The 56,636-nt window shown below is 64.8% G+C and carries 52 protein-coding genes, 4 tRNA genes and 1 pseudogene (2 of these 57 only partly in view); 29 read left to right on the top strand and 28 right to left on the bottom strand.

The window, feature by feature from the left end:
- Both AC25Z0_RS09740 and AC25Z0_RS09735 read left to right on the top strand, forming a co-directional pair.
- Positions 1–216, top strand: partial view of a rhamnosyltransferase WsaF family glycosyltransferase gene (locus tag AC25Z0_RS09740; RefSeq protein WP_488120398.1) — the 3' portion only. It extends 1,011 nt beyond the left edge of the window; only the last 216 of its 1,227 coding nucleotides appear in the window; its start codon lies beyond the left edge, outside the window; its stop codon occupies positions 214–216.
- A 71-nt stretch (positions 217–287) separates the two neighbouring features.
- A complete protein-coding gene (locus tag AC25Z0_RS09735; RefSeq protein WP_488133032.1) occupies positions 288–2,267 on the top strand; it encodes a DUF4082 domain-containing protein in 1,980 nt (659 codons plus the stop codon).
- On the opposite strand, the gene AC25Z0_RS09730 is transcribed toward AC25Z0_RS09735, so the two are convergent.
- The 15 genes from AC25Z0_RS09730 to AC25Z0_RS09660 form a co-directional block, all read right to left on the bottom strand.
- Positions 2,246–3,598 (bottom strand): O-antigen ligase family protein, encoded by a 1,353-nt coding sequence (locus AC25Z0_RS09730; RefSeq protein ID WP_488133031.1) that lies wholly within the window; start codon positions 3,596–3,598, stop codon positions 2,246–2,248. The genes AC25Z0_RS09735 and AC25Z0_RS09730 overlap by 22 nt on opposite strands.
- Positions 3,599–3,616: 18 nt before the next feature.
- On the bottom strand, positions 3,617–4,378 hold the full coding sequence (locus AC25Z0_RS09725) for a hypothetical protein (RefSeq protein WP_488133030.1): 762 nt from the start codon (positions 4,376–4,378) through the stop codon (positions 3,617–3,619).
- Complete coding sequence (locus AC25Z0_RS09720) at positions 4,375–5,109, bottom strand: hypothetical protein (protein ID WP_488120402.1); 735 nt, start codon at positions 5,107–5,109, stop codon at positions 4,375–4,377. Before AC25Z0_RS09720 ends, AC25Z0_RS09725 begins: the two co-directional genes overlap by 4 nt.
- Positions 5,106–5,972 carry a glycosyltransferase gene (locus AC25Z0_RS09715; RefSeq protein WP_488133029.1) on the bottom strand — a complete coding sequence of 289 codons (867 nt, stop codon included), beginning with the start codon at positions 5,970–5,972 and terminating at the stop codon, positions 5,106–5,108. The genes AC25Z0_RS09720 and AC25Z0_RS09715 overlap by 4 nt, the downstream gene beginning before the upstream one ends.
- Complete coding sequence (locus AC25Z0_RS09710) at positions 5,969–6,724, bottom strand: PHP domain-containing protein (RefSeq protein ID WP_488120404.1); 756 nt, start codon at positions 6,722–6,724, stop codon at positions 5,969–5,971. Before AC25Z0_RS09710 ends, AC25Z0_RS09715 begins: the two co-directional genes overlap by 4 nt.
- On the bottom strand, positions 6,721–7,923 hold the full coding sequence (locus tag AC25Z0_RS09705) for a hypothetical protein (protein WP_488133028.1): 1,203 nt from the start codon (positions 7,921–7,923) through the stop codon (positions 6,721–6,723). The genes AC25Z0_RS09710 and AC25Z0_RS09705 overlap by 4 nt, the downstream gene beginning before the upstream one ends.
- Entirely contained in the window at positions 7,914–8,612 is a 699-nt protein-coding gene (locus AC25Z0_RS09700) for a polysaccharide deacetylase family protein (protein WP_488133027.1), read from the bottom strand. Before AC25Z0_RS09700 ends, AC25Z0_RS09705 begins: the two co-directional genes overlap by 10 nt.
- The gene (locus tag AC25Z0_RS09695; RefSeq protein WP_488133026.1) at positions 8,609–9,625 is read right to left on the bottom strand and encodes a glycosyltransferase family 2 protein; all 1,017 of its coding nucleotides are present in this window, start codon (positions 9,623–9,625) and stop codon (positions 8,609–8,611) included. Before AC25Z0_RS09695 ends, AC25Z0_RS09700 begins: the two co-directional genes overlap by 4 nt.
- A 143-nt stretch (positions 9,626–9,768) precedes the next feature.
- Positions 9,769–11,568 carry a WecB/TagA/CpsF family glycosyltransferase gene (locus tag AC25Z0_RS09690; RefSeq protein ID WP_488133025.1) on the bottom strand — a complete coding sequence of 600 codons (1,800 nt, stop codon included), beginning with the start codon at positions 11,566–11,568 and terminating at the stop codon, positions 9,769–9,771.
- A complete protein-coding gene (locus AC25Z0_RS09685) occupies positions 11,565–12,590 on the bottom strand; it encodes a hypothetical protein (protein WP_488133024.1) in 1,026 nt (341 codons plus the stop codon). Before AC25Z0_RS09685 ends, AC25Z0_RS09690 begins: the two co-directional genes overlap by 4 nt.
- Positions 12,587–13,954: an MFS transporter gene (locus AC25Z0_RS09680; RefSeq protein WP_488133023.1), complete on the bottom strand. Its 1,368-nt coding sequence runs from the start codon at positions 13,952–13,954 to the stop codon at positions 12,587–12,589. The genes AC25Z0_RS09685 and AC25Z0_RS09680 overlap by 4 nt, the downstream gene beginning before the upstream one ends.
- A 9-nt stretch (positions 13,955–13,963) precedes the next feature.
- Positions 13,964–14,662 carry a hypothetical protein gene (locus AC25Z0_RS09675; RefSeq protein WP_488133022.1) on the bottom strand — a complete coding sequence of 233 codons (699 nt, stop codon included), beginning with the start codon at positions 14,660–14,662 and terminating at the stop codon, positions 13,964–13,966.
- Positions 14,659–15,270, bottom strand: coding sequence for an acyltransferase (locus tag AC25Z0_RS09670; RefSeq protein ID WP_488120412.1), 612 nt, complete (start codon positions 15,268–15,270; stop codon positions 14,659–14,661). Before AC25Z0_RS09670 ends, AC25Z0_RS09675 begins: the two co-directional genes overlap by 4 nt.
- Before the next feature lie 44 nt (positions 15,271–15,314).
- A complete protein-coding gene (locus AC25Z0_RS09665) occupies positions 15,315–16,868 on the bottom strand; it encodes a sugar transferase (RefSeq protein WP_488120413.1) in 1,554 nt (517 codons plus the stop codon).
- Between the two features lie 373 nt (positions 16,869–17,241).
- Positions 17,242–18,543 (bottom strand): AI-2E family transporter, encoded by a 1,302-nt coding sequence (locus AC25Z0_RS09660; RefSeq protein WP_488133021.1) that lies wholly within the window; start codon positions 18,541–18,543, stop codon positions 17,242–17,244.
- 240 nt (positions 18,544–18,783) lie between these two features.
- On the opposite strand from AC25Z0_RS09660, the gene AC25Z0_RS09655 reads away from it, so the two are divergent.
- On the top strand, positions 18,784–19,449 hold the full coding sequence (locus AC25Z0_RS09655; RefSeq protein ID WP_488120415.1) for a GAP family protein: 666 nt from the start codon (positions 18,784–18,786) through the stop codon (positions 19,447–19,449).
- Between the two features lie 32 nt (positions 19,450–19,481).
- On the opposite strand, the gene AC25Z0_RS09650 is transcribed toward AC25Z0_RS09655, so the two are convergent.
- Positions 19,482–21,383 carry an FAD-binding monooxygenase gene (locus AC25Z0_RS09650; protein WP_488133020.1) on the bottom strand — a complete coding sequence of 634 codons (1,902 nt, stop codon included), beginning with the start codon at positions 21,381–21,383 and terminating at the stop codon, positions 19,482–19,484.
- Between the two features lie 154 nt (positions 21,384–21,537).
- On the opposite strand from AC25Z0_RS09650, the gene AC25Z0_RS09645 reads away from it, so the two are divergent.
- Positions 21,538–22,275 carry an IclR family transcriptional regulator gene (locus tag AC25Z0_RS09645; protein WP_488133019.1) on the top strand — a complete coding sequence of 246 codons (738 nt, stop codon included), beginning with the start codon at positions 21,538–21,540 and terminating at the stop codon, positions 22,273–22,275.
- 15 nt (positions 22,276–22,290) lie between these two features.
- Here the strand turns inward: AC25Z0_RS09645 and AC25Z0_RS09640 are convergent, their stop codons facing one another.
- The 4 genes from AC25Z0_RS09640 to AC25Z0_RS09625 form a co-directional block, all read right to left on the bottom strand.
- Positions 22,291–22,467, bottom strand: coding sequence for a RidA family protein (locus AC25Z0_RS09640; protein ID WP_488133018.1), 177 nt, complete (start codon positions 22,465–22,467; stop codon positions 22,291–22,293).
- 435 nt (positions 22,468–22,902) lie between these two features.
- Positions 22,903–22,975 (bottom strand) — tRNA-Phe (locus AC25Z0_RS09635).
- Between the two features lie 74 nt (positions 22,976–23,049).
- Positions 23,050–23,123, bottom strand: a tRNA-Asp gene (locus AC25Z0_RS09630).
- Between the two features lie 34 nt (positions 23,124–23,157).
- Positions 23,158–23,230, bottom strand: a tRNA-Glu gene (locus AC25Z0_RS09625).
- Positions 23,231–23,543: 313 nt separating this feature from the next.
- Here AC25Z0_RS09625 and AC25Z0_RS09620 point away from each other — a divergent pair.
- Together AC25Z0_RS09620 and AC25Z0_RS09615 are read left to right on the top strand one after the other, a co-directional pair.
- The gene (locus tag AC25Z0_RS09620) at positions 23,544–24,920 is read left to right on the top strand and encodes a peptidoglycan DD-metalloendopeptidase family protein (RefSeq protein ID WP_488133017.1); all 1,377 of its coding nucleotides are present in this window, start codon (positions 23,544–23,546) and stop codon (positions 24,918–24,920) included.
- Positions 24,913–26,286: a C40 family peptidase gene (locus AC25Z0_RS09615; protein ID WP_488133016.1), complete on the top strand. Its 1,374-nt coding sequence runs from the start codon at positions 24,913–24,915 to the stop codon at positions 26,284–26,286. Before AC25Z0_RS09620 ends, AC25Z0_RS09615 begins: the two co-directional genes overlap by 8 nt.
- A gap of 85 nt (positions 26,287–26,371) precedes the next feature.
- On the opposite strand, the gene ppa is transcribed toward AC25Z0_RS09615, so the two are convergent.
- The gene (ppa, locus tag AC25Z0_RS09610; protein WP_488120421.1) at positions 26,372–26,863 is read right to left on the bottom strand and encodes an inorganic diphosphatase; all 492 of its coding nucleotides are present in this window, start codon (positions 26,861–26,863) and stop codon (positions 26,372–26,374) included.
- Positions 26,864–26,954: 91 nt separating this feature from the next.
- On the opposite strand from ppa, the gene tilS reads away from it, so the two are divergent.
- The 17 genes from tilS to cls all read left to right on the top strand — a co-directional run bounded on the left by tilS (position 26,955) and on the right by cls (position 42,720).
- Complete coding sequence (gene tilS, locus AC25Z0_RS09605; RefSeq protein ID WP_488133015.1) at positions 26,955–27,950, top strand: tRNA lysidine(34) synthetase TilS; 996 nt, start codon at positions 26,955–26,957, stop codon at positions 27,948–27,950.
- 61 nt (positions 27,951–28,011) lie between these two features.
- Positions 28,012–28,563: a hypoxanthine phosphoribosyltransferase gene (gene hpt / locus AC25Z0_RS09600; protein ID WP_488120423.1), complete on the top strand. Its 552-nt coding sequence runs from the start codon at positions 28,012–28,014 to the stop codon at positions 28,561–28,563.
- Between the two features lie 162 nt (positions 28,564–28,725).
- Positions 28,726–30,741, top strand: coding sequence for an ATP-dependent zinc metalloprotease FtsH (gene ftsH / locus AC25Z0_RS09595; protein ID WP_488120424.1), 2,016 nt, complete (start codon positions 28,726–28,728; stop codon positions 30,739–30,741).
- A 7-nt stretch (positions 30,742–30,748) separates the two neighbouring features.
- Positions 30,749–31,318 carry a GTP cyclohydrolase I FolE gene (gene folE, locus AC25Z0_RS09590; protein WP_488120425.1) on the top strand — a complete coding sequence of 190 codons (570 nt, stop codon included), beginning with the start codon at positions 30,749–30,751 and terminating at the stop codon, positions 31,316–31,318.
- Positions 31,315–32,127 (top strand): dihydropteroate synthase, encoded by an 813-nt coding sequence (folP, locus tag AC25Z0_RS09585; RefSeq protein WP_488133014.1) that lies wholly within the window; start codon positions 31,315–31,317, stop codon positions 32,125–32,127. Before folE ends, folP begins: the two co-directional genes overlap by 4 nt.
- On the top strand, positions 32,124–32,537 hold the full coding sequence (gene folB / locus AC25Z0_RS09580; protein WP_488120427.1) for a dihydroneopterin aldolase: 414 nt from the start codon (positions 32,124–32,126) through the stop codon (positions 32,535–32,537). Before folP ends, folB begins: the two co-directional genes overlap by 4 nt.
- Positions 32,534–33,094: a 2-amino-4-hydroxy-6-hydroxymethyldihydropteridine diphosphokinase gene (gene folK / locus AC25Z0_RS09575; protein ID WP_488120428.1), complete on the top strand. Its 561-nt coding sequence runs from the start codon at positions 32,534–32,536 to the stop codon at positions 33,092–33,094. The genes folB and folK overlap by 4 nt, the downstream gene beginning before the upstream one ends.
- Positions 33,091–33,567: a DUF3180 domain-containing protein gene (locus tag AC25Z0_RS09570; RefSeq protein WP_488120429.1), complete on the top strand. Its 477-nt coding sequence runs from the start codon at positions 33,091–33,093 to the stop codon at positions 33,565–33,567. Before folK ends, AC25Z0_RS09570 begins: the two co-directional genes overlap by 4 nt.
- 127 nt (positions 33,568–33,694) lie before the next feature.
- Positions 33,695–34,189, top strand: coding sequence for a PH domain-containing protein (locus AC25Z0_RS09565; protein WP_488133133.1), 495 nt, complete (start codon positions 33,695–33,697; stop codon positions 34,187–34,189).
- On the top strand, positions 34,186–35,904 hold the full coding sequence (locus AC25Z0_RS09560) for a PH domain-containing protein (protein WP_488133013.1): 1,719 nt from the start codon (positions 34,186–34,188) through the stop codon (positions 35,902–35,904). The genes AC25Z0_RS09565 and AC25Z0_RS09560 overlap by 4 nt, the downstream gene beginning before the upstream one ends.
- A 3-nt stretch (positions 35,905–35,907) precedes the next feature.
- Positions 35,908–36,756: a Rossmann-like and DUF2520 domain-containing protein gene (locus tag AC25Z0_RS09555; RefSeq protein ID WP_488133012.1), complete on the top strand. Its 849-nt coding sequence runs from the start codon at positions 35,908–35,910 to the stop codon at positions 36,754–36,756.
- On the top strand, positions 36,753–37,631 hold the full coding sequence (gene panC / locus AC25Z0_RS09550) for a pantoate--beta-alanine ligase (RefSeq protein WP_488120432.1): 879 nt from the start codon (positions 36,753–36,755) through the stop codon (positions 37,629–37,631). The genes AC25Z0_RS09555 and panC overlap by 4 nt, the downstream gene beginning before the upstream one ends.
- Before the next feature lie 59 nt (positions 37,632–37,690).
- Positions 37,691–39,244 (top strand): lysine--tRNA ligase, encoded by a 1,554-nt coding sequence (lysS, locus tag AC25Z0_RS09545; protein WP_488133011.1) that lies wholly within the window; start codon positions 37,691–37,693, stop codon positions 39,242–39,244.
- Positions 39,245–39,247: 3 nt separating this feature from the next.
- Positions 39,248–39,421, top strand: coding sequence for a hypothetical protein (locus AC25Z0_RS09540; protein WP_488120434.1), 174 nt, complete (start codon positions 39,248–39,250; stop codon positions 39,419–39,421).
- Between the two features lie 936 nt (positions 39,422–40,357).
- A complete protein-coding gene (locus tag AC25Z0_RS09535; protein WP_488133010.1) occupies positions 40,358–40,855 on the top strand; it encodes an endonuclease domain-containing protein in 498 nt (165 codons plus the stop codon).
- 218 nt (positions 40,856–41,073) lie between these two features.
- Positions 41,074–41,250 (top strand): hypothetical protein, encoded by a 177-nt coding sequence (locus AC25Z0_RS09530; RefSeq protein WP_488133009.1) that lies wholly within the window; start codon positions 41,074–41,076, stop codon positions 41,248–41,250.
- A gap of 6 nt (positions 41,251–41,256) precedes the next feature.
- A complete protein-coding gene (cls, locus tag AC25Z0_RS09525; protein WP_488133008.1) occupies positions 41,257–42,720 on the top strand; it encodes a cardiolipin synthase in 1,464 nt (487 codons plus the stop codon).
- A gap of 30 nt (positions 42,721–42,750) precedes the next feature.
- On the opposite strand, the gene AC25Z0_RS09520 is transcribed toward cls, so the two are convergent.
- Positions 42,751–43,797: a pirin family protein gene (locus AC25Z0_RS09520; protein ID WP_488133007.1), complete on the bottom strand. Its 1,047-nt coding sequence runs from the start codon at positions 43,795–43,797 to the stop codon at positions 42,751–42,753.
- A gap of 129 nt (positions 43,798–43,926) precedes the next feature.
- Positions 43,927–45,603 (bottom strand): hypothetical protein, encoded by a 1,677-nt coding sequence (locus AC25Z0_RS09515; RefSeq protein ID WP_488133006.1) that lies wholly within the window; start codon positions 45,601–45,603, stop codon positions 43,927–43,929.
- Between the two features lie 222 nt (positions 45,604–45,825).
- Here AC25Z0_RS09515 and AC25Z0_RS09510 point away from each other — a divergent pair, with 222 nt between their 5' ends.
- The 5 genes from AC25Z0_RS09510 (at position 45,826) to AC25Z0_RS09490 (ending at position 50,963) form a co-directional block, all read left to right on the top strand.
- Positions 45,826–48,351: an ATP-dependent Clp protease ATP-binding subunit gene (locus AC25Z0_RS09510; RefSeq protein WP_488120479.1), complete on the top strand. Its 2,526-nt coding sequence runs from the start codon at positions 45,826–45,828 to the stop codon at positions 48,349–48,351.
- A 155-nt stretch (positions 48,352–48,506) separates the two neighbouring features.
- Positions 48,507–49,022 carry an amino-acid N-acetyltransferase gene (locus tag AC25Z0_RS09505; RefSeq protein WP_488133005.1) on the top strand — a complete coding sequence of 172 codons (516 nt, stop codon included), beginning with the start codon at positions 48,507–48,509 and terminating at the stop codon, positions 49,020–49,022.
- Positions 49,023–49,133: 111 nt separating this feature from the next.
- On the top strand, positions 49,134–49,769 hold the full coding sequence (locus tag AC25Z0_RS09500) for a hypothetical protein (RefSeq protein WP_488120481.1): 636 nt from the start codon (positions 49,134–49,136) through the stop codon (positions 49,767–49,769).
- Between the two features lie 133 nt (positions 49,770–49,902).
- A complete protein-coding gene (locus AC25Z0_RS09495) occupies positions 49,903–50,496 on the top strand; it encodes a hypothetical protein (RefSeq protein ID WP_488133004.1) in 594 nt (197 codons plus the stop codon).
- A 242-nt stretch (positions 50,497–50,738) separates the two neighbouring features.
- Entirely contained in the window at positions 50,739–50,963 is a 225-nt protein-coding gene (locus AC25Z0_RS09490; RefSeq protein ID WP_488120483.1) for a PLD nuclease N-terminal domain-containing protein, read from the top strand.
- Here AC25Z0_RS09490 and radA read toward each other — a convergent pair whose 3' ends face one another.
- Both radA and AC25Z0_RS09480 read right to left on the bottom strand, forming a co-directional pair.
- Positions 50,964–52,325 (bottom strand): DNA repair protein RadA, encoded by a 1,362-nt coding sequence (gene radA, locus AC25Z0_RS09485; protein ID WP_488120484.1) that lies wholly within the window; start codon positions 52,323–52,325, stop codon positions 50,964–50,966.
- A gap of 10 nt (positions 52,326–52,335) precedes the next feature.
- Entirely contained in the window at positions 52,336–53,166 is an 831-nt protein-coding gene (locus tag AC25Z0_RS09480; protein ID WP_488133003.1) for an SGNH/GDSL hydrolase family protein, read from the bottom strand.
- A gap of 135 nt (positions 53,167–53,301) precedes the next feature.
- Between AC25Z0_RS09480 and AC25Z0_RS09475 the strand changes: the two genes are divergently transcribed.
- Positions 53,302–53,391 (top strand) — tRNA-Ser (locus AC25Z0_RS09475).
- Between the two features lie 109 nt (positions 53,392–53,500).
- Here the strand turns inward: AC25Z0_RS09475 and AC25Z0_RS09470 are convergent.
- From AC25Z0_RS09470 to AC25Z0_RS09460, 3 genes and pseudogenes are all read right to left on the bottom strand, one after another.
- The gene (locus tag AC25Z0_RS09470; protein WP_488133132.1) at positions 53,501–54,004 is read right to left on the bottom strand and encodes a zinc-binding dehydrogenase; all 504 of its coding nucleotides are present in this window, start codon (positions 54,002–54,004) and stop codon (positions 53,501–53,503) included.
- 131 nt (positions 54,005–54,135) lie between these two features.
- Positions 54,136–54,417: pseudogene (locus tag AC25Z0_RS09465) on the bottom strand (alcohol dehydrogenase catalytic domain-containing protein); the annotation flags it as partial.
- Positions 54,339–56,636, bottom strand: partial view of an alpha-L-rhamnosidase gene (locus AC25Z0_RS09460; protein WP_488133131.1) — the 3' portion only. Its footprint extends 357 nt past the window's final position; the window shows 2,298 of its 2,655 coding nt (coding positions 358–2,655); its start codon lies beyond the right edge, outside the window; its stop codon occupies positions 54,339–54,341. The pseudogene AC25Z0_RS09465 and the gene AC25Z0_RS09460, both read right to left, overlap by 79 nt.

Raw genomic sequence — 56,636 nt, 5'->3', positions numbered from 1 at the left:
GACCTCGACAGTGCAGGCGTCGAATGGGCGGCGCCGACACCCGGTGGTATTGCGGATGCCCTCAGCCGGATCGTCGAGGCGAGAGACCAGCCAGGGCGCTCGCAGCAGGCAGCGCTCTCAGTGCGGAGAGGATGGGGACCGGCGCAGGCAATTGTCATCGATGCTGTCGCCGCAACGGTGGCCAGTGAGTCAGACCCGGTGGGTGCCGCGATCTGACGCCTGCTCAACTCGCGCGCAAACCGTGCTTGACGGTGCGACCAACCCATCTGCTAACGTGAGCAATTGTCATGTCAATCACTGATGAGGAGACAATTATGGTCGTAGGGCGAACGACGCAGGCTGATCCAACTACCGGATCGCGGCGATCCCTCACCGTACGACTCATTGCACTCGCCGGGTTGGTCGCCGGCCTGGTGCTGGTGCCATCGTTCTCCGGGCAGGCAGCTACTGTCACGAGTATCCTCGGGTCCGCGACGCCGGGCACCATCACCGACCCAGACCGGCAATCGGTTGAACTCGGTGTTCAATTCAGCAGCAGCACCGATGGCACCGTCACCGGCATCCGCTTCTACAAGGGGGCCAAGAACACGGGCACACACACCGGGTCGTTGTGGAGCAGCACTGGCAAGCGGCTTTCGAAGGTGTCCTTCACCCGCGAGTCGGCATCAGGCTGGCAGACCGCGACGTTTGCGCGGCCGGTGACGATTGAGAAGGGGAAGACGTATGTGGCGTCGTACCTGGCGCCAAAAGGCCGGTACTCGGCCGACGTCGGCTATTTCTCCGCACCCGTCACGCGCGGGTCGCTGACCGTTCCGAAGGGCGGCGGCGTCTATCGATACGGCAATGGCGATTTCCCGAACCAGACCTATCGCAATAGCAACTACTACGTCGATGTGATCTTCCAGTCGATGGCCCCGATCACACCGTTGCCGTCGACAGCACCGAAGCCGACAACGACGCCCGTTCCATCGGCGACGCCGACGCCGCCAGCGGTACCCACCTCGAGCCCCTCGCCGACAGCGACGCCCGCCCCCTCTGCAACTCCGAAGCCGACTCCGTCGCCGACACCGGCCCCCGATTCGTCGACGAGCGTGCTGAACCTCCCCAGGGTTCCGTGGGAGGGCGGCCCGGCCTATTGGAAGAAGTTCGCCAAGACCGACGCTGCCGGGTGGGACGACCCCAGCTTCTTCCCGATCGTGTCCTGGTACGGAAACTTCAGTAGCGATGAAGAAGTGGCGTACGACAAGTCACTCGGAATCAACACATACAGCGGCATGTGGGAGGGCACCCCTTACCGCCTGTTCGCAGACAACGGAGTCTTCTGGGTTGGCGAGGGACTGAACAGTTCATTCACCGACAGCAGCGCGAACTGGGTGGGGAACTTCCTGGACGATGAGGTTGACGGCCGATACTCCGTCGCGGAAGGGCATGCCTACCTCCAGGGAATTGTCGACAAGCTCGGCGACGACGGGCGGTTCAAGTACGCGAACTACACACAGATGGTCGTCAGTGACGACATGAACCAGGCCGCAGCGCAGAAGTACGTCAACGCATTCACCGACGTCGTGTCGCTCGATATGTATTGGTACACGGTTCCATACTGCGACTGGACGCCGTACCGCGACACCTACCTGACGTCGGTCTCCCAGTCCAACTGCCGTACGGCATCCAGCTACGGGAAGATGATGAACTCTCTTCGCCAGCAGGATGCCGCGGACGGCTCGCTGCAGCCGCTCTGGCAATGGGTGGAGAACTTCAGCGGCAGTCCGGGAAGTGACGCCCCCGCCGTCTCGATCACGCCTGGCCAGCTGAAGGGCGCCGTAATGAGTTCGATCATCAACGAGGCGCGCGGCATCGCCTACTTCAATCAGAGCCTGACCGGCTCCTGCCAGAGCGGAAACGTTTTCCGGCAGAGCCAGGTCACCGCGAACTTCTGTGGCGGCAAGCAAGTCGCCGCCGTGAAAGAGGTGAACGCCGTGATCCACAACCTCGCCAGCGTCATTAACACCCAGTCGTACGAGTACTCATTCGGCGCAGGTCTCGACACGATGCTCAAGGCCAAGGATGGATCGGCGTACATCTTCGCCATGGTTGACGGCTCAACGAAGCCCGGCAGCCGCACTCTCCAGCTGCCAGCCGGAGTCTCCGGCAGGTCCGTTGAGGTTGTGGGCGAGAACAGGACACTCGCAGTCGACGGGTCTGGACGCTTCACCGACTCATTTGGCGAGGAGTACAGCTACCACATCTATCGGGTGGCGCTCGGCTGACGCAGCACGGTCTCTCGGGGCTGCCGCACGGTAAACAGCCGCCGGGCAGCCCCGCACAGGCCGAGCGTCAGGAAGACCATGCCTGCCGCCATCGGAAACGCGAAGCCGTCAAAGAACGCCAGGAGCACGCCTCCAGCGACAGTGGATGCGATGAGCGCCTGGCACAACTGGCGGTCAAGGGTGTCGATCGCAGCGGTGCGGGCACGACCTGCGCTGAAAAGCGCGGCAGCCAGCAGCACCAGAAATGCGAGTAACCCCAGCACGCCAAGCTCAATCGCGAGCAGCAGGTACTGATTGTCGAAGATGTGATACCGGGGCAACAGGGTACCGAACCCCTTGCCGATAAGGGGAAAACGACTGAGCAGTTCGGCCGCCGAGTCGTAACTGCTTGTGCGCGAGAGGGCGCTCGGATCTCCGGAGATTCCCGTGAACAAGCCTTTGAGCGTTCCGAGCAGCCCGGGCACAAGCGCCCCGACCATCACGATGATCGCCGTGCCAATGCCTCCGACGAGCAAGCGGATTCTGGGGGACCAGGACGGAACAAGGACGATTGCCCCTGCGACGAGCCCGATCATGGCAGAGCGGGACACAGACAGGATCGAGGCAACGGCAATCGCCCCGACGGGAAACCATCGCACAATTCGCGACCGGGTAACGTCTTCCATCGCCAGGGTGAGCGCGATGGGGAATGCGATGCACAGCACCATCCCGTACTCAAGCGGATGGGTTGCGGTCGCCGACGCCCTGGGGAAGCCGCCCCGCGTGTCGAGGCCGGCTAATCCGGAGAAATCAGAACCCATGCCAGGGATCGAGATCCAGTTGATCAATGATTCGCCCGTCGCGAACTGCAGCACTCCGAGGGTGCCAAGCAGTCCGCCGGCGAGTGCGATCCGGCGCAGCAGCTTTCGAAAGCCGGTGACATCCTCAATGCCGTCGTTGGCGACGAGCAGAATCCCTGCCCAGGCCACCAACCGCAGCAATCCGTTGTCTGCCGGACTGAGCTCATCGGAGGGGAGCCCGCGCAGCATCGCCCACGCATAGCTGATCGCCGCAAGGCCGAGGAAGCAGAACAGCGCCGTGCGCACGATCTGCGGGGCGCCACTCGACGGGGCATGGCGTTGGATCTGGTGCCAGCACCACCAGAGGGTGGCGGCGAGTGCCCACAGCCCTGCTGGTCGGCCCGCCGAGCCGAGAGCGGTGATCGTGAGACTCGATGGCACTGCGCATAACAGCACCAGGTAGACGCTGAGCACGGTGACGCCGTCGATCCCCGTGCTGCCCGTCGGCGCGGACGAGCGACCGAATCGGAGGTCTATCGGGGAGATCGTCATTGTCATGAGCGGTCAGCGTCAGCCGCGCGTGGGTGTCGGCGTGTGTGATTCGGTGGCGTTCCGGCGCGCGATGTTGGCGAGGGCGAGTTCTTCGTCGTCGTAGCTCGGGAAGGGAGCGGATGCCGCACGAGCGGCACTCGCGTCGACGGGTACTGCAGTCGATGCCGGCTTGCTGCGGCGACGTCGACGGGCGAGGATCATGCCGTCGATGAACCCGGTGAGCAACAGGGTCATGGCGAAACCACCGATTCCGATGAGGCCGATGGCCTGGATGCGGTCTTTCTGGCTCACGGTGCTCTCGGTGTCGGCGGTGAGCGGGAGTGACGTGACCTTGGCTTCTGACGCGACGCCGGTGCTTGTTTGGAGCGTGTCGAGGGTCGTCGGGAGCACATCCAGCACCTCGGTGAACACCTCAGCGACCTGGGCTTCGTCTGGGCCGCTGGCGAATACGACGATGATCGGGCCGCTGGTCGATGTGTCGCGATTGATGGCAACGCGCACTGTCGGGTCATCGCCAACGATGGGCGTGAGTACCTCGCTGGCGGTCATCGCGCGCACGAGCACGTCGCTCGCCGGCCCGAGACCGCCGAGATAGAGGTACGGGTTACCACCCTCTGGGATGCTCGTCGCCCCGGGGATGAGGAGAATGCTGCCTGTGCGTTGGTACGTCGGTGACGTGTGCGAATAGGCGTATCCGCTGAGTGCCGCCGTGGCGAGCAGGCCGACGATGACGATGTACCAGCGGCGTCGCAGGCTGTGCAGGAGCGTCTTCAGGTTCATGGCGCACGAACTTTCTCTGGAAGGGGCTGAGCGGACGTGAAAGCGGGTGCGGATGCGGCTGAGGAGGAGGCCGATGCCGTGTGGCCGGCGGATTCCCGTCGGCGGGCGCGGCCCTCGAGCGCAACGGAGGCAGCGGCTGCTGCGCCGACCGCGACTGCGAACAGCGCAAGCAGCGCCCGCGCCTGGGTACTTCTCGAATTGCCGACGTAGCTGACGACGGTGACGACAGGGACCCGGTCTGTGACGATCATCTGCTCGGCGCTGACACCGGAGTCGACCTGCCTGCTGCGGGTGAGCGCGTCAACGCGGTCCTGTAACGACGTCATGGTTGCACTCACCCATTCGGCGCTCGGCCCGGCGACTTTGACGGAGAGGGCAGGCGTCGCGAAGCTGTCAGCCCACTGCCCACCGCTGTTCGGCAGCACGACCTGGTACCCCTGTGCGATACCGGCGCCGAACAACGACGCATGTTCAGCCAGTCGGTCCGATTGCTCGCCATCGTGGAACTCGCGCTCGATGGCCGCAGCGAAGTTCACCAGAGTGTCGCGATAGCCTTCGTTGAATTTACCCACGGCATCCGTCCCCGGAGCGATGAACACCACCTGTGCCTCCGCGACGTAGGCGCCGCCCGACTTGGCCATGAACACGAACGCGAATCCGGCGATGAGCAGCGCGCCCGCGAGCACGTACCAGCGCCTGGCAAGAATTCGTAGCAGTGCGCCCGTTGTCATTTCGGCGCTCCGACGAGCCTGAGCTTGATGCGATCGAGCCCCTGTTTGCCGACGACGGTGAGGGCGAGCCATTTGGCGGCTGCCCGCACCGTTTCTTTGGTGGTCCTGGCCGGCCCAGACACCACCCGATCACGCAGGAGATCGCGGGTACGCGGCTCCGGCAGGTCGGTCGGCAGGGTGGGGAAGCGGCCGGTGTATGCGGCGGGGGCGACCAGCTTGCCGCGGGTGCGGTTGCTCACGTTGCTGCCGTGGACCACCTGGAGCCAGCCGGGTTCCCCGGCAACCTCGATGACGGGCATCGACTTCCCAAGCAGGTTGTGCCAGTCAGACCAGCAGGTCTTGGGCTCGGTCCACGGCTCACGTACAGAGCAGAACGCATTGTGCGGGTCGCGACGCAGATACAGCCCTGATGGACTGGCGATCACGCCGTTCTCCAGGTAGACGGCCGCGCGCTTGTGCACGGTACTGACAGCCTGGACGCGTTCGACGAAGTCCCTGGCCAGCCCGTCGTCGTTGTCGAGATTGGTCGTGATGAGGGTGGTGCGGCGCACGCCGATGGTGGCCTCGATGTCGACGAGGAGTTCGTCGTGGCTGACGCTGCTCCTATATACCGGGGTGAAGACGCCCTGGGAGGCGTAGCGTTCCATCCGGTCAACCAGCCAGCGGGGGCTTGCCGGATCAAAATAGATGATCCAGGAGAAATTGTGCTCCGTCTGGGCGAGAACCGACGGCACACAGTAGCGATCGAAGAGTTCAACCCGCGCGGTCAGCCAGCCATCCTTGGCCCTGATGACGCTCTCAGCTCCGGGCGACGGCAGGTTGAACCGGGTGAGCAGCACGTGGTCGATGTCGGTGGAATTCATTCGTGCCGACCTCCGACTGTGTGCTCAAGGCGTCGCAGTTGCGGGGCTCCCCAACGTCTCGTTGCTTCCATGCCGGCGCTGACCGTACCGAGCGCACCTGAGTTGAACCTGTCGGGGTGCATGCCGAAGGCACTCGGTCGCACCGATCCGGTGCGGAGGGCCCTGAGTACGTCTTCCGGCTCGGCCTGCTGCGACACCCGCACCTTCATGGCGAGCGGAAAGAGCTGGCGCGGTCCGTGATAGTCCAGCGAGACATAGGGAGTCATTCCGAGGAGCGCCGACGTCTCCAGCGCCCACTCGTTGGGCCTGATCCCGTCATATTTGCGGCTCCAGACCTCGATCCCGCCGAGGAACGGGATCCAGGCCTTGTCGAAGCGTCGCCAGGCATCGCGTCTGGCCGGGTGGGCGAAGACGGCGACGCCGCCGGCTGCGTGGGCGGCGGGCAGCAGTTCGTCGAGCTTCGGGCTGCGGCCGAAGAACGGGACGCCGCCGTACACCGGCATGTGCACAACGTGATCCGGATCCTGATACTCGATTCCAGGCACCAGGAGGAAGTTCGTCGCCTGTGTGACCCTGGCGCACTCGGCTTGCAGCAGGTACCAGCTCTGCTCTGTCATGGTGCGGTCGTGGTCGGAGATCAGCGCTCCGTGGTAGCCAACGCGGCGCAGGGTCTTCACGAGGGCGGGGAGTGCCGCCGACGAGTCGTCTGACCAGGCAGAGTGGATGTGCGAGGCGATCCGTATCGTCTTCATGCCGCACCTCGCCTGCTGCGCGCGGCGGCCAGGTCTGCCAGCGTCCGCCACGTATCGGCGGCGAGCACGCGCGGCTGCCGGGGATCCCAGTTGTAGAGCCGGTCGCCGCGCCGAATTGTCAGCAGGCTGCGCACGGTGGTGCCAGTCCGAGGCCAGGACGAGGGCGCCGTCGTCTGCGGCCCGCGGAGAACAAAGCCCAGATGGCCGATCTCCCGGCCAAGGTGCCTCGCGACGATGTGCGGCGGCGTGGTCGGGGGCAGCGGATGCTGGGGGAGTCCGAGCGCGGCCTGAACGGCCCATGCCGGGTACTCGAAGCCACGCCGTCGCGCAAGGGCGAGGCTTCCCCACGCTCGGCCGTTGAGCTCCATGAACCAGGCGGTGCCGTCCGCATCCCTCAGGAATTCCGCCATGAAAAGTCCCCGCCACGACACAGTGGTGAGGAGCGCGGTAACCCGTTCGCGAAGGTCGTCGTCGACCTCAATGGACTCGCACGCCGATGACGCAGAGCCGTGCGGGTTCAGCATCCGCACTCGCCGGTGGGCGCTCCAGTCCTGGGGCCCGTTCTCTCCGGCGAATCCGAAGATGCCTTCGCCTGCGCCAGACACCAACTGTTGCACCAGCACGGTGCCGCGTCGCATCGCGGCCTGCGCGACGGTGAGTTCGTATGGGGTTGCACAGATTTTGCCCTGGGGCCGAACCAATGCGTTGCCAGCTGGGCGCACGGCATCCGCTGGTTTCACGATGACTGGCCAACGGTCAACGCGCACATCGGCCACGTCGGCGAATATCTCGGTGGCGGGCACGCTGATACCAACGCGAAGCGCCGCTTCGACCTGGGCTGCCTTGTCGAGGGCGAAGGCCGACCCGCTGACATCGGGTCCTGCGAGGGCGACAGCGCCCCGTTCGACCCGGTTGCACAGCCACAAGGACGCGTCATCCAGCGGGAGAAGCGCATCGGGTGCCAGTCTTGTGATGGCCTGCGCGAGGTCGGCGAGTGCGCCCTGCAGGTCATGTTCGGGGGAGCGGATGTCGACGACCGTCGCTCCCCGCACAGCCCGCGCACCCGACTTGGTGCCGGCCCTGCTGAACACCACGACGCGCATTCCGGCGCGCTGCAGCGACCAGATCGCCTCGATCGCCGCGAAGGCCTCCGCGAATCCCACGAGCACCGTCGGCCCCGAAACGGATGTCAGCGCCATCGTTTCACCGCCTGCCTGACGCTACGCAATGCGCGGCCCCCGAACAGTGAGTCCGGGTTGTCGAGTAGCTCCGTGATCGACGCGGCGGTATCAGAGTAGATGGGCGTGTACCGGGTTTGCAGCCAGGCAGATTGCCTCGAGCTGCCCTCGTCCACCGTGTACACCCGGGTGAATGCGCGGGCTTTCAGTTCGGCCAGCACGCGTCGGTCGTAGTGACCACGCGGGCAGGCCGCCAACCGGACCGGCGCCCCCGTGATGGCTTCGAGCAGCCGTGATGACTCGCCGAGTTCATGCTCGAATTCGTGGGCGAGGCTGAGCTCGCGCCAGGAACGATGGGTCATTCCGTGCGTTCCGATGCTCATTCCGCTGGCGTAGAGGTCTGCGATCTGCGCTGTGCTCAGCGAGCCGGCGTCATCAACCCGGTTGGCGATGACGAAGAACTCTGCCTGCAGGCCTCGCAGGAGAAGGGCAGGGAGGGCAAGGGTGTGGTCTGACTCATTCGCATCGTCGAACGTCAGGCCGACCTGCCGCGGATGCGCGGCCACGACGTCCAGGATGTCGTCGAATTGTCCCGCAGAGATCCAGAAGCGTTCCTCCCCTGGCTCAAGCCGACGATCGGGGGAGCCGATGCCGTGAAAGCAGAGGGTGAGCGGTCGGTTGGAACTCGCCGTCGACATGGTGGCGCTCATGCGGGCACCTCCACCGATCCGGTACCGACGTCGGCGGGGGCGGGGGCGGGGGTGGCGGCGCTGACGCCATACCCGGCGGCAGTTGGGGAAGTGGCCGCGGAGGGCAGCTGCGCCCATGACGACCTGGAGCACACAATCCGCGCTGCGAAACGATGGCGGGGGTCTCGTGCCCTGAGCGTGTGGTGCAGGGCGACCACTCCCCTGAACGTAGTGGTGGCGAGTGGTCCGTGGTGTGCGTCGAAATAGCGGACCTTGTTGACGGCCATCAGTGCGAGCAGTTCTTTCGGCTGGCCTGATCCGCCACCGATGTGGGTGGCCGATGCGGTGGGCACGAAGCGCACCAGGTATCCGGCGTCGCGTGCCCGGCGTGCGTAGTCGGTCTCTTCCGAATAGAGGAAGTAGGTCTGCGCGTCCCACTCGCCGATGCGAGCGTTGCACTCAGCCGAGATGAGGAGGGCGGCGCCCCCGGCCCAGGCGATGTCATGCGGAGTGCGGTAATCCTCCTCGCGCCGCAGGGTGTCGCTCAACCAGCGCGGCCTGGTCGGCCACCGGGCGCCGATCAGTGCGTCACCGAGGGAACCGAGGATCGAGGTCTCCCGACGAAGGTGCGGGTACACCGAACCGTCCGGTTCGCGCAGCAGCGGCGCCGCGATACCGACACGGGGATCGTCGAGCGCTCGCAGCAGTTCGGTGAGGGCACCGGGGGCAAGCGAGAGGTCGGGGTTCAGGATGGCCAGGGTGTCTGTGGCACCGAGGCGCGTCCTGGCGATGTTGATCGCGCCTGAGTAGCCCAGGTTGGCGCCGGATTCGATGACGGTGACCTTGGTCAGTGCGCGCGCCACCGCAACGGTGTCATCCGTCGACGCGTTGTCGATGACCAGGATGCGGGGATCGATACCGGGGTCGGCGGCTCGGATGGAGTCGACAAGGCGCGAGATGTGCTCGGCGTTGTTGAACGTCACGATCGCGACGACGATGCGACGCACTGGTGGGTGGAGCGGCGAGGCCGTCATCTGAGCGCCTGACGCTCGTCACGGGTCGACGAAAGAAGATACACATATTTGTACACGGAGACATTCCCTGAGGTTTCGGGTTCAACAGGTCATAATTCGTAAGTGGCGCGAAGAGCTGGATCGCTCGGGTAAGTGAACGAATCTCAGCTCTCCGCGTGACCGACCCTATCGCCGCTGGCGGTGATCCGATTCCCCCCAAGCGGGGGTGCCACCCTTCCCGGCGAGGGGATCGCTGGCTCTGCCGTCGTGTTCTGGCGGCTCGACAGGTCGCGTTCCCAGGTCGGCTGGCTTCCGCGCCGCACCGCCATGCGGTCGGCCCTCCGCGATCGAAGCCGTCCAAGCAGCGTCAGCGATGCGTACACGCCGGTGTCACAGGCGTCGGTGATGCTCCGCGTCGAGGACACCAGGCCTTTCAGGCTGGACCCCGTGGTGGATGCCGTGCCCACCTGCGCATTCGAGCGCGCCTGCCTGGTCAGAACGGCGACGAGGCTGCGGGTTCGAAGCGGAGTGCGGACGAGGATCGGAGGGGTGTCAAGAATGCGCTTCTCGCCAGCCGTGAACAGGCTGTCGACATAGAGATCGTCGGCGAACAGCGCAGGGAAGGACTCGAATCGCTCGTGTCCCTCTGCCGTGATGGCGTAGGCGCCGGCGCCCCACAATGAGCCATGGGTGGTTGGCATGCGCGTTCGCGCGCGGTAGTAGCTGCGCACCAGCCAGGATGCCCCATCGGTGGCGTACCGGAATCTGGGTCGGCCGGCCAATGCGCCGCCATCGCGCAGCGACGTGAAGAGCGAGATGATCGCCTCTGGCGGTGCTTCAATATCGGCATCCAGATAGAGGCGTGGCCAGAAACCTGCCTCCGCATCACCGGCGTTCATTGCAGCGCTCTTCGACGCCGCCGCAATCTCGATCACGCGCACATGGGGAAACCGTGCGGCGACTGCCGCTGTGCTGTCCGTGCAGCCATTGCAGACCACGAGGATCTCGGCGATGTTCCCCACGGCGAGTGGTGCAACGGATGCGAGGGTGCGCGCGATCACCGCTTCCTCGTTGTGCGCCGGAATGATGATGCTGCCGAGCGGCTCGCCCCGCCGATCAGACTCCACCGGCACAGGGGGCGCCGCTGGCTGGTCAGGCGGTGCTGGCCGGCCAGCCGTCACCGGCACCAGCCGGGAGCGCCGGACGGCGAGATACGCCGGCGGACCGTTGACGAGATACCGGCTCGCCAGCCTCCGGGGTTCAAGAGTGAGCCGCCAGGCCCATTCGAGGCCGTGCTCGGCGATCCAGTGCGGGGCGCGGCTCACTCGACCAGCGAGGAAATCGACGACCGCACCGAACGCCAGCAGGACCCTGGCCCCCGTGACCTCGCCGTACTCGGCGATCCACAATTCCTGACGGGGCTTGCCGAGCCCGACGATGAGCATGTCTGTGCCGGCAGCCCTGATCTCCTCTGCAATGGTGAGCGACCGCTCTGTATCGGACAACTCCGCCCGCTCAGGCGCCCAGCAGCCAGAGAGGGTGAGCGCAGGGTGCGTAATCGCGAGTTGTTCGCGCAACACGGCGTGCGTGCTGGCCGCACCGCCGAGGAAGCCGATGCGGGTGCCGTCCCGCTCGGCTTGCGCCAGAATCGGGCCGATCAGATCGCTGCCGGCCAGCCGGGGCCAGCTCTTGCCGGTGAGGCGTCCGGCCTGGGACGCCAGCGGTGCGCCGTCGATGAGGTTCAGCCACTCCAGGGTCGGCGGCGATTCGGCGGCGGCGAGGGTGCCGAACAGCCGAGACCCCGTGCCGAAATGGTGCACATGGTCGAGGTTGATCGACGCAACGACGAGGGGGACGCCATCCGTCGAGCGCGCTCGATCAGCCACGGAATCGATCGTCTCGTCGAACTCGCGCAGATCAACGGCCGAGCCGCCGAGCATGAGCCGGGTATCTGTGAACGTCATTGCCTCACCACCGATGGGGACCAGGCGTGCTCAATGAACACGCGGGGAGCGGATGTTCCGTTAGCCGGGATCGACCACACTGTGCTGTCGCCCACCGTGGCCTTGTTCTGCATCCCGTACAGCAGGGTGTCGTTGTCGAGCCATTCCACCTGGTCGTCAACGTTCGACTCCTCAGGCAGGATCGTCTCAAGGCCCGTCACAAAGTCGAGCACGGCGATTCCCCAGTACGGCTGGCTGATCGTGCCGGAGTTCTTCTTGTACGCGATGCGAGTGCCGTCGGGGGAGAGCGAGGGGCATTCGACGTTGTCCCTGATGGCTGTGAGCGTTCGTGCGTCGAGATCGCCGCGCACCAGCCAGGTCTGCCCGGCCGATGCCGCCGTCGCATAGAACACGGTGTCGTCGGCGAAGGTCACGCCCCAGACGTTCCTATCTATAGCGGTGACCTGTTCGCCGTTCACCATCAGCGCGAAGTCTTCGAGGTTGCCGTACTCCGTGCCGTCGACGGCGGAGATAACGGTCTGCGTGGAGAAGCCGACGGTGGCGTACGACTCACCGGTGACGAACGCGGTCGACGACACCAGGCGCGAGTCAGCCGAGATGCGCGTGCGGCTGGGCATGCCGGGCAGCGGCCATGACCGGATCTCGTTCCAGTTGGCATCCGTCAGGGTTGCCCTGAACGTGGTGACGACACCGCGGTCGATGTGCAGGCACATTCCCACGCTCGTCGTGGCGTAGACCCGGTCACAGGCGACGGATGTCACCGTTCGCGTTCCAGCTGGGTCGCCCAGTGGGACGCTGGCCACCAGACCGTACCCCGCCCCGGATGCCGTATTGCGGAAGACGATCCGCGGGCCTGCGGCCGGGGCATCCGTCGCGGTGTCGGCCATCACCGTGTCGACGGCGCTCGGCGCGGCGGCGCGTTGCTGGGCACCCGCGAACGCGACGGCACCGTAGACGGTCGCGCCGCCGAGCAGCAGCGTCGCGCCGAGCGCGAGCAGCCAGGCGCGTTGGCGCGGGGTCATCGTGCCTCCGTGATCGGCGGACCACTGCGGCCGGTCAGTACACCGCGCAGCACGATCGCAACGACGGGAATGACGACAACGAGTGCCGCGGCGGCGGCAAGCATGGCGTTCTCGCGTCCGATCGCGAACCAGAGCAGCCCGAATCCGGTTGACGCGACAAGCCGGGCGATGGCGACGACGGTCTGGGCGGCTGCAATGCCGCTTGCCCTGCTGGCCAGGGGCGTGCTCTCTGCGGCGAGGGCGGCCAGGATGCCATCGGTCGCGGCGTAGAAGGCGCCAAGCAACACGAGGCAGGCCACGGTGAGCGCGGCACCGGTCGCCGGGATCGCCGCGCACACGTACGCCGCGAGCAGGGCGAGGTGGCCGAGCACGAAGATACGGGCGCGACCGAATCGATCGGCCAACCGGCCGAGTGGAATCGCCAGGGCAAGGAACGCCACGTTCGTGCCGACGTACAGCAGCGGAAACCAGGCCGCGGCGAAGGAGTCGCGGCTCTGCAGCACCAGGTAGATGAAACCGTCGCCGATGGTCAGTACCCCAAGCAGGCCGGCGGCCAACAGGAGTCTGCGCAGTCGGGGGTCGGTGAGGTTCCGCCAGCGGAAGGGCGCAGCGGCAGCAGGAGTGGAATCGGGTTCGCCATCGTCTTCGCCGCCTTCTTCGCCAAGCGTGCTGCCGTTGGCGGCCACGGCCCGCTCGGCGCGCGGTCGCTTGTTCGGCACGACGAGTCCGAGGATGAAGACGCCCAGCAGCGCGAACGCGAGCGACACCACGAAGATCGTGCTGTAGCCATCCGGTATGAAGAAGAGGATGACGAAGGCCAGCAGGGGCCCGACGGCGGCCCCGACGGTGTCGAGCATGCGGTGCACGCCGAAGGAGTGGCCAAGATTGTCCGGCTGCGATGACGCCGTGATGAGTGCGTCGCGCGGGGCGGTGCGAACGCCCTTGCCGAGTCGGTCGATGGCCACAATCGCGACGATCGCGCTGAAGCCGGTGGCGAACAGCAAGCCGATCCTGGCGATGGCTGAGATGCCGTAGCCGAAGAATGCGATCCACTTTGGCTGGTCACCGCGGTCTGCCGCCCAGCCGCCGGCGATCCGCACGACAGCGCTGATGCCCTGGTAGATGCCGTCGATGAAACCGTAGGCGACGGTCGACAGCCCGAGGACGCCGGTGATGTACAGCGGCAGGATGGCTGAGACAGATTCGGATGACACGTCGGTGAGCATGCTGACGATGCCGAGCGCGATCACCACGGAAGACACCCGCGTCGCGGCCCTGTGCGGGTGCGGACGACCGCCAGGGTCGATGCCGGCAACGCCGGACGAGGTTGCTTTCGCCTTGCGGTCGGATAACGAGATGTACATGGCTCCCCGTCAGCTCGCGGCCGTGAATGAGGCGAAGATCTCGTAGCTGCAGCCACCCGCGCGCTCTGTGACCGTGATGGTGACGCTGTTCTCGTCCCTGCTGAAGGCCAGGGCGCTCGACCCTGCCGCTGCTGGCGCCACAACGTCGTAGAGGCCGAGCTGGGCAAACGTCGTTCGGTAGTAACCGAGCACATCGGTGCCGGTGAGGGTCGACCTGGCGGTGAGTGTCGCGTGCAGCCTGGCGCCCTCCGACGACACTGAACTGCCGGAAATCGTGGAATCGGGGGCGGTGCCGATCACCGCAGACGGGAAGCCGTCGACGAGGCCGCCATCCGCGCTCTTCGAGGCGGGAAGCGGGAGGGATACCAGCACGGGCGGCGGCTTCGACTGCGGAAGCGAGGTCGACGGCGGGCTGGCCGGGGGCAGCACCTCTGTCGAATACCGCGTGCCGGGGTCGCCGGCGCCAGGCGTCGCCGCAGTGTCGTTCGGTATGCCATCCGGTGCAGGGGCAGGGGTGTTCGTGTTCGGATCATCGGCGATGGGGCCCGCCGCGGTGGGCGGTGGCGACGACGGCGCCGCCGAAGCCGGCGTCTGGACCTCTGCACCGGCATCCGTGCTGGAGGTGCCCTGCTGCGCAGCGACGATGACGCCGCCCATAATGAGTACGGCAGCGGCTCCTCCCGCAATGATGACGATGCGTCGATTCATATGCGCGGCCCAACCAATCTGAGTTCGCCCCTGTCTGCCTCGAAGGTGTCGCCCGTCGCAGGGCACGTGAACTGGTCACCCTCGCCCGCCACCAGGGGCACGCCTGCGCGCCCGACCCAGCCGATCTGCCTGGCAGGGACGCCGGCCACGATGGCGAAGTCGGGAACATCCGTCGTCACGACGGCACCGGCGGCAACGAGGGACCAGCGACCGATCATGACCGGTGCGACGCACACGGCGCGGGCACCGATAGATGCCCCTGTACCGACCATCACGCCGACCATGCGCCAGTCTTCCGCGCCCTTGCGCGACCCGTCGGCATTGATCGCCCTCGGATACTCATCATTCGTGAAGATGACTCCCGGGCCAACGAAGACCCCGTCTTCGAGAACGGCCGGCTCATAGACCAGGGCGTAATTCTGGATCTTGCAGTTGCGCCCGACGACCACGCCAGGGCCGATGTACGCGCCCCTGCCGAGGATGCACCCCTCCCCGACGTGGGCGTTCTCCCTGATCTGAACGAGGTGCCACACCAGGGCGTCGTCACCGACGATGGCCGTCGGGTCGACGTCAGCCGTTGGTGCGATCATGGCGGGATTCTCTGTCATGCGCGGCATTCCCCACATAGTCCAAATGTCATTTCACGGGTGCGCTAGTAGGCGCCGGTTGGATTGGTGAGCACGCGTACCGTGCGCCAGAGGATCATCAGGTCGCCCATGAGCGACCAGTTCTCGACGTAGTACAGGTCGAGACGAACGCTCTCCTCCCAATCGAGGTTCGAGCGACCGTTCACCTGCCACATCCCGGTCAGTCCTGGCTTGATGTAGAGCCGGCGATGCACGTGCGTCTCGTACCCGGCGACCTCGGTGAGCAGCGGTGGACGGGGCCCGACGAGACTCATCTCGCCGATGAACACGTTCCACAGCTGCGGGAACTCATCGATGGAGTACTTGCGGATCACCCGTCCAAGCCGCGTGATCCTGGGGTCGTTGCGAATCTTGAACAACACCCCAGACCCCTCGTTCGCCGCGCGCAGGGCATCAAGGTCGCTCTCCGCCGATGTCACCATCGACCGAAACTTGATCATCCTGAACGTCTTGCCGTTCCGGCCGCAGCGCTCCTGTGTGAACAGTGCAGGGCCAGGACTGTCCAGCCGGATCAGCAGCCCGACGACCAGGAAGGCGGGGAGGAGCAGCAGGAGCGCTGCGCCAGACGCCACAACGTCGAGGGTGCGCTTCAAGTCATGCTTGACGCCCTCAAAGTGCGGGATCTCCACGTGAATGAGAGGAAGGCCGTCAACGGGACGGAAGTGAATTCGCGGCCCAGCGACATCCGTCAGCCTGCTCGAGAGCACGAGCTCAGCCGACGTGCGCTCAAGCTCCCACCCCAGATTGCGGATGAAAGAGCCGCCGCCACCTGGCAGCCCGGCGACGATCACCGTGTCGACGCCCAGCGACGAGACGGCATCGGCGACCGATTCGAAGGTAGCGACAACGGGCACCCGCTTGGTACCGGTGTGGATGCTGGTCTTCGCTGAGTCGTCGAGGGCGACGCCGACGACATAGTACGCAGCTCCCGATTTCTGCTCGATCTGGGTGACGACGTACTCGACGTCATCCTGATCGCCCACCACGATCACGCGGGAGAGATAGTGGCCGTAATGCCGCTGGTTGAGCAGCCACTTGCGCCACAGCCACCTGGACAGCACGAGCCCTGCGACGCCGAGTGGCAGCGCCAGGATGAAGTAGCCGCGTGCAATGTCGACCTGGAAGGCCAGGAAGCCGATGGACAGGCTTCCGAACGCCACGGCGCTCGCGTTGATGACCTGCTTGTATTCGGTTGCTCCAACACCGATCACCCGCGAGTCCCGCGTGCGGAACACGGCAAGCGAGAAGATCCAGGTGGCAATGATTAGGAGCGAAATGACCCAGTAGCCGGTGGCCACCGCCCCCGCTGTTGCAGCCGTTGCCGTTTCTGAGACGCCGAAACGAACGAACAGCGCGACGGCGACGGCGATCGCGATAATGAGGCTGTCGGTCACCCGCAGCTTTCTGCGGTATCGCTTCGCCCAGCGCAATCCCGAGATCTGGGAGTCGATGGTGAACGGCGGCGCCGTCGGGCTCGGAGTGTCGACGAGCGTCAGCTTCGCCATGCGGCCGAATGGCAGGGTGCCGGCCAGGGGCAGGCTTGGTTCCAGTTCGCTCATGCTGGACTCACCTCAGGGCGAGGGGTTCTAGAGCGGTCCGGGTTGGAGTGGATGAAGCCGGATGGGGTGGATCCGGTATTTGTCGGTCGACAAAACAGTCGACTCGTCACAGACGTAGTCACTTTTTTAGTTCCCTGCATTTCGGGTTTACAGGTTCAATATGGGCAATGGTGTCGTACGGACGGAGCGGGTGATTTTTCCCGTGCGGGTGCACGGCAGGCGCGCCTCTAGGGAAGGTGCGAATGAGTGGAACCAAGAACGTGATGCATTCTCAGCTCCGCATGTGCCGACCATAGCGCGAGTCTGGAAACCCCGCTGTCACCTCATCGGGGGGTGGCGAGTGGGGGATGCGTCGCGGTGGGGCACGGAAGATTCAGGCGTCCTGACCAGCCTGTTTGGACATCCGCTTGTCTTTTCGTGCCTGTTTCGCTGCGGCGTCGTCGGTCTTCATGATCGCCCTGGTCTCCGTCGTATCTCCGATCACCGGCCGCAGCCAGCGCGCTGATGGGTCGGAATCGATCAGGATCATCCGGGCGAGAAGTGTGAGCGGAATGGCGAGGATGGCGCCAATCGGCCCGATGATGACCGCCCAGAACAGCACAGAGAAGAACGTGAGTGTCTGGCTGAGGGCGACGGCATTGCCGACGACCCGTGGCTGGATGATGGACTGCACAACGGCATTGATGACGCTGTACACGACGAGGACGGCCACGACCGTCGGCCAGCCCCCGACCAGGAAACCGAAAACGAGCGGCGGGATGATGGCGAAGAAGTAGCCGATATTCGGAATGAAGCTGCAGAGAAACGCGAGCAGACCCCACAGGAGCGCGGCCGGCACCTGCAAGATCCAGAGCGCCAGCGCGTTCAGGGCACCCTGGGCAATGCCAAGCACGGTCGTCACGACCATGTAGCGGCGCACATTGCTCGCGAACGAGACGATGGCGGTGGCAAAAGCTGGGCGGCGCGTGCCGAGTTGCCGCAGAATGGTCGGGACGTACACGGCATCCGCTGACATCAGGATCAGCATGGTGAGGACGATGACGAGTGCGCCGGTGATGCTGAACACGCTGCCGAGGATTCCTGAGGCAAAGCTGACGATGTTACTCGGTTCGAATCCAGATGCGATCTCCTGGATCTGCTCCTGACCGATGCCGATGCTCGACAGCCAGGCGGTGATACTCGTGCCGATGGCCGCCAGTTGATCTGAGTATTCGGGCAGCATGCTGGCGAATTGGGCGAACGCGATGATCACCGTGTACGTGAACCCGGCCAGGAGCAGGAAGACGACCACGATGACAGAGCCTGTCGCGATGCCATGCGGAACGCCGCGCTTCTCCAGGCCGGTACGCACGGGTTGGGCGCAAATGGTGAGGATGAGCGTGAGGAGGACGGGGGCCAGGATCCCGCGGATGCCGCTGATGCCTGCCGCGGTCACGGTTGCCGCTGCGAGGGCGACGAGAATGATCGTCGCGCGAGGATAGCGGCCGGAGAGCCCTCCGCCCTGCGGCGGGTCTGCAGGTAGCGCTGGCGGTGCTGAGGGAGATGCCGTGTGTCGAGGCGCTGCCGGAGGTGCGGCCTGACGCGCGGTCGGCGGTGCGGTCGGAAGCGCAGCCCGCCGGGCAGGTGGCTGTACAGACCCGGCCGGTGTTGCCTCTGCCGGTGCTGCCTCTGTCATGGTGAGTCCTCTCGCTCGTCCGGTACGGGGGTACCGGCTGGCTGAACGGATGCTCGTGAACGCCGGCTACGCGTCCAGTGCTTCACGGCCAGATGCTGCGACAAGAGGAACTGGGATGTCGCTGGTTCAGTATGGCGCAGCGATACGGCCGCGGGAAGGATGCTTAGCGGTATCCTCACTACTCAACACGCGATTTTCTTGCTGGTTCTCGGTGATTTTTGGCGACGAGGGGTGCGCTCGATGCTGCAGGCAATTGGTCAGCTCCTGCCGATCGCCGTCGCGGTCGCGCTCAGTTCGGTTCCCATCACAGCCACGATCATCCTGCTGCTCTCGCCCAACCGGGATCGGTCTGCGATTCCGTTTCTCATCGGGTGGGTGGTGGGCGTCGCAGGTGTGCTCATCCTGTTCGCACTGGGTGCAGCCCTCCTGCCGCCCTCATCGACGAAGCATCAGGATCTCGGTATCGCCATCATCCAGATCGTGATTGGTTCTGCCCTGGTGATCTTCGCCGTCATTCTCTGGCGGCGCACTCGCCACAAGCCCACCAGTGCGTTGCCCAAGTGGCTGAACGCCGTGGGATCAATGGGCCCGGCGTCGTCAATGGGGCTGGCATTCGGGCTGAACCTACGGCCGAAAGGCCTGCTCCTCAGCGCTGCCGGGGGGTTGGTGCTCAGTGGAGAACCGCTGACACCGGCCGGAGCGGTCGTCGTCGTCACGATCTACGTCGTGATCGCGACATCAACGGTTGCCGTGCCGATCATCGTCACGCTGGCCGCGCCTAAGAAGATGGAACCGCGCCTGGTCTCTGCGCGGGAATGGATGATCCGAAACAATGCCACGGTGACAACGCTGATCATGATTATGATCGGCGTTGTCATCATCGGGGCTGGACTGACCAATTTGTGAGGCATTGTCGCGCGTCTAGGCCCGCAGGTTGTTCAGGCCACGGGTGCGCGCTGCGCCAGCATGCTCTGCGCGAAGAAGGTGGCCAGCTCGTCAGTCGCCGACAGTGGCAGTACGTGCGCGACATACTGGTCGGGGCGAACGACGACGACGCAGCCGGCGCGGTCGATGTCGCGTTCGTCGAAGATGTCGTTTGCAGGGTCGACCGCATAGACCTTCTCGTAGTCGATGAGCTGGAATGGGCCGCCCGTCGGCCGAAAGATCGGCGGCACCTGGCCGAAATCCACCGCGTCGTGCGTCTGCTGGTAGACGACCTTGACGTCGAACACGCTGTCGACGTCGGCATCCGTCAGTGTGAATGTTGCGATGGGGGAGTCGGGAGAGGCGGCAAGCCACTCTGCCCAGTCAGCGAGCGCCGATGGCTCCCCAGAGGCCGGAGCGTCGGCGAACACGTAGAGTCTCCAGCGTCCATCCGCCCGGTGGTGATGACCCAGGTGCACCGGGTTGGCGTCGGCGACGCGCACCGCACGCGCCGATTTGAAGCGCTTTCCTATCGGAAACCCGGTTGCGAACTGCTGATGGGTCGCTTCGCCCGTCAGCATGGATGGCCCGTACTGCGTCGAGAACCCGGCGGGGAACTCGGCGGTCTCAAGATAGAACTCGCCCAGCGCCTCAGGGCTCTCGAACTCTTCGGGTTTCTTGGCCAGCATCGCCGCCCATTCACGATCGAAGTCGATGAGGTACTGGGCGATGATCTGGCGTTCCCCTGAGTAGGTATCCAACAGCGTCTCAGGGCTTCGGCCCTCGAGCACCTGGGCGAGCTTCCAGCCGAGGTTGAAGCCGTCCTGCATCGACACGTTCATGCCCTGACCGGCTTTGGCGCTGTGCGTGTGGCAGGCGTCGCCTGCAATGAAGACGCGCGGTGAGCGGATGCCGGTGAGTTCGACCGGCACATCGTCGAACTTCTCGGTGAGGCGGTGGGCTACTTCGTAGACGCTGAACCACGCGACATCGCGCACATCGAGGGTGTACGGATTGAGGATCTCGTTCGCCCTTGCGATGGTCTGCTCGATGGTCGTCTCACGCACTGCCCCGTTGTCGCCGGCGGCGACTTCACCGAGATCGACGTACATGCGGAAGAGGTATCCGCCCTCGCGGGGGATCAGCAGGATGCTGCCGTTCTCGGACTGGATGGCGCACTTGGTCCTGATGTCGGGGAAATCAGTGACGGAGAGGGTGTCCATGACGCCCCAGGCGTGAAACGACTGGTCACCCATGAGCTTCTGCCCGATGGACTCGCGCACGGCGCTGCGTGCGCCGTCGCAGCCAACAACGTATTTCGCACCGACGACACGCTCGTCTCCCTCGTGCTCACCTGTGGTGTGACGAAGCGTCACGGCGACGGGGAATTCCTCCCCTTCGGTGACCATGTGTGAGACGAACTCGTACCCGAAATCCGGCGAGACGCGCGCCGGCCCGTAGGCGGCCGCTTCGGTGAAGTAGTCGAGAACTCGCGCCTGGTTCACGATCAGGTGTGGGAACTCGCTGATGCCGCCCGGGTCGTCGTCGGTGCGCTGGGTGCGGATGATCCGCGACGAATCCGATGGATCCGGTCGCCAGAAATTCATGGCGGTCAGCTGGAAGGCCTCGGCAACGATGCGCTCCGCGAAGCCGAACGCCTGGAAGGTCTCGACGCTGCGGGCCTGGATGCCGTCAGCCTGCCCGACGGCGAGACGCCCTGGACGCCTCTCGATGAGGCGCGTCGTGATGGTGGGGAATTGCGATAGCTGCGCAGCGAGGAGCATGCCGGCCGGGCCTGACCCGACGATGAGAACGTCCATCTCATCGGGAAGCTCTGATGAACGATTCAGGCCGACACCGGCCGCAGGGCTGATCCGTGGATTCTCGGAAACATAGCCATAGTTATGGAATTGCACTGTGGGGATCCTCTCTCAACTGCGCTGTTGAGGCTTGTCGCGCCCGTGCCATTGTTCTATAGTCGAACACGGAATTCTATTACTGATCTGATCATAGATAGCGAAGCGGATGCTGCACAAGCATCCGCTGACGAACCGAACGTTGGAGGATGCCATGGCGGTCAGCACTGGCACCACCGGTAGTCGACAGGCCGCGGCCACCGTGCCAGCGTCGCAAACGTTGAGTCGCGGCATCCGCATTCTCGAGATCCTCGCGGACGAGCGCGCGCCGCTCGCGATCGACGAGATTGCGCATCGGCTTGATGTGCACCGCTCGATCGCGTATCGGCTGCTGCGCACGCTGGAGGATCACGGGCTCGTCGCTCGGGATTCCGCCGGCCGTATCGCCCTCGGCGCGCGCATGGCCGTGCTCGCCGCCGGAGTCGCTCATGACCTTCAATCGGCTGCCCTGCCAGAGCTCACGGCCGTGGCGAATGAACTGGGCATGACGTGTTTCCTTGCGGTCCTCGACACCGATCGTTGCATCACGCTGGCCAGCGTCGAGCCGCATCACACCGATGCCGCGGTCGTCCAGCGCCCTGGTGCGCGGCATCCCGTGACCACGGGAGCCCCCGGCAAGGCGATCCTGTCGATTCTTCCCCGCTCCGAATGGCCGGCCGGTGTGTCAGAGCGCCTGCGCGAGGAGGTTGCGCAGGCAGCTGCCCAGGGCTACGCATCGAGCCACGACGAGGTGATCCAGGCCGTTCGGTCGGTCGCCGTTCCGCTCTCGCTCCGTGGCCAGCGTCCGGCGGCAATCGCCGTCGTCTACCTGGCTGAGGAAACTGACCCGGAACGGATCGCGTCGAGTCTGCAGCGCGCAGCGCGGCTCATCCGCTCGGCCATCGAAGGCTGACAACGGCGCCGACTGTTACCGGTCGTTCGCGATGCTGAGCACGGCGAAGAGATCGCACTGTACCAACGAACCCCCGTCGAGCTCGGCGGCAATGCACTGGCGTGCGGGGCGGTTCTCCGGGTCGGGGAACATGGCGACCCATTCCCGGTTGAGCGCGTCGCGGCCGCGGTAGTCGGCGAGCCACACGGTCATCTTCAGGATGTCGGTCGTACGAGTGGGATGCCGCCGACATCGGACGCCACACCGTGCGTGTCAGGGCAACGGACGCTGCCGGAAACGTGCAGCCAGAAGTACCGCCATGGAATCGGCTCGGATACGGCAACAACGCCGTCGAGGTGGTCCACTTCGACGTCATCTGAAGAATCGAAGCATGGATGCCCTAGCCGAATCCGCCCATCGCGGATGCATAACTCCTGCAGAATCGCGCGTCGGTCGGCAGCTCCGGCGTGATTCGGAGGCGGCAATCGATTGCGACCACAGGTCGCAGGAGTTATGCGTGCCGGGATCGGTTCACCGGGACGAATGAGGGCAGCGAGACCGGAACAACTGCTGGCCAGATGTCTATCCGACCGGGATTCGGGCACAAAAAAAGGCCACCCCCCAGTAGAAGCCTGGAGAATGGCCAAGTGGCTCCGACGGGCGTCGATCCCGTGACCTCTCGATTTTCAGTCGAACGCTCTACCAACTGAGCTACAGAGCCTTGAGAAACAAACTTCGAGAAGCCGCTTCCTAAGAGAAAAGCCCTCCGTTTTACGGAAGGGCTTTTCACTTTTGCGACCCTGACGGGACTTGAACCCGCGACCTCCGCCGTGACAGGGCGGCACGCTAACCAACTGCGCTACAGGGCCTCGATGTGAAACCATATTACTTTATTAAATTGTGTGACCCCAACGGGATTCGAACCCGTGCTGCCGCCGTGAAAGGGCGGTGTCCTAGGCCACTAAACGATGGGGCCGTGGCTGTCATCAGCTGATGACTTCCGACGCATAAGCATACGATTAGATTGCCCGATAGTTCAAATCGAGCGCCACCGGCGTGTCGCTTTTGGGCCCGAATGCCGCATACGTGCGTAGATAAGTCCCGGTCAGGACACTTTTATTTCTCTCAAATTAGTTTCTGAGATTCCACCGCACCCGCGAATGACCCGGTTGCAGCAGTGCACGCGGGTTAGATTCGTTTGCATTGGCGTGTGCCCGAGCCCGCTGTTGTTACTGTGAAGAGAGTTGCCACTGTGACAGAAGTGTTCACGAGGGCCTGATCGGGGAGTTATGAGTCGCACCAGTTCACCAATCGAGCGCGGAGCGCAGGTCAGCCTGCTGGGCCCCATCGTTGGTGCGGCACGAATCCGTCGCCGCCGCATGTTCTCCGCCACAGCGGTGCTGGCTGCACTTGCCCTGGTGTCAACCCTCACCACTCCGGCCTCGCCGGCGCTGGCCGTTGAGTACCCCACCTGGGGCGACCTGCAGAGCGCGAAGTCGAACACCCAGGCTGCAGAAGCCAAGGTCTCCGAGATTCAGGATCTCATTGCCGGCCTCGCCGTCGAGGTGGCTGCGACCCAGGCAGAGTCAGAGGCCCGCGGCCTTGAACTTCAGATCGCCCAGGAGAAGTTTGACGACGCTGCTCTTCGCGCCGACAATCTCCAGGCCGAAGCGGATGCGAGCCAGCTGGCCGCAGACGCCGCAAGCAAGCAGGCCGGGCAGTTGGCCGCGCAGCTGTACCGCACGGGCGGCACAGACCTCAGCGTGAACCTCTTCCTCGATGAGCAGAAGTCGGGTGCGGGCGCAGACGAATTGCTTGCAAAGCTCGGCAGCATGTCGAAGCTGGTGGAGCGCAGCAGCGAGACCTATACCAAGGCCCAGGCGGCCAAGAACAACGCGCAGTCGCTGGGAGACCAGGCCAAGGTTGCCCAGGCAGAGCGCGAGAGCCTGCGCGTCGTCGCAGAGAGCGCCCTCGTTGCAGCCCAGGCCGCAGCAGACGCAGCGGCGGAGGCCTTGGCCGTGTCAGAAGCCAAGAGCATCGAACTCGACCAGCAGCTGAAGTTCATGCGCGACACGGAAGCAACCACGGCTACGGCCTATCAGGCGGGCGTTGCGGAGCGCGCTCGGCTGGAGAAGGAAGCACGTGACAGAGCTGCTGCTGAGGCGGCAGCCAACTCAGGTGGCGGGGGAGGCGGAGGCGGCTCCAGCACAGCCGGACCTGGACTGGGCGGTGGATTCATCAGCGATTCTGGCTGGGCGGTTCCGTCCAGCGGTCGCATCACCGACGTTTTTGGTCCTCGGCAGGTCATCTGCGGTAGCCAGGGCTGCAGCGGCGGGTTCCACTACGCCACAGACCTCGGTGCCGGGTGCGGCTCGCCGATCTATGCCGCAGCTGCCGGCACCGTCGAATACGCCGGACGCTTCGGAACCTACGGAAACTTCGTGCTGATCAACAACGGCAACGGTGTGAGCACCGGATACGCCCACATTCGCGATGGCGGCATTTTTGTCAGCAACGGCCAGAGCGTCAGCGCAGGCCAGAACATCGCAAGCGTCGGCATGACAGGCGCAGCCGACGGATGCCACCTGCACTTCGAGGTGCGGATCAGCGGCAACCGCATCGACCCAGTCCCGTTCATGGCTGACCGAGGAGCAGGACTTGGCTAACACGCGCAAACGTCCACGGATCAAGCCGGCGGCGCTGCTGTCTGCGATGGCGATCGGAGCGGTCACCGCTTCCATCGGCCTCACGGCACCGGTCGCGTATGCCGATCAGGGCTACCCGAGCTGGGATGACGTTCAGAAGGCCAAGCAGAGCGAGGCCACCAAGAAGGCGCAGATCGCTGCGATCGGCACGCTGCTGGCCGGATTGCAGACCGCTGCCGACAGTGCGTCCAAGGAGTCGCAGAAGGCGGCTGAGGCCTACCGGGTGACCCTCGACCAGCTCGATGCTGCAACAGCCAAGGAAAAGAGCCTGGCCAAGCAGGCGGCATCCGCCAAGACCAAGGCAGAGACGTCGAAGCTGCGTGCCGGACTGATCGCGGCGCACCTGGCAAAGACGGGCGCGCAGGACCTGTCGCTGAACCTGTTCCTCAACGGCGGGTCTGCCTCTGATCTGCTGCACCAGCTCGGCACGGCCAGCAAGTTGAGTGAACAGTCCCAGACGATCTATCAAGAGGCGATCCAGGACCAGAACAGCGCTGAATCGCTCGGTGACCAGGCCGCATCGGCCATCGTCGAGCGCGAGAAACTCACGCGCGACTCTCGATCACGGTTCGACGACGCGAGTACCTCTGCCCAGGCCGCACAGTCGGCCCTTGAAACACAGCAGAAGAAGTCGAGTGAGCTCTTCGAGCAGCTCGCTCTCCTGAAGGACACCACGGCCGAGGCCGAACGCGCGCACCAGGCAGGTCTCGACGCCGCTGCAGCCGCCAAAGCGCTGGCCGACGCGCAGGCAGCAGCCCCGAAGCCCTCCACGCCCTCAACCGGTGGCAACACCGGCGGGAACACGGGCGGTGGTGGTTCCGCGGCTCCCGCTCCCGCTCCCGCTCCCGCTCCTGCTCCCGCTCCCGCTCCCGCCCCAGCGCCGACATCTGCTCCTGCACCGGCGCCAGCTCCCGCACCCGCGCCCGCGCCGGCTCCAACCCCCAACGCCAGCGCCGTGGATACGGCGATCAGTTTCGCGAGAGAGCAGCTGGGCGACCGCTACCAGCTTGGGGGCTCAGGCCCGGACGCCTGGGACTGCTCAGGCCTGACCAAAGCGGCATATGCCGCTGCGGGAATTTACATCGGAACGCACTCAGCCACCGACCAGTACAACACGATGCGAAACCAGGGACGCCTCGTCCCGTTCTCCCAGGCACAGGTCGGCGACCTGGTGTTCTGGTGGGGCGGTAGAGACTACTACCACGTCGCGATCTACCTGGGCGGCGGCCAAATCCTGGAGGCACCTGACATCGGCAAGCCGGTACGCATCCACTCGATCTGGGGCTGGGACGACGTCGCCGGATACGTCGGCCGCCCGTCAGGCTAGCCAACTACAGGTACAACAATGCCCCGCAGAGATTCTCTGCGGGGCATTGTTGTCGACTGGCGCACCTCCGATGAGGTGCTGAAGGCTAGTGGCCTTCTGCCGCCAGCTTCGCGATGCCGTCCAGGATGATCTGGTCGGCCTCAGCTGCGTCGCCCCAGCCTTCGGTCTTGACCCACTTGCCAGGCTCAAGGTCCTTGTAGTGCTCGAAGAAGTGCTCGATTTCCTTGCGGGTGTACTCCGGGATGTCGTTGACGTCCTGGATGTGATCCCAGCGCGGGTCACCAGCAGGAACGGCGATGACCTTGGCGTCTGAGCCACCGTCATCCGTCATGTTGAACACGGCGACGGGACGAACCGACACGCCAACACCGGGGAACAGCGGGTAGTCGAGCAGCACCAGCACGTCAACGGGGTCACCGTCGAGGCCGAGCGTGTTCTCGAAGTAGCCGTAGTCGGTGGGGTACACGAAGGTCGTGTAGAGCACGCGATCGAGGTACACCCGACCGGTCTCGTGGTCTACTTCGTACTTGTTGCGGCTTCCACGCGGGATTTCGATAACTGCGTCATATGCGGCCATGGCCAGATTTCTCCTTTGGTTACGTCCTGCCCGGCGTTCAATGTCCACCAGACCGGACTACGTGCTCGAAGTCTGCGGATAACGTTACTGGATGGAGTCCGAACGCCGCCCACGCCTCAGCCCCGCAATTGCCGACGTACGCCGAATGGTGCGCGAGGCGTTGCCAGCAGCCGACAGTCTCGTGCTCGTCGGGTTGAGCGGGGGCGCAGACTCGCTGGCCCTTGCCGCCGCCACCGCATTTGAGGGGGCACGAGCCGGGGTGAAAGCCGGCGCCGTGATCGTCGATCACGCACTTCAGGACGGGTCAGCGGATGTCGCAGCCGCGGCCGCCAGGCAGGCAGAGGCCCTCGGACTCGACCCCGTTATCGTGCAGAGAGTCACCGTTGCCACCGACCCAGGGGGAGAGGGCCCTGAGGGCGCGGCACGATCCGCGCGCTATGCGGCCTTCGAACAGGCCATGGACGAGACTGGCGCATCGGCGCTGCTGCTCGGGCACACCCTCGACGACCAGGCGGAAACCGTGTTGCTCGGCCTCGCGCGGGGCGCCGGGGCCGGCAGCCTGCAGGGCATGGCGGCCGCAAGCGGTCGGTACCTGCGTCCGCTGCTCGGCATTCGTCGGGACCAGACGCGACAGTTCTGTGTCGACTCCGGCCTCGTCGCGTGGAACGACCCGCAGAATGCCGACCCGCGATACGCGAGGGTGCGTGTGCGCGAAACCGTGTTGCCGGTCATGGAGGCCGAGCTCGGGCCGGGCGTGGCAGAGGCCCTCGCCAGGACGGCAGCCCAGCTGCGTGAAGACTCAGCAGCCCTCGACGCCATCGTGCTCGAATTCATCGAGGAGATCTGCGAACCCGCTGAGGCAGGAATCGCCGTGTCAGTGGGTGCGCTCGAGGCGAACCCCCCAGCTCTGCGGCAGCGGATCATCCGCTTCGTCGTCGAGAGCGAATTCGGAATCTCACTGGAACGCGTGCACACGCTCGCCGTTTCCCGGCTGATCACCGATTGGCACGGACAGAAGGCACTCGACCTCCCAGGCGTTAGAGTTATCAGGCAGGACGGGCTGCTCGTGTTTACCGCGCAGCACTAGACGTTGATGCGGTAGAGCCGCACCGCTTCGAATCGAGTCGAGCAAAGGAAATTTCCGTTCCATGGAACCACGCGACATTGAAGGCGACCTCACCGAGATTCTGATCGACGAGGAGCAGATTCGCACCAAGCTCGCGGAGCTCGCTCGTCGGATCGAAGCCGACTACGCAGGCAAAGACCTGCTGCTGGTTGGCGTGCTGAAGGGCGCGGTCATGGTCATGGCCGACCTGGCCCGCGAATTGCAGCACCCCGTCACGATGGACTGGATGGCTGTCAGCTCATATGGCTCAGGCACCCAGTCGAGCGGCGTCGTGCGCATCCTCAAGGACCTCGACACCGACCTCACCGGTCGCAACGTGCTCATCGTCGAAGACATCATCGATTCAGGCCTCACGCTGTCATGGCTGATGGCCAACCTCAACTCGCGCGGCCCGGCATCCATTGAGATCTGCGCCCTGCTCCGTAAGCCTGAAGCGGCTCGCGTCGAGATCGACGTCAAGTACTTCGGCTTCGACATTCCAAACAAGTTCGTCGTTGGCTACGGCCTCGATTACAACGAGAAGTACCGCAACCTGCGCTCGATCGGGATTCTGGCTCCGCACGTTTACTCGTAGGGCGGAGACGGCCTGACGGCCTCCTCAGCAAACGAACAGCGGCCTCCCCGACCACGGGCGAGGCCGCTTTGTCGGATGAAGTGGGCAATTTTCAGATTCCAGTTCATCCCACGGCGAACATACGGCGAGCATTCAGGGCTGTGACGGTAGCCTGTGAGAACCATGAACGTCAAGAAGCTACTGCGCGGGCCGCTCCTCTACATTGTTCTCGCCGTCATCGCCGTGTGGGTGGGCTCCAGCCTCCTCACCATGTCGGGATTCAAAGAGATCTCCACCCAACAGGGACTTGAGTTCCTGAAGGACGGCAAGGTGGCAGAGGCCACCATTGTCGACGGCGAACAACGCGTCGACCTCACACTCACCAAAGCCGACGAAAAGCTCGGCAACCAGGTGCAGTTCTACTACGTTGCACCGCGCGGAACTGAGGTTGTCGAGGCGGTGACCGCAGCGAACCCGAAGGACGGCTTCACCGACGAGGTGCCGCAGGCCAACTGGTTCCTGTCGCTGCTCGGCATCCTGCTGCCCGTGCTGCTGATCGGTGTGTTCTTCTGGCTGATGCTGTCTGGCATGCAGGGCGGCGGCAACAAGGTCATGCAGTTCGGCAAGTCAAAGGCCAAGCTGGTCTCCAAGGAGAGCCCGCAGGTCACATTTGCGGATGTCGCCGGTGCTGATGAAGCCATCGAAGAACTGCAGGAGATCAAGGACTTCCTCAAGGAGCCCGCGAAATTCCAGGCCGTTGGTGCCCGGATCCCGAAGGGCGTACTGCTGTACGGCCCCCCAGGAACCGGTAAGACCCTGCTCGCCCGCGCTGTTGCCGGCGAAGCTGGCGTTCCCTTCTACTCGATTTCCGGCTCTGACTTCGTCGAGATGTTCGTCGGTGTCGGTGCGAGCCGCGTTCGCGACCTGTTCCAGCAGGCCAAGGAGAACGCCCCCGCGATCATCTTCATCGATGAGATCGATGCCGTCGGTCGTCACCGTGGCGCCGGTATGGGTGGTGGCCACGACGAGCGTGAGCAGACGCTCAACCAGCTGCTGGTTGAGATGGACGGCTTCGACGTCAAGGCCAACGTCATCCTGATCGCCGCGACGAACCGCCCTGACATCCTCGACCCAGCGCTGCTGCGCCCCGGTCGCTTCGACCGCCAGATCGGCGTCGACGCGCCCGACATGCTCGGCCGCAAGCGCATCCTCGAGGTGCACGCCAAGGGCAAGCCCATGGCGCAGGGTGTCGACCTTGAAGTTCTGGCACGCAAGACGCCGGGCTTCACCGGTGCAGACCTGGCCAACGTGCTCAACGAGGCCGCATTGCTCACCGCGCGCTCGAACGCCCAGCTCATCGACAACCGCGCCCTCGACGAGGCCGTTGACCGCGTCATGGCCGGGCCGCAGCGTCGCACGCGCATCATGCGCGACCAGGAGAAGCTGATCACCGCGTACCACGAGGGTGGACACGCCCTGGTGGCCACCGCGATGAACAACACTGACCCCGTGACCAAGATCACGATCCTCCCGCGAGGACGAGCGCTCGGCTACACCATGGTCATGCCGCTCGAAGACCGGTACTCCGTCTCACGCAACGAGCTCCTCGACCAGCTGGCGTACGCCATGGGTGGACGCGTCGCAGAAGAGATCATCTTCCACGACCCGACGACCGGCGCATCGAACGACATCGAGAAGGCCACCTCAACGGCGCGCAAGATGGTCACCGAGTTCGGCATGAGTGCCGCTGTCGGTCCGCTGAAGCTCGGCCAGGCATCCGGTGAGATGTTCCTCGGTCGTGACATGGGCCACCAGCGTGACTACTCTGAGCGACTCGCTGAGCGTGTTGACACCGAGGTGCGCGAGCTTCTCGAGAGCGCGCATGACGAGGCGTACCTGGTGCTGAACGAGAACCGCGAGATTCTCGACACTCTGGCCGCAGCACTCCTCGAACACGAGACGCTCGACCAGACCGCACTCGCCGAGATCTTCGCCAATGTGAAGAAGCTGCCACCGCGCCCGCAGTGGCTCTCCAACGCAAAGCGCCCTGTCTCCGACATCCCGCCGATCAGCATGCCGACTCCGAAGGCGCCGATTGACGAGGGCGCCGTTGACGGCGGCATCGACAGCGGTGCAGGCGAGGCAGTTCCCCAGCCGAAGCGCGCCCCGAACCGCAACCCGCGCCCCGCGACCGCGTAGGCGTCGCGTGGCTGTCGATAAGGCACGCATCGAAGCGGCCGTCGCCGATATCCTTGCTGCAATCGGTGAGGATGCCGGCCGGCCCGGCTTAGAATCGACCCCGCGCAGGGTGGCTGAGGCGTACGCAGAGTTCTTCGGCGGGCTCTCCCAAGACCCGCTTGAGCACCTGCGCGACACGGTTCCGGTCGGCCCTCTCACGGGCGAGCTGGTTCTGCTCCGCGACATCGAATTCCGGTCGATGTGCGAGCATCACCTGCTGCCGTTCGTGGGTCGCGCGCACATTGCATACCTCCCAGGTGATCGCGTTGTCGGTCTCGGCCGGCTCCCCGCCGTGGTCGACACGTTGGCGTCCAGGCCCCAGATGCAGGAACGGCTCACAGAAGAGATCGCCCAGGCGATCGACGACGGCCTGGCGCCGCGCGGCGTGCTCGTGGTGCTCGACGCCGTGCACGGCTGCGTGACCACGCGTGGCGCACGACAGACGAACAGTTCAACGGTGACCATGGCCACTCGCGGCGCGCTGCAAGACCCCGTAGCCCGCGCCGAGATCGTGGCGCTCATCGGACACTCGTCATGAGCCTGATCATGGGAGTGCTGAATGTCACTCCCGATTCCTTCAGCGACGGCGGCCGCTGGATCGAAACGGATGCCGCCATCCAGCACGGTCTCGACCTCCAGTCCGCCGGCGCAGACCTCATCGACATCGGCGGGGAATCCACCCGGCCTGGCGCCGGACGGGTGGCGCCGGACGAAGAGCAGGCGCGGATCATCCCCGTCATCACGGAGCTCTCCCGGCAGGGACTGATGATCAGCGTCGACACGCTCAATTCGTCGACCGCCCAAGCGGCAGCGGCGGCAGGTGCGGACATCATCAACGATGTGTCTGGCGGCCTGGCCGACCCGGCTATGGCATCCGTTGCCGCAGATACCGGGCTCAGCTTTATCGCGATGCACTGGCGTGCGCACGCCCAGGAGATGGACCGCGTGACCATGACGCAGTACGGCGACGTGGTCGTCGACGTGCGCGACGAGCTGTCGGCCAGGGTTGACGCGCTCGTGAGCGCCGGCGTCGCCACCGACCGGATCATCCTCGACCCGGGGCTCGGCTTTTCGAAGCTGACTGAGCACAACTGGGAGATCCTCGGCAGGCTGGGCGAGTTCGATTCACTGGGGCTTCCCGTGATGATCGGCGCCTCCCGCAAGCGGTTCGTGGCCAGCGTTCTTCCAGAGGGAGCGGCCGTGGTCGACCGCGATCTGCCCACCGCAGTGATCAGTGTTCTGGCCGCTCAGGCCAATGCATGGGCTGTGCGGGTACACGACGTTGCAGGGACGCGCGCGGCGTTGTCGGTGCTTGCGCGCGTCAGCTCCGTCAGAATGGACCTATGACCACCTCGCCCATCGCCGATTCCATCACGCTGACCGGCTTGCGGGTCAACGCCCACCATGGCGTCTACGACTTCGAACGCGAGAACGGCCAAGACTTCGTGATCGACGTCACCGTCTGGCTCGACTTCACCAGCGCTGCCGGCAGCGACGACATCGCCCAGACGATCCACTACGGCGAGCTGGCGGTCGAAGTGACCGAGGCCGCCCGCCACAACCCCGTCGACCTGATCGAGACGGTTGCCGAGCGTATTGCCGGCGTCGTGCTCGCCCACCAGGCCGCCCAGCGCGTGCAGGTGACGGTGCACAAGCCCAGTGCGCCCATCTCCGTGCCGTTCACCGATGTCTCAGTCCAGATCACCCGCGAGCAGGCCGCGCGTGAGCAGACCGCGTATGAGCAGGCATTGTCATGACGCCGATCCCGCGCCCCAACATTCGTATGAACCCCGCAGCAGGCCGAGCGGATGCCGGCACTCCAGTCATCCTGTCTCTCGGCAGTAACCTGGGCGATCGGGCCGCCATCCTCGACCAGGCCGTGCGCGAGATCTCAGAGATCGACGGGTTCGAGCTCACCGGCGCCGCGCCGCTGTACACCTCGGCTGCGCTCACGCTGCACGGCGTCGACCACACAGCGCCGAGCTACCTGAACTCAGCGGTCGCTGGCCGCTACACGAAAGACCCGCACGAGCTGCTGGCTGAGATCAACGCGATCGAGAACGACAACGGCCGTGTTCGCGCCGAGAGGTGGGGCAATCGCACCCTCGACGTCGATATCATCGTTTTCGGCGACCTGCAGATCGACGACGACGAGCTCACCGTGCCGCATCCGCGGGCGGCCGTTCGCGACTTCGTGCTCGTCCCCTGGCTCGATCTCGACCCGGATGCGCACCTTCCAGGCCTCGGACGGGTTGCTGACCTGCTCGCCCAGCTCGACATCACCATCGCACCATTCGAAGGGGTCGGCCCGTGAAACGCACCCACGCAACACCGCTGATCGCGCTGGCCCTCGCTGGTTTGGTCGTGGGGTTCCTGGCCGAACTCGCCGCGGCGTCGTTCGGTGTGCCGATCCTGGTGCCACCGATCAGTTTGCCGCTCACTCTCGCGGTGATCGGCATCCTCATCGTGATTGTGGCCTGGCCGGTACGAAGGTCGACGCGCGGCACGGGGAGAGCGCCCGTCAATCCATTCGTTGCGCTGCGGATCGCTGTGCTGGCGAAGGCGTCGAGCCTCAGCGGTGCGCTTATCCTCGGCGTCGGCCTTGGCATCGCCGTGTACATCCTGACCCGGTCAGTCGTGCCAGCCGTCTCCACACTCTGGCTGGCGATCGCTACGGCGGTTGGTGCTGCCATACTGCTGGCGGGTGGTCTCGTCGCTGAGCATTTCTGCACACTTCCTCCTCGTGACGATGACCACAATGACCGGGGAGAAGACGTTCGTGCCTGATAACTCGTTTGTGCCTGACAACCCGGTGGAGCGCTCGAACGACGGAGCGCCTGCCCACAACGCAGAACAGCCCACCGAGGCTGTGCACGCGGCGCAGCTCAACGACGCAGCGCAGCCGCACGATCCAGTGCAGCCGTCAGCACGCCTCGACCTGGCCGACGTGAGCGAGTGGCGCCGCGTCTCACCGAAATACCTCGTTGTTGAGGTCGTCGGCACGCTGGTCTTCGGCCTGATTGCGTGCGCGGTTGCAGCCTTCCTCTGGCTCGCTGCTGAACAGATCTGGGCGCTCTGGGCCGGCAGCATCGTGGCGATCATCACCGTCGTCACCCTGGTGCTCGAACCGCGTCGACTGCGATCCATCGGTTACCAGCTGCGCGCAGACGATCTGCTCTTTCGCCGCGGCATCATGTTCCAGCGCTTCGTCTCCGTGCCATACGGACGGATGCAGCTCGTCGACATCACCCGCGGCCCCGTCGCTAGATGGCTGGGATTGGCCGACCTGAAGTTCGTCACGGCCGCCGCGGCAACCGGGGTGTCCATCCCCGGCCTGCCAGAGGCAGACGCAGAAGAACTGCGCGATCACCTCGTTGCCCTGGCCGAGAGTCGCCGGGCTGGGCTATGAGCGCCGTTGTCGACGGTGACTGGCACCGTCTGCACCCAGCGACGCCGCTGCTGCGCGGCGGAATCTTCATCGTCGCCGTGCTCGGTTTCGTCATCGCGAACCTGCGCGAACGCCTCGTCGACTTCTTCTTCGGTGTGCCGAACTACGAAGGCGACCCGATTGACGAGATCTTCAGGCGCGGCATCGTCGGGTGGGTCCTGCTCGGCGTGGCCGTCGTGCTGGTCGTCATCCTCATCGTGTTCTACCTCTCCTGGCGGATGCATTCGTTCCGCGTGACCGACGATGTCGTCGAGGTGCGCAGCGGCATGCTGTTCCGCAGCCACCGCAAGGCCAGGCTCGACCGCATCCAGGGCGTGAACATCGTGCGTCCGTTGATTCCCCGGCTGATCGGCGCCGCGCGCCTTGAGGTGAGCGTGGCCGGCCAGGATGCCAACGTCTCGCTCGCCTACCTGCGGTCTGCGTTAGCGGATGACCTGCGCCGCGAAATCCTGCGCCTCGCCTCAGGCGCCAGGCAGCCGGCATCCGCCCCAACAGGTCACGCGGTGAGTGCGGCCGGCGCGGCGCTGCGGGCAGCTGCAGCTCCTGGCACTGGCGCGGACACCACCGCAGGAGCCGTTGCGGCCGATACCTCCACGACCAGCCCGGCACCGGCCTGGCCGGCGTCATCCGACGACCAGGACGCGGCCGGCGGTGCTCCGATCGAGGCATCCGCAGCCCGGCACCCTGGCGACTTCGGCGCACGCGTGGGAGGCTTCGCCACCGACCGACTGAACGAGTTCATCGCCCCAGAGCTCGACCCCGATGCCGCACCACCGGAATCCGTGGTGCGCATCCCGCCGCTCCGCCTCCTCGGCTCGCTGATCTTCAGTCCATTCACGGTGTTCCTGGCCGCGGCGCTCGTCGCCATCATCGTGAGTGTGTCGACGGGAACCTCCGGCTGGCTGCTGATCGCGATCGTGCCTGGCATCATCGGCAGTGTCACGTTCTACTTCTCTCGCTTCACCAAGTCGCTGCGGTACAGCATCGCCGGAACGCCAGACGGCGTGCGGGTCGGCTTTGGTCTGCTGTCCACGAGCAGCGAGATCCTGCCCCCAGGTCGGATCCACGCCATCGAGGTCTCGCAGCCCATCCTGTGGCGGCCGTTCGGCTGGTGGCAGGTGCGCATCAACACCGCTGGCCACTCCACGACCAGCGGCGCGGGCGGGCAGGCGAATACGACGACGCTCCCCGTCGGGACCGCCATTGATGTGGCGAAGGTGCTCGAGCTCATCCTGCCCGGCTACGCCGAAGAGGAGCAGCGCGCCCTCATCGCGAACGGCATGGTGTCGCCAGGCGGAGATGCCGATTTCATCAACTCCCCGCGTCGAGCTGCGTGGCTCCGGCCGTTCTCCTGGCGTCGCACGGGTTACACGATTTCACAGGGCGTTGCCATCGTGCGTCGGGGCGTCGTCTCCCGCGAATTGATCCTGGTACCGCTGGCGAGGCTGCAGAGCGTGCGCATCGACCAGGGGCCCATCGAACGGATGCTGCGCCTGGCATCCGCTCACCTGCACACGGTCTCCGGTCCGGTGAGCGCCAGACTTCCCGTCATCGACGTCAACGAAGCCGAACGCCTCTTCGGTCGCATCGCGGTCGGTGCGGTCGAGTCCGCTCACTCAGACACCAGTCACCACTGGTACCTGGATGACAGCACAACATTGAACACCCTGGAGTAACTCATGAACACCCGTCCCGGACGGCTGGGCATCGGCATCATCGGTGCCGGCCACGTCGGACCCATTCTCGGCGCGGCGCTTGCCGGTGCCGGCCACGCCATCGTCGGCATCTCTGCGATCTCACGGGACAGCCGTGACAGGGCTGAGGCGATCCTCCCCGCCGTGCCAATCCTGCCCATCCCCGAGATCGTCGAGCGCAGTGAGCTGGTGATCCTGGCCGTGCCTGACGACCAGCTCGAGAGCCTGGTCAGTGGACTGGCCGCCGCTGGAACGTGGCAGCAGGGCCAGCTTGTGCTGCACACATCCGCTCGATTCGGCACGAACGTGCTGCAGCCCGCATTTGCAAGCGGCATCATCCCGCTCGCCATTCACCCGGCCATGAGCTTCACCGGCACCAGCATGGACATTGCGCGATTGACCGACAGCTACTTCGCCGTCACGGCTCCGACGCCGGTGCTGCCCATCGCCCAGGCGCTCGTTGTGGAGATGGGCGGCGAGCCGGTTGTGGTGGGCGAAGCGGATCGCGCGAGCTATGCGGAGGCGGTGGACACGGCGACCGCGTTCGCCACGTCCATCATCGACCAGGCGACGAACCTGCTGTCGGGCATCGGCATCGAACGGCCAGGCGCGGTCATCGCCCCTCTCGTGCGCTCTGCAATGGAGAACGCCCTCGCCCGCACCGATCACGACGCGATCGACAGGGCCGTGCTCGCGGAGCTCGCCGAATTCGGCAGCGCGGCCGGGAGCCTGGCACCCGATCCAGAATCACCAGAAACACCAGAAACACCAGATTCACCAGAAACACCAGAAACACCAGAAGCACCAGATTCAGAAACACCGGAGGACAAATGACCGCGCACCACACACCCGATGTGATCGGCACGATTGCCGAGCTGCGCCAGCGTATCCAGGAGGCCAGGGCAGCGGCCGTCGCCGCCGGTCAGCCAGGACGGGTTGCGCTTGTCCCGACCATGGGCGCACTGCACGACGGCCACCTGTCGCTGGTCGCGCGAGCGCGCGAGCTCGGCGACATCGTTGTGGTGTCCATCTTCGTCAATCCGCTGCAGTTCGGTGACGCCGCCGACCTTGACCTGTACCCGCGCACGCTCGACGCCGATGTGGAGAAACTCTCCGCGTCCGGTGTCTCCTTCGTCTTCGCGCCAACGGCTAGGGAGATGTACCCGAACGGTGGGGGCGGCACCACGATCACGGCCGGCCCCGTCGGATTCCTCTACGAAGGCGCGTCACGGCCAGGACACTTCGATGGCGTGCTCACTGTCGTCGACAAGCTCGTGAAGATCGCCGGAGCGGATGTCGCCGTGTTCGGCCAGAAAGACGCCCAGCAGGTGTTCCTCGTGCAGAGCATGGTCGCCGACCTCAACACTCCAGTGCAGATTGAGGTCGTCCCGATCGTGCGGGAGCACAACGGGCTCGCGCTGTCGAGCCGGAATGCCCGATTGAGTGACGTGGAACGAGACGGTGCGCTCGCACTTTCTGCGGGCCTGGCTGCGGCATCCGCTCGCCGCGGAAGCGCTGCAGAAGCGCTCGAAGCCGCCCATGCGGTCATTGATGCGCAGCCACTGGTTAAACTGGACTATCTCGTTGTTGTGCATCCGGAGACGTTCCTGCCGGTTGACGACGATTATCGGGGGCCTGCTCGCATGCTGGTCGCCGCGCTGGTCGGAGGCACGCGCCTCATCGACAACGCTGATCTCGACCTCACCTAATCACGACAACCGCTGGTTCAGGGCTCTTCCGCCTCTGATACCGACCGACGGAGAACCGCATGAGCGACACGAACAACGCCAATTCCGCACAGCAGGCAGCCCCGGCCGCCGTCTCGACCGAGCCCGAATTCACCGAGGCGGAGATCTCGGAGCAGAAGGCCGTGCGACTGGCCAAGCGGGAGCGGCTGAACGCCGCGGCGACCTCGCTCGGCGGCGGCGCGTACCCGGTCTCCGTGCCGGTGACCGACACCATTCCCGCCGTGCGTGTCCGCTACAGCGACCTTGAAGCGGATGCCACCACCGGCGAAATCGTCGGCCTCGCCGGCCGCGTGGTGTTCTTGCGCAACACCGGCAAGCTCTGCTTCGCGAGCCTGCAGAGCGGTGACGGCAGCCGCATCCAGGCCATGGTGTCCCTCGGCGAGGTGGGCGAAGAGTCCCTCGCAGAGTGGAAGGCGCTCGTCGACCTGGGCGACCACGTGTTCGTCTCAGGCGAGGTCATCTCCTCCCGTCGCGGCGAGCTGTCGATCATGGTCAAGGAGTGGCAGATCGCGGCCAAGGCCGTGCTGCCGCTGCCGAACCTGCACTCGGAGCTGAACGAGGAGACGCGCGTTCGCAGCCGCTACCTCGACCTCATCGCCCGCGAGCAGGCACGCTTCAACGTGATCGCCAGGTCGAAGGCTGTCGCAAGCCTCCGCGCCACGTTCACCGCTCTCGACTTCATTGAGATCGAGACGCCGATGTTGCAGGTCATGCATGGTGGGGCATCCGCTCGCCCGTTCAAGACGCACAGCAACGCGTTCGACACCGAGCTGTTCCTGCGCATCGCGCCTGAGCTATTCCTGAAGCGCGCCGTGGTCGGCGGCATCGATCGGGTGTACGAGATCAACCGCAACTTCCGGAACGAGGGCGCGGACTCCACGCACTCGCCGGAGTTCGCGATGCTCGAGGCCTATGAGGCTTACGGCGACTACAACTCGATCGCCGACCTCACCCAGAAGCTGATCCAGGATGCCGCAGTCACCGTCTCAGGCAGCCACGTCGTCACCTGGGCCGATGGCACCGAGTACGACTTGGGCGGCCAGTGGGACCGCATCAGCATGTACGACAGCTTGAACGCCGCTGCTGGCACCTCGTTCACCCCGGAGACCCCGATCGCTGAGCTCAAGGCACTCGCAGAGCGTGAAGAGCTGGAGATCGACCACCCCATCCACGGCAAGTACATCGAAGAGCTCTGGGAGCACTTCGTCAAGGGCGACCTCGTGCGCCCCACCTTCGTGATGGACTTCCCCGTCGACACCAGCCCGCTCGTGCGCGGACACCGGACACTGCCTGGCGTTGTCGAGAAGTGGGACCTCTACATCCGCGGCTTCGAGCTCGCCACCGGCTACTCGGAGCTCGTCGACCCCGTCATTCAGCGCGAGCGCTTCGTTGAGCAGGCACGCCTGGCCGCCGGGGGAGACCCTGAGGCGATGCGCCTCGACGAGGAGTTCCTGCGCGCACTCGAATACGGCATGCCGCCGACCGGCGGAATGGGCATGGGCATCGACCGCCTGCTCATGGCGCTGACCGGCCTCGGCATCCGCGAAACTATCCTGTTCCCTCTAGTGAAGTAGGTCATGATGAGCTTCTTGCGTAAAGACGATTTCGAGCCAGAGAAGAAAAAGGGCGACGGATCCGGCGACGGCGAGAAGAAGGGCCCATCGATGAATCGGATCGCGATCTGGGTCGTCGTCGGTGCTGTCGGCCTGTACATGCTGGGCTCAGGGCTGATCGGCATCCTGAGCAAATAGCGGCGGGCGACCGCCGCCCCTGGCGGCGTCGCACCGGGCATTGCGGCATCCGCTCGGCTGTGACCGGTTCGGCTGCGGATTGTGGGCTGCAGACTGCGCGCTGCGCGCTGTGTGCTTGCTGCGGCGTGCGGAGCCGTTTCGTCGTGCGTGTAGCGAATACAGGACGAATCGAGCATCTGTCACCGAATACAGGACGGATCGCGCTCTCTGCGGCAATGTTTCCTGTTTTGGCGACGGGCGGATCCGCGCAGCACCCGCACCCGCACCCGCACCGGCACCGGGGGCGCGAGCATGCGTCCTCCACACCGCGCGGAGCAGTCCCGCTCCTGTCGTTCCTGTAGCGAATACAGGACGAATCGAGCATCTGTCACCGAATACAGGACGGATAGCGCTCTCTGCGGCAATGTTTCCTGTTTTCGCGACGGGCAGATCCGCACCCGCACCCGCACCCGCGCCCGCACCCGGGCCGGGGCGCGAGCACGCGTCCTCCACACCGCGCGGGTTGTGCGCTGTGCTCACACTCCCGAGCGCCCTGCGTGACGAGGGGGGAATCCGGCCGAATATCGACGGATGCAGCGCTCACTCAACCAGGACATGCACCGATTCGGGAATCTCGCGACGAGAGCCCAATTGCGGAATCTGGGGCATACCGACCGAAACATTCGCCACGCACTTGCCGCACGGGAACTGTGGCCGCTCGGGCGCAGCTGGATAGCGTGCCGCAACGCTGACGGGCCGGCGATGCGAGCGGTGGTCTTGGGAGGACGTCTCGGAGCGGCATCGGCTTTGCGCAGCTACGGCGTATGGATCACGCGATCGCCAGGGCTCTGGGTGGCGTCGCCACAGAGGGCCAGCAGGCTAACCCAGCCGGGGCCGAGTGAACACCGATTGTGGGTACGAGAGTACTTTCCGGTCACCGATGAGCGGCTCTGGCGGATGTCGCTACGAGACTCGCTCGCCCAGTATGCGCGAATCGCGTCGGCCGACGACACGATCGCCGCTTTCGACAGCGCGCTGAAGTCAGGCATCCTGCGGGAGCGCGACCTCGCCGACGTCCTCGAACGGCTGCCGCGAAGATGTCGGCGGCTGGCCCAGCGGATGAATCGGCGCGCAGAGTCTGGGCTGGAGACGCTGCTGCGGCTCGCAGCCCTGGCCGAAGGATGGAACGTCGAGGTGCAGGTATCGATCAGTGGCGTTGGCCGGGTGGACTTGGTGATCGACGGGTGGCTCGTAATCGAGACCGATGGCGCCGAGTGGCACGACGACGAGACCTCCCAGGACGAGGATCGCCGACGAGAAGCGCAGCTGGTCTTGCGCGGCTACCGATGGCACCGATTCCGCTACAACCAGGTTCTCGAGCAGATGCCGCTATGCATCGAGGTCATTCGCACAATCCTTGCCAGCGGTCGCCCTGCGTTGCCTGTCGGGGTGTAGCGAAAACAGGACGAATCGAGCATCCGTCACCGAATACAGGACGGATCGCGCTCTCTACGGCAAAGTTTCCGGTTTTTGCGACGCCTGTTTCGGCGGCATCCGTTACGGCATCCGCTCTGGTTCGAGCGCGCCAGCCCCGCCAGCCCCGGCAGCCCCGTAAAAAGGGGCCAAGCGGCCGCCAGCAACGCACAGGAAACTACGCGTATCCTTAGAGTGTTATGGACACTTTTTGGGCTAATGCGCTGTGGTCACTTGCACCGACCGTCCTTGTCGGGCTGACCTTCTGGCTGATCATGCGGGCGATCGTGCATGCCGATCGTACTGAGCGCAAGGTCTACGCCGAGGTTGAGGCCGAAGAGCGCGCGCGCCTCGGGCTCGACAAACCCGCCGCCTAGGCCTGCATGGACGGCTGGGACATCACGACCATTGCCATTCTGGTCGCGCTTTTCATTGATTTTGCTGTTCGTGTTGTCGCCGTCATTGTCGTACCGCGCAACCGCCGCCCCACATCGGGCATGGCCTGGCTGCTTGCCATCTTCTTCCTGCCCTACATCGGCGCCATCCTGTTCCTGCTGATCGGATTCCGGACGCTTCCGAAGAAGCGCCTGAAGAAGCAGGACCAGATTAACCAGTTCATCCTCGACAGCACGGATGGCATGGAGCGCGTCAGGCGCGATCACCCGTGGCCGATATGGCTGGAATCCGTTGTCGAGTTGAACCGCAACCTCGGCGCGATGCCGCTGGTGGGCGACAACACCGCCAGCCTGCTCAGCAGCTACGAGGGCACGTACAACGCGATGATCGACGACATCAACAAGGCCAAGAAGTTCGTGCACGTTGAGTTCTACATCATCTCCTTCGACAAGACGACGGCGCCGTTCTTCGACGCCCTCGAGAACGCGGTGAAACGTGGCGTCACCGTTCGTGTGCTGCTCGATCACCTACAGTCGATGCGGCAGGTGGGGTATCGCCGCACGCTGAAACGCCTGGACCGCGCCGGCGTGAAGTGGGAACTGATGCTGCCGATCCAGCCGCTCAAGGGCAAGTGGCAGCGCCCGGACCTCCGCAATCACCGCAAGCTGCTCATCGTCGACGCTGCCGTCGGCTACATGGGGTCGCAGAACGTCATCGACCGCACCTACAACTCACGCCGCAACCGCCGTCGGGGCCTGAAGTGGAAAGACCTGATGACGCGGGTCGAAGGCCCGATCGTTGCCGGACTGAACGCCATCTTCATCACCGACTGGTACAGCGAGACGAACGAGCTGATCACCCGGAGCGTTGAACCTGTCGGTCCTCGCAACGTGCCAGACGCCATCGACTGCCAGGTGGTGCCGAGCGGTCCAGGGTTCAAGGGTGAGAACAACCTGCGCCTCTTCCTCGCGCTGCTCTACTACGCGCAGGATCGCATCATCATCACCAGCCCGTACTTCGTGCCAGACGAGTCGATCATGTACGCGATCACGACGGCCACCCAGCGCGGGCTGCACGTGGAACTCTTCGTCTCGGAGATCGGTGACCAGGCCCTCGTCTACCACGCGCAGCGCTCGTACTACGAAGAGCTGCTGCGCGCCGGCGTCAAGATCTACATGTACAAAGCGCCGTACATCCTGCACGCCAAGCACTTCACGATCGACGACGAAGTCGCCGTCATCGGCTCGAGCAACATGGACATGCGTTCGTTCAGCCTCAACATGGAGGTCTCGCTGATGGTGCGCGGCAAGTCATTCGTGTCTGAGCTGCGCGCCATCGAAGACGGTTACCGCGCCGACAGCCGCGAACTCACACTCGATGAGTGGATGAAGCAGCCGCTGCGCTCCACGGTGCTCGATAACTTGGCACGCCTGACCTCGGCCGTGCAGTAGCCGAAGCGCCGAGAGTCGCCGGCCGGTGCCTCAGCCGCGCGGCTTGAGTCGCACGGTCGGCAGCGTCGGCGCCGGCAGCGGCGCGCCTGGGTAGCCGACGACGGTGCCGAATCGTCCGGTGTCGAAGCGTCCTGTTCCGACACCGTCTGGGGTAGCAGCGAAGCGGATGTCGTCAGCTGCGGCTGAGTTGGCGGCATCCGTTTCGCCGATCACGTCTGACTGCCACTCGGCCCTGAATGCCTCGATCTCGTCGTGGGTGCGGCCGATGAAGTTCCACCACATCACGATCTGCTCTGCCAGGGGCGCGCCGCCGATGAGCAGCACGCGGGCGGGCGCTGGGCCGCTCGCGATGACGAGGGTCTCGGCGCCGGGAGGCCGGTAGCCGATGGAGTGCAGGGGAACGACCTCGTCATCGACGGTGACCGCACCGGAATCGACGAGCACGCCGTGCTCGAAATCCGGATCGACCGGGAGAGCGATCTCGGTGTGTGGCGGCAGATCGATCTGGGCGCCGACGAGGGGACTGAACGTCGTCGCGGGGGACTGCTGGCCGAGCAGGCTGCCGATAAAGACGCTGATACTCGCGCCCTGGTGAGAAATGACGGGAGGGGCATAGCTCTCGAAGAAGGGAGCGACGTGCCTGGCGGAATCCGGAAGCGCGGTCCACAGCTGGGCGCCGTGCAGAACGGTGGTGGCCGGAAGCGAGACTTCGGAGTGTTGCACACCGCGACCGGCCGTCATCAGATTGAGCTCGCCCGGACGCACGATGGCGTGCGCGCCGGTGGAATCGCGGTGCTCGATGTCGCCGGCGAACAGCCAGCTGACGGTCTGCAGGCCGGTGTGGGGGTGCGGGGGCACGTTCATGCCGCGGGTGGCGACGTCATCGGGGCCGTAGTGGTCGACGAAGCACCACGCACCGATCAGCGAACGGGAACGCTGCGGCAGCGTGCGGCGCACGGTCATCGCGCGCGGACCGCCGAGTGGAACCATGCGCGGCTCGAGAATCTCGATGCCGTCGGTCACGGCAGGGCTGTCGAGGCAGATGCGCTCAACGGGTTCGGTCTCGAGATTGCTCATGACGGCAGCCTATTCGCCCGGTGCTCATCCGTCTGCGGTGCGGCACTCATGGTCGGCGGTGAATGAAGTCAGCGGATGTCCGCTCCGGCGGCGGCGCCATATCCACGGTAAGAGTGGGTCAGCTGTGGGTCAGCTGCGCCTCTCGGTCTCGGCTGGCCCATCCGTTGTTCGCGGTAGAGGCAGGGTGGGACCGGTCGCAGCCTGTGCTGGTGCCTGCGGCGACACAACCGGCAGCCCGTCGAGAACCTCTGTGGTGCGGTTGGCTGCAGCGTCGGCATCCGCTTGAGGTGCCACCGACCCCCCAGCTGACGCCGAAACCGACCCCTCAGCTGCCGAAGCCGACGCCTCGGCCGGCGGAGTCGTGGCCCCATGCCCGCCGCGCCCGCCATGAGCACGAGGGCCGCCACGGCCACCGTGCGTGCCGTCGCCCGGCGCTGCCGGAGCCGCCGGATCGGTCGAAACAGGGCGCAGTAGGAGTTCGAGCAGCAGTATCAGGATCAGCGCGATGACGGCCGTCCAGATGATCACCGGCACGGCGAGCGGACGCCAGAACAGGATGACGGCCGCAACGCACAGGGCGATGATGACCCGAATCCAGCGCCGTCCGCGGTAGAGGAACTCGCCGAACCGACCCGTGGTGATGCCGTTGCGCTCTGCGCTGGTCCGCAGCTTGGCGGCGGTGGAGACCGTCGCCCGACGGATGCTAGCTGAGCCGCGGAACGGGCCGGCCAGGTACGCCACTATCGCCAGTCCAATGCCGACGACACCCACTGAGATTGTTGTATTGGTGATGAACGGCAGTATGGCGTCATAGATGGCGCGTGCGGCGTTAGAGGGGATATACGCGGGCGCCACAGAGCCCACAAACAGCACGCGCCCAACTGCGATGCCGCTGCCGAGGATCAGCATCATGACAGCGAGTCCGACGCCGGTCCAGATCAGGGCACGAGCCCGTTTCCTGGCGATCAACACGCCGGCGGCCATGAGCACGATGCTGATGATCGGCAGCCAGTAGCCCAGCGCGTTGAGGATCGTGTACCCGGTCCTGGCCTGGAGCAGGCCATCGGCTTGGGCGATCACGATCGTGCGATCGACCTCTGGAATATTCGAGGCGAAGGTGAGCCCCTGCGACACCAGTTGATCCTTCACGGCGGCGATGACGGGTTTCAACTGGATGCCCAGTTCACCCTTGTCGTTCAAGACCAGCGCTCCAGAGGTGTCACCTTCCAACACGTTGAGAAGCTGAGTGTGAGTGACCTGCAGCGTCCGTTGCCACAGCTCGGCGAAGGCAGGTGATTCAATCACCCGCTCTGTGGCGCTCCGCACCAGGGATTGCATGCCCTCAACGGCTGGTTGCTTCAGCAGTTGCAGTGCCGCCGCTGCGCGAGGCGGCAGGTTCAGCGACGCGATGCCGTCGAAGACGTCTGTGGCAATCGACTCAAAGTCAACGTTTTCATTGACGACCTTGACGATCTCATCGACAAGAACGGCCTGCACGGCTGGATCCTCTGCCAACGGGCCGAGCGTCTCGACGAACCGCGTCGTATCCGTGACTTCGGCCTTGACCCAGGACGCGACGACGGCCGTCGGCGCCAGGAGCAGACCGAGAAGGATGAGAATGAAGGCAACGGGAGCACGCCACCGCCCTGGATGGGGCGGCGCTGGCGCGAGCACGACTGGAGGTGCACCGCTGACTAGTTGCGCGCGAAGCCGTTCGTTCTCTGCGAGCAACTGCGCGACCCTGTCGTCGGCACTGATCTGGTGATCTGGACCGATCTGATCTTCTGGCCTGTCGAGGTTCGCCATCTGAATGCTCCATCCAGGTCGCCGGGGTCGACGATGTTTATCACTGAGAGTGCCACTATCGCGCATATGGGGCAACGCGCGCGCGTCTTAAGTTGATACTTGCTCGGGGAATACTGCCAGGACCATCACGCCGGGAGCGAACAGGGGCATGCAAGAGGGCAAACGCTGGTTACTCTCGATGTATCGGCACCATAACTGCCCAGGTGCTAAGGGAGTATTCATATGTTTGAGAGATTTACCGACCGAGCTCGTCGCGTCGTCGTTTTGGCCCAGGAAGAGGCCAAGATGCTCAACCACAACTACATCGGTACTGAGCACATTCTGCTCGGACTGATCCATGAGGGTGAGGGTGTCGCGGCGAAGGCTCTGGAGAGCCTTGGCATTTCCCTCGACGCTGTGCGCGAGCAGGTCCAGGACATCATCGGTCAGGGCCAGCAGCAGCCGACCGGACACATCCCCTTCACTCCGCGTGCCAAGAAGGTGCTTGAGCTGAGCCTCCGTGAGGCGTTGCAGCTCGGCCACAACTACATTGGCACCGAACACATTCTTCTCGGCCTGATCCGCGAGGGCGAGGGCGTCGCAGCCCAGGTACTCGTCAAGCTCGGCGCCGACCTCAACCGGGTGCGCCAGCAGGTCATCCAGCTTCTCTCTGGCTACCAGGGCAAGGAGCAGGTACAGGTCGGAGCGAACGAGCAGTCCGGATCCCAGGCGGGCAGCCAGGTTCTCGACCAGTTCGGTCGCAACCTCACGCAGGCCGCGCGCGACAACAAGCTCGACCCGGTCATCGGCCGTGAGAAGGAAATCGAGCGGGTCATGCAGATCCTGTCTCGCCGTTCCAAGAACAACCCTGTTCTCATCGGTGAGCCCGGCGTCGGTAAGACCGCTGTGGTTGAAGGACTGGCCCAGGCCATCGTCAAGGGCGATGTGCCTGAGACGCTGAAGGACAAGCAGCTTTACTCGCTTGACCTCGGTTCGCTCATCGCCGGTAGCCGCTACCGCGGTGACTTCGAAGAGCGCCTGAAGAAGGTCACCAAGGAGATCCGCACGCGCGGCGACATCATCGTCTTCATCGATGAGATCCACACGCTCGTCGGAGCCGGTGCCGCTGAAGGTGCCATCGACGCTGCCAGTATCCTGAAGCCGCTGCTTGCCCGCGGCGAGCTGCAGACCATCGGTGCGACCACGCTCGACGAGTACCGCAAGCACTTCGAGAAGGATGCCGCGCTTGAGCGCCGCTTCCAGCCGATCCAGGTTGCGGAGCCGTCGCTGGCCCACACCATCAACATCCTCAAGGGTCTGCGCGACCGGTACGAGGCACACCACAAGGTGTCCATCACGGATGGCGCACTCGTGGCTGCCGCGAACCTGTCAGACCGCTACGTGTCTGACCGCTTCCTGCCCGACAAGGCCATTGACCTGATCGATGAGGCCGGCGCTCGCCTGCGCCTGTCGATCCTGTCGAGCCCGCCCGAGCTGCGCGAATTCGACGAGAAGATCGCCGTGGTTCGCTCCGCCAAGGAAACCGCAATTGAAGACCAGGACTTCGAGAAGGCTGCCAGCCTGCGCGATGAGGAGAAGAACCTCCTCGGCGAGCGTCTGCGCCTCGAGAAGAAGTGGAAGTCAGGCGACGTCAAGACGACAGCTGTCGTTGACGAGGGCCTGATCGCAGAGGTACTCGCCCAGGCGACCGGCATCCCCGTGTTCAAGCTCACCGAAGAAGAGTCCTCGCGCCTCGTCTTCATGGAGAAGGCACTGCACCAGCGCGTCATCGGTCAGGAAGAGGCCATCTCGGCCCTCTCCAAGACCATCCGTCGCACCCGTGCCGGCCTGAAGGACCCGAAGCGTCCCTCCGGCTCGTTCATCTTCGCCGGCCCGACCGGTGTCGGAAAGACCGAGCTCGCCAAGGCACTCGCTGAGTTCCTGTTCGACGACGAAGCCGCCATGATCTCGCTCGACATGAGTGAGTACGGCGAGAAGCACACGGTCTCACGACTGTTCGGTGCTCCTCCCGGATTCGTCGGCTTCGAAGAGGGCGGCCAGCTCACCGAGAAGGTGCGCCGCAAGCCGTTCAGCGTCGTGCTGTTCGACGAGATCGAGAAGGCTCACCCCGACATCTTCAACTCGCTCCTCCAGATTCTGGAAGAGGGACGTCTGACGGATGGCCAGGGTCGCGTGATCGACTTCAAGAACACCGTGATCATCATGACCACCAACCTCGGTACGAGGGACATCAGCGGCTCGCCCGTTGGCTTCCAGCTCGAGGGCGACACGGCCACCAGCTACGACCGCATGCGCGGCAAGGTGAACGAGGAGCTGAAGAAGCACTTCAAGCCCGAGTTCCTGAACCGTGTTGACGAGATCATCGTCTTCCCGCAGCTGTCGAAGCCCGAACTGTTGCAGATCGTCGACCTGTTCATCAAGCGTCTCAGCGAGCGGATGCTTGACCGCGACATGACCGTCGAGCTCACGCAGTCCGCCAAGGAGCGCCTCATCGAGGTCGGCTTCGATCCGACACTGGGTGCTCGTCCGCTGCGTCGTGCGATCCAGCACGAGGTGGAAGACCGCCTCTCAGAGAAGATCCTGCACGGCGAGCTGAACGCGGGCGACCACGTGCACGTCGACTTCAAGGACGGCGAGTTCGTCTTCACCACGTCGGCGCGTGAGAACGCGGTTTCGGTCGGTGTCAACTCATCCGCTGCCATCGGCACGGGTCCGGTGACGCCAGACCTCGCTATCTCAAGCGACTAGGCACACACTCACTGAGTTGCACGAAGGGCCCGGCGGTTTCGACCGCCGGGCCCTTTCGCGTGCCCGGCACCCGCTGCGCTCGCTCCTCGACCAACGGGGTTGGCCAGCGCTCCTAGACTGAACGTGCACGGAACACTTGCAGCGATGAAAGGACGGTGGGCGTGAACGATCAGGGGTATTCGGTACGACGAGCGCGCACCAGCGATGTGCCGCGCATCAAGGAGCTCGTCGAGCCTCTGGTGCAGAAGCGCATCCTCCTCGGCAAGGAGACCGTTGTCTTCTACGAGGCCGTCCAGGAGTTTCGCGTGGCTGAGGACGCCAACGGAACGCTGATCGGCTGCGGCGCCCTGCACGTGATGTGGGAGGACCTCGGCGAGGTACGCACTCTCGCCGTGGAGGAACACTGGCTCGGCAAAGGCGTCGGCCACGCCATCATCGACCGCCTCGAAGATGACGCCCGCGAGCTTGGACTCAGCCGCTTGTTCTGCCTGACCTTCGAGGTCGGCTTCTTCAGCCGCCACGGCTTCGTCGATATGGGAACCGAGACCGTTGACCCGTCGATTTACGCCGAACTCGTGCGCTCTCCCGACGAAGGTGTCGCCGAGTTCCTCGACCTGGCCAGGGTGAAGCCGAACACCCTGGGCAACACGCGAATGGTCAAGCGTCTCTAGCAGCGCCTCATCACGGCTTTCGCTGTGAATCTACAGGGCTGGGGGCACAAGCGTCGGTGAACCACCGCGCAAATGACCGGTGTTCGTCTGGCACAGACATACTCTGATGTCATGTCGACGATCAAGCATCCGGTCGGCCCCCAGTCCAGCAATGTGTACTGGCGCCGACGTCTCGTAGTTGGCCTCGGTCTTCTGGCCGTTCTGGTCATCATCATTCTCATCATCGTGCGCCCCGGCTCCAGCACGGGCGACCCGGTCAGCACCACCTCGCCCGCCGCGACCGAGCAGGCCACAGACGCCCAAACGGATGCCGCAACGCCTCCGGCATCAGGCAGTGCGTCGGGCACCTGCAACCCGAACACCATCCAGGTTGACGCCATCACCGACGCTGATTCGTATGACCCAGGGCTCCTGCCGCAGCTCACGCTGAGCATCACCAATACGGGTCCGGCTCCCTGCACAATCAACGCGGGAACGGCCGCCCAGGTCTTCACGATTTCGAGCGGTGACGATGTCTACTGGACCTCGACCGATTGCCAGACGGATGCCACGGACGCCGACGTCACCCTGGAACCGGGTGTCGCAGTGAGCTCGTCCGAAGCGATCGCCTGGGACCGTACCCGCTCGGCCAAAGACACCTGCGATGCATCCCGCGATGCCGCCCCGGGCGGTGGAGCGTCGTACTACCTCACCGTGAGTGTTGATGGCGTGGAGTCAGAGTCACCGACGCAGTTCCTGCTCTACTAACGCCGCGGACCGCACCCGTTCGTCGAGCGACCTCGCCGCAGTGACGCTGCTGGATGCCGGCACGAGTTTCGCTATCCGCTCAACGAGCCCGCACGCCGGACGCCGACTGGAGTGCGCCGGATAGGCTGGTCTCATGGCACCCAAGTCGCGCAAGCCCTCCAGAGCAGTCTCGAAAAAGAAGGGGCTGAAGCGACCCCTTCAGTTCCGTTCAGAGGCGTTGGCCCAGGCTCTCGAGCGTCAGGACATGGCTGCGGTCGCCTTCGCGCTCCGCAACGGAAACACGGTCGTGCCGTTGAAGAAGGCCGCCGACAAAGATCGGCCGCTGGAACCCGGCGAAATCTGGACGTACCGCGACCCCGCCACCGAAGAGGTTGCCCTGCTGCTGTTCAGCGATGCGGCACACAAGCCCGCCAACCTGCCGCCCACTGTCGGTCTGCAGAGCCCGCAGTGGCTGGCCTCGTTCCTCACCGCGCACGCCGATGAGATCACCACCGTCTTCCTCGACATCGCCGGTCCGCACCCGATGCAGGCCTCGCCCGCCGAGTTGCTGGGTGCGCTCGGTCCGCTGCCGGTGGACTTCAAGGCGGATGCCGACGATGCGGTGCTCGCGGCCCTCGACGACTTCGACGAAGACGACACCGCGGCGGATGACGCAGGCGACGTGGCTGATGACGCGGACGGGACTGACACCGGCGACGACGCCACACCGAGCCCCGACAAGGCCTGATCCGTCTCCACCCTTCTTTGCCGCCCCCGCTGATTGAGGAGCGAGCGCCACGGGTCTTGTGTCGCGAATACAGGACGAATCGCACATTTGTCACCGAAAACAGGACGGATCGCGCTCTCTGCGACGATAGTTCCGGTTTTCGCGACGCTGCACCGAGCCCCGACAAGGTCTGGCTGTCTCGGCGCCACGATCCTTGTGGACGCCCTTGCCCGCTGCCATACTCGCTGACTAAGGGGGATGTTATGGACGTGGGCTCGGTCGTAATCGCAATCATCGTTGGCGTGGTTTTCCTCGCCCTCGTGCTCTACGTGTTCGGCACACTCTTCGCTGCGCCGATGGAGCCAATCGAACGTGTGCTCTGGGTTGTGGTGATCCTGGCCTTCCCATTCTTTGGCGCGCTGATTTGGCTGTCGTGGGGACAGGATTCGATCAAGCAGCGCAAGCTCCGCGCCGGCATCGAGAACTAGCTAGAACGCGCGGTCGAGCTCGGCGTCCCGCGCACTTGCGCCGCTCATCAGTGCGCGACCGACGGCAGTGCTGATCGTCACACTGGTGGCGTCGATGCGGTGGGTGAAGCCGAGCCGGGTTCCTTCTGCCGCACGCTGCTTGGCCGCGGTCACCGGGCGGATCTCACCGGCCAGGCTGATCTCCCCGAACGCCGCAATGTGGTGCGCGATGGGCTTGTCGCGCGCGGCCGACGCGATGGCCAGCGCGATCGCGAGGTCGGCTGCCGGTTCGGTGAGGCGCACGCCGCCGACGGTGGAGACGTAGACGTCCTGGTCGGACAGTTTGATGCCCGCACGCTTCTCCAGCACGGCGAGCAGCATGGCAACACGGGACGGATCCACGCCGTTCGTGACCCGCCGCGGGTTGGGCGCAGTGGTGGGCGAAACGAGCGCCTGCACTTCAACGGGCATAGCCCTGCGGCCCTCGAGCGCGACGGTGACACACGTGCCAGAGACCGGCGCCGTGCCGCGGCTGAGGAACAGACCGCTGGGGTCGGCGACCTCTGCGATACCGTCACCGGTCATTTCAAAGCAGCCCACCTCATCCGTTGGGCCAAAGCGGTTCTTGAGCGCCCGGATGAACCGCAGGGCGGTTTGGCGGTCACCCTCGAACTGGCAGACCACGTCGACGATGTGCTCCAGCAGCCGGGGGCCGGCGATGGAGCCGTCTTTGGTGACGTGACCGACGAGCAGGATGGGCAGGTCGCGGTCTTTGGCGACGCGGATGAGCGTGGAGGCCACCTCGCGCACCTGGGCTGGCTGGCCGGGGAGGCCATCGGAGAGGGCGCTGGCGACGGTCTGCACGGAGTCGACGATGACGAGGTCTGGTTTGACGGCGTCGATCTGGCCGAGGATGGTGCCGAGGTCGGTCTCGGAGGTGAGGAAGAGCTCTGGCTGGAGGGCCCCGGTGCGTTCGGCTCGCAAGCGCACCTGGCTGACGGATTCTTCGGCGCTGACGTAGAGCACCCGCGACTTGGCAGCTGCGGCCTTCGACGCCACCTCGAGCAGCAGGGTGGACTTGCCGACGCCGGGCTCGCCGCTCAGCAGGATGACGGCGCCGGGGACGATGCCGCCGCCGAGCACGCGGTCGAACTCATCAATGCCGCTCGGCCAGTGCTCAACCGCGGTGGTGTCGACGTGGGTGATGGGACGGGCAACGTTGGCGCCGGCGACGGCGGTGGCCTTGACGGCGCGGCCGAGGCCGGCCTTCTCGACGACGTCTGTCACGGTGCCCCACTGCTGGCATTCGCCGCAGCGGCCGGCCCATTTTGCGGTGGCCCAGCCACACTCAGTACAGCGGAAGTTTGATGCGGGCTTAGCCATACTCCAGAGCCTAGTTCTGGCCGCTGACACTCTCGTTCAGCGGGAGATGCGGTGGAGTCTCGTCGGCCGGGCGCGCCTGGGGAAAGCGTGCGGCGACATCCGTACTGAGGGCAGGCAGGAAGGCCTCTGCCCACACTCGGTAGCCGCGGTCGTTGGGGTGGAACATGTCGTTTGCGAACTGGGTGGCGACGCTGCGGAGGCCCTGCCGATGCGTGGTGGCGTGCAGCGGGGCAACGGTGAGTCCGTGCTCGGCGGCCACGCGGCGCACGATCTGGTTGGCCACGGCCACCTTGCGTTCGTTGGGCGGCAGGTGGAAGCAGGGCAGGTCGGCGACGATGGCGTGCTCCGGCAGCGCGGCGAAGATCTCACGGATGCCGCTCTCGAAGACCTCTGCGTCCCAGTTCGCGATGTCGTTGGCGCCGATGGCGACGGTGACGATGTCGGGCTGCAGTTTCACGAACCGGGGGAGCTGGTCGCGCACGGCGAGGGCAACGGTGGCACCAGACACGCTGAGGTTGAGCACGCGTACCGTGCGGTTCGTCAGGAGTCGGATGTGGTCGGCCAGCAGCCCGACATAGCCGCGGTTGGGGGCGCTGGCGCCGATTCCCTGCCCGGCGCTGTCGCCGATGGCGACGTAGAGCAGCTCGCCCTTCTCCTTGGCGTGATCGCGCCACCATTTGGAGTTGATGGGCAGCGTCTCGTTGAGCACCACCGCGTTTTCGGCGATGCGGCGGCGGAACTCGCGATAGCCGGCGCGGGCGGCGTAGCCGAGGCCGATGGCAGCGGCCAGGGAGCCGGCGGTGATGGCGAGATTTCGGAGTGGTCGTTGAACGGATGTCACTAGCCGAGAGTACAGCGGACGGCTGACAGTGGGCGGCCAGTGCAGTGGGGGCGGTGACACAGGCTGCCCCCGTGACCACGGCACGCGAAACGCTCGATTCGCTCCCGAGCGGCTTTCTCAACTAGAATCGTCCTCGGTACCGTGTCCGAGCGGCCGAAGGTGCAACTCTCGAAAAGTTGTGTGGGGGAGACTCCACCGTGGGTTCAAATCCCACCGGTACCGCCACAGAAAACCCCTTGCTTCCCTTTGTTTACAAGGGATTCAGGGGGTTTTCTCGTTCCTGATTGAGCCCTTCGGACTTCACCCGACTAAACGGCCAGGCTACCGGCCGTGATCAGCTGGAGGATGGCAAGATGATCGTCTTGCCGGGGCCGCTCTGACGCGCACCCTCTACTAGGACGTCGGCGAGTGGGATCTGGCGGGCGATCACTGGCCGCAGGGTGCCCGTGCTGAGCAGGCGGGCGATCTCGCTGAGCCGTTCTTCCTTCTTGTCCAGCGAGTAGTTCACCGCGTGCACCACCGAGTCCGCGGCCAGATCTTCTGAGATGCCGAACGCGATCGACAGGATTGTGCCTCCGTCACGGACTGCGGCGCGTGCGGCGGAGACAAGCGCGCGATCCCCGGTGAGATCGATGATGGCATCGACAGGTTCCACCTGCGCCAGTGCGAACTGGAGTTCTTTTGCACCACGCGGCACAACCTGCGCAGCACCGAGGCTGCGAAGCTGCGGCTCAGTATCGGAGCGAGCTGAGGCAAGGACCCGGACCCCGTTCGCAGCAGCGAGTTGCACGACAAAGGTGCCGACCCGCCGGCCGCGCCCAGCACGAGTATGGTCGATCCAGCAGCCGCTCCACTCGCCTCGAGCGCACCCAGCGCCATCATTCCCGCCGTGGCCGACGCCGCCGCGGCAACGAAATGCGTGCCGTCCGGAACGCGCTCCAAGGCACCGAACATTGGCCGCTCGTGCACGATCGCTGCCTCAGCATAGGTACCGAAGCGACGCTGCATGCCCCAAAACTGTCCGAACACCCTGTCCCCGACGGTAAAACGCGAGGCACCATCGCCCACGCGCTTCACGATTCCGGCCCCGTCAAACCCCATAACGAGCGGCAACTTATATGAGCCGCGAATACTTCGGAGAGCATCGACAGGTCGAGATCTGGCACGGTGGACTAGCCAGCCCCGAGTGCGGCAGCGGTCCTCTTGTTCGTCAAAGACTGCGCAGGCGCAGTGAACTCGTAGGTGCCCGATCCCACCCGAGTGTCGATATCGCCGAGTACGATCTCTGCGGACGTGCCCGGGGGCACGACAACTCGCAGTTGAACAACGTTATCGGTGAGTTCCCAGGCAACTTCGATCCGTCCGCGGGGCGAGTCGAACCAAGCTGAGACGGGACCGAGTTCGGATGTGACGACCGGCGCTACGCGGAAGGCTTCGAAGCCAACGGAACCGGCCGCCTGTCCGATTCCCCCGATGGAGCGATAGAGCCATTCACCGACAGACCCGAGTGAGTAGTGGTTGAAGGAGTTCATCTCAATCGACTGGAAGCCCGCATCCTGTGTCCACCCGTCCCAACGTTCCCAAATCGTCGTTGCACCTTGGTCGATTGAGTACCCCCATGACGGATAGTCGCGTTGCAGAAGGATCGCCACTGCGAGGTCGGGCCTACCGATTTTTTCCAGTACGGGGCAGATGAGATTGACCCCGAGGAATCCGGTGGTCAGTCGGCGCCCGGTCCTCTCGATTTCGTCGACAAGATGGTTCGCCGCGCTCAGCCTGCGGTCCTCCGGTAACAAGTCCCAAGCGAGCGCGAAAAGGTAACTGCTCTGAGTTCGGCCATGAACGTAGCCACCTTCGTCGACAAATCTGTCGACGAAGAGTCGCCGAAGTTCCCGAGCGGATTCCCGATAGCGCTGAACGTCATCAATCTTGCCCAGTGCGGTGGCAGCGTCGGCGAGTATATCCACCGAATGAATACGGTAGGCGGCCGCCACTACTGCTTTGGGGGTTTCGGCTCCGACGGATAGCCAATCGCCGTAATTGTTGCCGAGCGCGGAATCCCAGAGGGTGCCGGGATTGTTGGATGCGACATATTCGACCCATGCGCGCATGTGCGGGTAGTTGCGCACGAGAAGTTCACGATCGCCGTAGGTTTCGTAGAGCGTCCAGGGCACGATAACTACCGCGTCACCCCACCCAGGAGCTGCAGCGTCAAAGTTGCGGGACGTCGGAGGCACGGGGGCAACGTCGGGCACGCGTCCCGAGATGTCCTGGGTTGCAACGAGATCGCGCATCCAGCGGTCGAGGAATGCGTGCACGTCGCTGTTGTAGATGGCGGTGCGCGCGAAGATCTGGGTGTCCGCCGTCCATCCGAGGCGCTCGTCTCGCTGTGGACAATCGGTAGGAACCGCCACGTAGTTCCCGCGTTGGCCCCAGACGATGTTGGAGTGGAGCTGGTTGACGAGGTCGTTGCCCGTCACCAGACCGCCGGTGGTTCGAGAGTCCGACCCGAGCACGATCGCAGTGACATCGGAGGGGTGCAGTTCCCCGGTGAAGCCGTGCAGTTCGAGGTATCGAAACCCGTGGAGGGCAAAGAGGGGCTCGAAATGCTGTATCGCCTCTCCAATGGTCATGATTACGTCCCGCGACTCCGCGGTGCGCAGGTTCGCGGTGTACACGGAGTCACCATCGAGAATCTCGCCGTGAAACAGTTCCACCACCCTTCCCTCTGGTTGCTCACGTAGGGAGAGTCGTACACGCCCGACCAGATTTTGACCGAAATCGATAACGTGATGCCCTGCCGCATTCTTCGTGATTTCAATGGGCGGAACTTCCATGAGCGCGCGAACGGGGTCGGCCAGCTGACCTGACAGCGTCGTTGTACTGGTGTCGGTCACGATGGCCGGCCGCCATGCGCTGTCGTTGTATTCTGCAGTCGTCCAGCCGTCGGTGTCTCGTGACGTGTCGTGATATTCGCCCATCAGGAGATCGGACATGACGATGGTGCCGACGCTCTCTTTCCATCCATCGCCTGTCGCAATGAGTCGAGATGTGCCGTCCTCGAACTCGAGATGCAGTTCGGCTATGAGCTCGGTACTTGTGCCGTACTGGTCGGCCTGTCTGCGGGTGTTATAGCCGAGGTACCCACTCCACCATCCGTCGCCGATGGTCGCCGCAAGGGAATTGCGCCCAGGGTTCAGCAACGCCGTCACGTCGTATGCCTGGTACTCCAGTCGCGATTCGTACCGAGTCCAACCGGGTGTCAGTTCGTCGTTACCCACTCGGTGACCGTTGAGCCAGGCCCTGTAGACGCCTCGTGCCGTTATATAGAGGCGAGCGCGGAGCACCGTTCGTTCTTCCTCGAATACGTTTCGTAACTGTGTCGGTGGAGAAGAGTACATAGTGCGAAAGGAGCGCGGAATCGTCGCACCGATAGCCGGCGGATATTCTCCACCCTCGCCGAGTGGCGG

It is taken from the genome of Leifsonia sp. Y862 (assembly GCF_057669585.1).
This window is presented reverse-complemented; position numbering and strand designations above follow the sequence as displayed.

Excerpts from the sequence above, each read along its gene's own strand:
- AC25Z0_RS09490 (WP_488120483.1), top strand. The coding sequence starts at position 50,739 with ATGGACGTGGGCTCGGTCGTAATCGCAATCATCGTTGGCGTGGTTTTC.
- AC25Z0_RS09500 (WP_488120481.1), top strand. The coding sequence starts at position 49,134 with ATGTCGACGATCAAGCATCCGGTCGGCCCCCAGTCCAGCAATGTGTAC.
- AC25Z0_RS09730 (WP_488133031.1), bottom strand. The coding sequence starts at position 3,598 with ATGACGATCTCCCCGATAGACCTCCGATTCGGTCGCTCGTCCGCGCCG.
- AC25Z0_RS09655 (WP_488120415.1), top strand. The coding sequence starts at position 18,784 with ATGCTGCAGGCAATTGGTCAGCTCCTGCCGATCGCCGTCGCGGTCGCG.
- AC25Z0_RS09515 (WP_488133006.1), bottom strand. The coding sequence starts at position 45,603 with ATGGCGAACCTCGACAGGCCAGAAGATCAGATCGGTCCAGATCACCAG.
- AC25Z0_RS09530 (WP_488133009.1), top strand. The coding sequence starts at position 41,074 with ATGGACACTTTTTGGGCTAATGCGCTGTGGTCACTTGCACCGACCGTC.
- cls (WP_488133008.1), top strand. The coding sequence starts at position 41,257 with ATGGACGGCTGGGACATCACGACCATTGCCATTCTGGTCGCGCTTTTC.
- AC25Z0_RS09540 (WP_488120434.1), top strand. The coding sequence starts at position 39,248 with ATGATGAGCTTCTTGCGTAAAGACGATTTCGAGCCAGAGAAGAAAAAG.
- folP (WP_488133014.1), top strand. The coding sequence starts at position 31,315 with ATGAGCCTGATCATGGGAGTGCTGAATGTCACTCCCGATTCCTTCAGC.
- AC25Z0_RS09665 (WP_488120413.1), bottom strand. The coding sequence starts at position 16,868 with ATGAGCGAACTGGAACCAAGCCTGCCCCTGGCCGGCACCCTGCCATTC.
- AC25Z0_RS09700 (WP_488133027.1), bottom strand. The coding sequence starts at position 8,612 with ATGAGCGCCACCATGTCGACGGCGAGTTCCAACCGACCGCTCACCCTC.
- AC25Z0_RS09510 (WP_488120479.1), top strand. The coding sequence starts at position 45,826 with ATGTTTGAGAGATTTACCGACCGAGCTCGTCGCGTCGTCGTTTTGGCC.
- AC25Z0_RS09680 (WP_488133023.1), bottom strand. The coding sequence starts at position 13,954 with ATGTACATCTCGTTATCCGACCGCAAGGCGAAAGCAACCTCGTCCGGC.
- AC25Z0_RS09735 (WP_488133032.1), top strand. The coding sequence starts at position 288 with ATGTCAATCACTGATGAGGAGACAATTATGGTCGTAGGGCGAACGACG.
- AC25Z0_RS09705 (WP_488133028.1), bottom strand. The coding sequence starts at position 7,923 with ATGGCGCTGACATCCGTTTCGGGGCCGACGGTGCTCGTGGGATTCGCG.
- tilS (WP_488133015.1), top strand. The coding sequence starts at position 26,955 with ATGGAGTCCGAACGCCGCCCACGCCTCAGCCCCGCAATTGCCGACGTA.
- folB (WP_488120427.1), top strand. The coding sequence starts at position 32,124 with ATGACCACCTCGCCCATCGCCGATTCCATCACGCTGACCGGCTTGCGG.
- AC25Z0_RS09720 (WP_488120402.1), bottom strand. The coding sequence starts at position 5,109 with ATGACAACGGGCGCACTGCTACGAATTCTTGCCAGGCGCTGGTACGTG.
- AC25Z0_RS09675 (WP_488133022.1), bottom strand. The coding sequence starts at position 14,662 with ATGAATCGACGCATCGTCATCATTGCGGGAGGAGCCGCTGCCGTACTC.
- folK (WP_488120428.1), top strand. The coding sequence starts at position 32,534 with ATGACGCCGATCCCGCGCCCCAACATTCGTATGAACCCCGCAGCAGGC.
- AC25Z0_RS09645 (WP_488133019.1), top strand. The coding sequence starts at position 21,538 with ATGGCGGTCAGCACTGGCACCACCGGTAGTCGACAGGCCGCGGCCACC.
- ppa (WP_488120421.1), bottom strand. The coding sequence starts at position 26,863 with ATGGCCGCATATGACGCAGTTATCGAAATCCCGCGTGGAAGCCGCAAC.
- ftsH (WP_488120424.1), top strand. The coding sequence starts at position 28,726 with ATGAACGTCAAGAAGCTACTGCGCGGGCCGCTCCTCTACATTGTTCTC.
- AC25Z0_RS09535 (WP_488133010.1), top strand. The coding sequence starts at position 40,358 with ATGTCGCTACGAGACTCGCTCGCCCAGTATGCGCGAATCGCGTCGGCC.
- AC25Z0_RS09555 (WP_488133012.1), top strand. The coding sequence starts at position 35,908 with ATGAACACCCGTCCCGGACGGCTGGGCATCGGCATCATCGGTGCCGGC.
- AC25Z0_RS09640 (WP_488133018.1), bottom strand. The coding sequence starts at position 22,467 with ATGACCGTGTGGCTCGCCGACTACCGCGGCCGCGACGCGCTCAACCGG.
- AC25Z0_RS09495 (WP_488133004.1), top strand. The coding sequence starts at position 49,903 with ATGGCACCCAAGTCGCGCAAGCCCTCCAGAGCAGTCTCGAAAAAGAAG.
- AC25Z0_RS09685 (WP_488133024.1), bottom strand. The coding sequence starts at position 12,590 with ATGACCCCGCGCCAACGCGCCTGGCTGCTCGCGCTCGGCGCGACGCTG.
- AC25Z0_RS09695 (WP_488133026.1), bottom strand. The coding sequence starts at position 9,625 with ATGACGGCCTCGCCGCTCCACCCACCAGTGCGTCGCATCGTCGTCGCG.
- AC25Z0_RS09560 (WP_488133013.1), top strand. The coding sequence starts at position 34,186 with ATGAGCGCCGTTGTCGACGGTGACTGGCACCGTCTGCACCCAGCGACG.
- AC25Z0_RS09725 (WP_488133030.1), bottom strand. The coding sequence starts at position 4,378 with ATGAACCTGAAGACGCTCCTGCACAGCCTGCGACGCCGCTGGTACATC.
- AC25Z0_RS09690 (WP_488133025.1), bottom strand. The coding sequence starts at position 11,568 with ATGACGTTCACAGATACCCGGCTCATGCTCGGCGGCTCGGCCGTTGAT.
- hpt (WP_488120423.1), top strand. The coding sequence starts at position 28,012 with ATGGAACCACGCGACATTGAAGGCGACCTCACCGAGATTCTGATCGAC.
- radA (WP_488120484.1), bottom strand. The coding sequence starts at position 52,325 with ATGGCTAAGCCCGCATCAAACTTCCGCTGTACTGAGTGTGGCTGGGCC.
- AC25Z0_RS09710 (WP_488120404.1), bottom strand. The coding sequence starts at position 6,724 with ATGAAGACGATACGGATCGCCTCGCACATCCACTCTGCCTGGTCAGAC.
- AC25Z0_RS09660 (WP_488133021.1), bottom strand. The coding sequence starts at position 18,543 with ATGACAGAGGCAGCACCGGCAGAGGCAACACCGGCCGGGTCTGTACAG.
- AC25Z0_RS09520 (WP_488133007.1), bottom strand. The coding sequence starts at position 43,797 with ATGAGCAATCTCGAGACCGAACCCGTTGAGCGCATCTGCCTCGACAGC.
- AC25Z0_RS09670 (WP_488120412.1), bottom strand. The coding sequence starts at position 15,270 with ATGACAGAGAATCCCGCCATGATCGCACCAACGGCTGACGTCGACCCG.
- AC25Z0_RS09715 (WP_488133029.1), bottom strand. The coding sequence starts at position 5,972 with ATGAATTCCACCGACATCGACCACGTGCTGCTCACCCGGTTCAACCTG.
- panC (WP_488120432.1), top strand. The coding sequence starts at position 36,753 with ATGACCGCGCACCACACACCCGATGTGATCGGCACGATTGCCGAGCTG.
- lysS (WP_488133011.1), top strand. The coding sequence starts at position 37,691 with ATGAGCGACACGAACAACGCCAATTCCGCACAGCAGGCAGCCCCGGCC.
- AC25Z0_RS09620 (WP_488133017.1), top strand. The coding sequence starts at position 23,544 with ATGAGTCGCACCAGTTCACCAATCGAGCGCGGAGCGCAGGTCAGCCTG.